Below are 54,940 nucleotides of genomic sequence, written 5' to 3'. Positions count from 1 at the left end.
CCGGCGGCGCGCAAGGCCTTCGACGAGATAGCCGATGACACCGCGCGGCGCATGCCGGTTGGCGAGGTCGGCGACGATATCGGGATGTTTGAGGTCGAGGCCGCCGGTTGCCGGATCGAAACCATAGGCCTTTTCCGTCACCGTCATGCTGACGATACGGATCGCCGGATCTTCGAGCCGCGCCAGCAGGCCGGCTGGATCGCGCGGCGCCACATGCGCCTTCAGGATCGAGCCGATCACCTCAGCCGTCGTGCCCGAGGTATCGCGGATCAGCGTCGTATAGAGCCCGTTCTGGGCAGTCAGATTGTCCGCGACATCGGGCGTGCGCAGGCTAGCCACCTCGATGCCCCAGTCGCCGCCAGCCGCGGCGAGTGCGCCATCGGTAAACGGCGCGAAATGCGCGCGAAAGAAGGCGCCGGGTCCCAGATGCAGAATGCCGCTTTTCAGCCGGCTGCGGTCATAGGCGGGAAGCTTCGCCGTCGGGGCGAGGCCGGAAAGGGTCTGCAGTCGTTCGCTCACAGCTTGTAGGCCTTCTTCGCATTGCCATAGGAAAGTTCGCTTGCCACGATCTCCGCGTCCGTCTTGGAAAGCCGGTGCTCGGCGACAAGCCCGGCGAGGAAGCGGCAGACTTCGCGGCGCCAGACATCGTGCCGCGCCGGGATCGAAAGCAGCGCGCGCGTATCGTCGTTGAAGCCCGCCATATTGGCAAAACCGGCCGTTTCCACGACCTGGTCGAGATAGCGGCGAATGCCAAGCGGGCTGTCGTGGAACCACCACGGCGGGCCGATCATCAGGCAGGGCCAATGGCCGGCCATCGGCGCCAGCTCGCGCGCATAGGTCGTCTCGTCGAGGGTGAAGAGCAGCACGCGCAGTCCAGGCGCATGGCCGTATTTCGACAGCAGCGCATTGAGGCCGCCGACCCAGTCCGTTCGCGTCGGGATGTCGGCGCCCATATTGGGGCCGCGCGTCGCAAACAGCCCGCTGTCGGTATTGCGCCGCGAGCCGGCGTGGATCTGCATCACCATGCCGTCTTCGGCCGAAAGTCCGGCCATCTCGGTCATCATCTGGCCGCGGAAGAGCTCGGCATCCTGAGGCGAAAGCGGACCCTTCAGCGCCTTGTCGAGCAGCGCCTGCTTTTCGGCAAGCGGCAGATCGGCGGTGAAGGCGGTGGGCACGCCGTGATCGGTTGCGGTGGCGCCGAACTGGCGGAAATAGGCGCGCCGGCGCCGATGCGCCTCGATCAGGCCGTCCCAGCGTGTCACGTCAGTGCCGGTGATCTCTCCGAATTTTATGAGATTGTCGCGGAAACCGACGGCGTCGGGATCGGTGACGCTGTCCGGCCGGTAGGTGGTGCGCACTCTGCCGATCCAGCCGTCCGCCGCCATCTTCTGGTGATGTCCCAGCGGGTCGAGCGCGCCCTCGGTCGTCGCGATCGTTTCGATGCCGAATCGCTGATGCAGCGCCCGCGGCCCGAATTCCGGCAGGGCAAGCTGGGCATTGATGTGATCGTAGAGCGCATCGGCATTATCTGATGTCAGCGGCTCAGTGCAGCCGAGCACGGCCGACATGGCGTGGTCGACCCAGAGGCTCGAAGGCGTTCCGCGGAAGAGATGGTAATGCTTGGCAAAGCTCCGCCAGATCGTGCGGCCTGCAGCCACCGGCTTGCCGTCGAGCCGCGGCACGCCGAGCTCGTCCAATGGAACGCCGACGCTGTGCAGCATGCGGAAGAGATAATGATCGGGAATGACCAGCAGCGAAGCCGCGTCTTCGAAGGGCTTGTCGTCGGCGAACCAGGACGGTTCGGTATGCCCGTGCGGGCTGACGATCGGAAGATTGCGCACCGTCTCGTAGAGGTCTCGCGCGATGGTCCGTGTTGCCGGATCGGCCGGAAAGAGCCGGTCCGGATGAAGAAAGCCGTTTCCTGCACCCATCAGTATTCCTCCCTGATGGATAAGGGCCTACCCCACAACATCAGGCGCGGCAAGGGCTTTTAGTAACCAAACGGTTCAGTTTTGCGCGCGGCTGCGCCGGCCATCGAAAACATTGACGAGATGGCCTATTTCCGCTTTGGGAGAACCATCTATTCTGCCGGTGTCGGCAAAGGAGGATCGATGTCCGACGAGACGAACCGCATCACCCGGCTGGAGGAAATGCTGGCCTATCAGGCAAAGACGATCGAGGAGCTTTCCGATCAGCTTGCCGAACAATGGAAGATCGTCGAGCAGATGCGCACCAAGCTCGACCGGCTGACTGAACGCTTCCTGTCGCTCGAGGAGCAGTCGCTGGAAGCGCCTGGTATCACCCGCCCGCCGCATTATTGACGGCACGCGGGGGATACCGCGTGCCCGGTTTTCCCGGCTGACGGATCAGACGCCGCCGATGCAGAGATATTTCATTTCCAGATAATCGTCGGCGCCGTGGCGCGAGCCCTCGCGGCCGAGACCGGATTGCTTGATGCCGCCGAAAGGTGCCGTCTCGGACGACATGAGCCCGGTATTGATGCCGACCATGCCGTATTCCAGCGCTTCCGCCACTCGCCAGACCTTCTTCAGATCGCCGGCAAAGAAATAGGCGGCCAAGCCGAACTCCGTGTCATTGGCCTCGGCGATGACATCCTCGGCCGTCTCGAAACGGAAGAGCGGCGCCACCGGTCCGAAGGTTTCTTCGCGCGCCACCTTCATGCCGCGCGCCACCCCGGTCAGCACCGTCGGGGCGAAGAAGGTGCCGGCGCCATCGATGCGCTTGCCGCCGGTCAGCACCTTAGCGCCCTTGGCAAGCGCGTCGCCGACATGGTCCTCCACCTTGGCAAGGCCCTGCTCATCGATCAGCGGCCCGATCTCGACACCTGCGGTGAAGCCGTCACCGACCGACATCTCGGCGACCTTGGCGGCAAGCTTGGCCGCAAAGGCGTCATAGACGCCCGACTGGATGTAGAGGCGGTTGGCGCAAACGCAGGTCTGGCCGGCATTGCGGTATTTGGAGGCGATCGCGCCTTCGACGGCGGCGTCGAGATCGGCATCGTCGAAGACGATGAAGGGCGCATTGCCGCCAAGTTCCAGGCTCACCTTCTTGATCTGATCGGCGCACTGCCGCATCAGGATGCGGCCAACCTCGGTCGAACCGGTGAAGCTGATCTTGCGCACCTTGTCATTGCCGCAGAGCTCGCGGCCGATCGCCGGGCCGTCGGTGCCGACGATGAGATTGAAGACGCCGGCGGGGATGCCGGCCTGTTCGGCGAGCACTGCAAGGGCGATCGCCGTCAGCGGCGTCTGTTCGGCAGGCTTCGAGACGACCGTGCAGCCGACGGCCAGCGCCGGCGCGATCTTGCGGGCGATCATCGCCGCCGGAAAATTCCACGGCGTGATCGTGCCGACGACGCCGACCGGCTGCCGGATGACGATCATGCGCTTGTCCTGGGACGGCGCCGGGATCGTCTCGCCATAGATCCGCTTGGCCTCTTCGGCGTACCATTCGATATAGGATGCGGCATAAAGGATCTCGCCGCGCGCTTCCGCGACCGGCTTGCCCATTTCGGCGGTCAGGATTGCGGCGAGTGCGTCGGCATTGGCGACCATCAGGTCGAACCATTTGCGCAAGGTGGCGCTACGCTCCTTGGCCGGGCGTGCAGCCCAGGCCGGCTGGGCGGCATAGGCCGCATCGATCGCCGCCCGCGTCTCGCCGACTCCCATATCGGGCAGTGAAGCAAGCAGCTCGCCCGTTGCCGGATTGAGCACGTCGAAGGTCTTGGCGGCGTCGCCCGATGTCCAGACGCCGTTGATATAGCCGGCGTCGCGCAGGAACGGCGAAGAGAAGGGAACGTGCTTGGTCAGGGCGGTGGTGAAAGCCATGTCATATCTCCTTTTGGGAGAGGCTGCCGGTCGCCGGCAGCTATTGAAATCCGGTTCGGTTACTTGGCCGCGCTCGCTTCCAGCATCGAGGCCTCGAGAATGTCGAGCGCCTCGCCGAGAACCTCGTCCTGGATGGTGATCGGCGCGAGGAAGCGGATGACGTTGCCGTGGACACCGCAGGTGAGCAGGATCAGACCCTTGTCGAGTGCGATCAGCCGCACCCGGTTGGCGAATTCGGCGCTCGGCAATCCGGTCGTCCGATCATTGAATTCGACGGCGTTCATGAAGCCCGGCCCGCGGATATCGGCAATCTCCGGCACGCTCTGGCGCAGCGATTCCAGCCGCTGCTTCAGCCGGCCGCCGAGCAGGTTCGCACGGTCGCAGAGCTCCTCTTCGGCGATGACGTCGAGGACGGCATGGGCGGCGGCGATGCCGAGCGGATTGCCGCCGTATGTGCCGCCGAGTCCGCCCGGTCCCGGCGCGTCCATGATTTCGGCGCGGCCGGTGACGGCGGCGAGCGGAAAGCCGCCGGCAAGGCTCTTTGCCATCGTCGTCAGGTCGGCCGCCACCTCGTGATGGTCCATCGCGAACATCCGGCCGGTACGGGCAAACCCGGTCTGCACTTCGTCGGCGATCAGCAGGATGCCATGCTGGTCGCAGAGTTCGCGCAGCGCCTTCATGAAGGCTGCGGGTGCGGAATAGAAGCCGCCTTCGCCCTGCACCGGCTCGATGATGATGGCGGCGACCCGCTGCGGATCGACATCGGCGGCAAAGAGCTTCTTCAGCGCCGCCAGCGACTGGTCGGCGGTGACGCCGTGCAGTTCGACCGGGAAGGGGACGTGGAAGACGTCGCCCGGCATGGCGCCGAAGCCGACCTTGTAGGGCACCACCTTGCCGGTCAGCGCCATGCCCATGAAGGTGCGGCCGTGAAAGCCGCCACCAAAGGCGATGACGGCCGAACGGCCGGTTGCCGCACGGGCGATCTTGACGGCATTTTCCACCGCCTCGGCGCCGGTCGTGACGAAGATCGTCTTCTTTTCGAAATCGCCCGGCAGCAACGCGTTCAACCGTTCGGCAAGGCTGACGTAGCTTTCGTAGGGAACCACCTGGTGGCAGGTATGGGTGAAATGGTCGAGCTGATCCTTGACTGCCGCGATGACTTTGGGATGGCGGTGGCCGGTGTTGAGAACGGCGATGCCGGCGGCGAAATCGATATAGCGGCGGCCTTCCTTGTCCCAGATCTCGGCATTCTCGGCGCGGTCCGCATAGATCTGGGTGGTCATGCCGACGCCGCGCGAAATCGCGGCGTTCTTCCGGTCCGTAAGGCTTGTCGCGGTCATCGATCTGCTCCTGTAGCAAAAGGGCGAGAAAATTATCTTGCATAAGTTCTGCAAGATTCACGAAATTCCTACATTTTTTCTGCAAGAAAACAAGCGGCATTTTTTGCTTCAAACATCACGCGTTTTGATGAATGCTCGCGCGACGAGAATCGGGGATAGTGGCGGATGAACGATAACGGGCCTGTGCGCTACAAGGTGGCGGAGGCCGCGCGGCTGGCGGGCGTTTCCGCCTCGACGCTGCGTCTCTGGGAAAGCCAGGGTCTGGTGGTTCCCGGCCGCTCCGAAACCGGTCATCGGCAATATAGCGCCGACGACGTGGCGCGCCTGAAGCGCATCTCCTGGTATCGGGTCGAGCGCGGCCTCAATCCCGCGGCCATCCGCGAGGCGCTGGAGGGTGAAGATCCCTCGGCCGAGGGCGAAGCAAGCCAGGATTCCGGCCTCGGCCGTCGGCTGCGCAGCCTGCGCCATGCCGCCGGCAAGACGCTGGAGCAGGTGGCCGGCGACAACGGCATCACCGCTTCGACCCTCTCGACGCTCGAGCGCACCTCGCAGGGCGTCGGCTTCAAGACGCTGCACGACCTCGCCGAATATTACGGCACCACCGTCTCCCGCCTCTCCGGCGAGGAAAGCGGCGAGGTGCCGGTCCTGGTGCGCGCCGGCGAATGGCGCAGCTGGCCGGAAACGACGCCCGGAGTGACCGTGCAGCTGCTGGCCGAAGGCCCCAGGATGATGGATTGCCATCGTTTCGTGCTGGCGCCCGGCGCAGCCAGCGAGGGCGCCTACCGCCACGAGGGCGAGGAATTCATGCATGTCCTGTCCGGCCAGCTGGAACTGGTGCTCGACGGCGATCAGTTCTTCGAACTCTTTCCGGGCGATTCGCTGTATTTCGAAAGCCGCCGCTACCATTCCTGGCGCAACCGCCACGACGGCGAAACCGTGCTTCTCTGGATCAACACGCCGCCGACATTCTGATGCGAAGAAGCGGTTTCGCACTTTGCGCCTTTGCGCTATAGCGCTACCTACGCAATTCCTTAGGTCGAAAATCGATATAAGGATAAAATCATGCAGCAATTCAAAGCGCTACAACGTCCTTTGCGCGTCTGAAAAGAGGCGCGGCTGTTTCGAACGAAAGATAGTCTCATGGCCGCCACCATACGTTATCACGAAGGCGATATTTCCACGGCCGATGCGGCCCGCTACACCGGCGCGGTTGCGATCGACACCGAAACGCTCGGCCTGGTGCCGCGCCGCGATCGGCTCTGCGTCGTCCAGCTTTCGCCGGGTGACGGCACCGCCGACGTCATCCGTATCGCCGCCGGCCAGAAAGAGGCGCCCAACCTGATCGCCCTGCTCGAAGATCCGACCCATCAGAAGATCTTTCATTATGGCCGTTTCGATATTGCCGTGCTCTTCCACACTTTCGGGGTCACGGCGACCCCGGTCTTCTGCACCAAGATCGCCTCGCGCCTGATCCGGACCTACACCGATCGCCATGGCCTGAAGGACAATCTCAAGGAAATGCTCGACATCGACATCTCCAAGACGCAGCAATCGTCCGACTGGGCGGCCGAAACGCTGTCTCCGGCCCAGCTCGAATATGCCGCTTCCGACGTGCTTTACCTGCATGCTTTGCGCGACAAGCTGACCGCACGCCTGATCCGCGACGGTCGCTTCGACCATGCCACCGCCTGCTTCGAATTCCTGCCGACCCGCGCCAAGCTCGACCTGCTCGGCTGGGAAGAGGCCGATATCTTCGCCCATAGCTAAGCGAACGGCCCGACGAACGCCGGCCGGCCCGTTGCGGCCGCGGCTCTAAAAAGCGAACACCTGAAGCGCGCGAAGCGAATCCAAGAGATCGCGACGCGCTTTAGCCCCTTGTTTTTATGCATGTCGTCGTCCCGGAACCGCTGGCGCACTTCCGGGCGACATGCATTAGCATTTCGTTAAGGTCTCTTTACTAAAATTCTCGTTAATTTTTATGCATTCGATGACGCCGGAATTGCGTCATGCGGACAGGAGGATCTGCTGGGATGCAGAGGGATCGGATGAACACGGTCCTTTTATAGAGCCTGCTTTCATCGTCACTTTGCGAAAGGAGCATGCCATGTTGACTCCCGTTCGTGCAGCGTCCAATGCAAGCTTTTCGTCTCAAGGCCAGACTGCGGCGATCGTCGCCGGCGGCCTCGGCCGTTCTGTCATTGCGCCGGCGCCTGTCAATCCCGTCGAAGCCGCCGACCTGAATTCCGCCATTGCCGGCAAGCTGAATATCCTGCTCCTGGCAGCGCGTGAGCGCATGGTCGAAGCCCTTTTCGATGTCCTCGATGCAGCCGGCCGCGCCATATCGCTGGATCGCGGCGAGGACGAAACCAATCTTGCCTTCGCCTCCCGGCTCGCCGATGCCATCCGGCGCCTGCCGGCCGCCCGGATCGACGAGGTCGAGCGCCAGCTTGCCGGACAGGGCCATCGCCTGCCGCTCAGGATGATCGCCGAAGCCTTGAAAAATCCGACAGGTCCGGAAGCCGCCCGGATCGTCGCTTATCTCGAAATCGTCCGCTACAAGGACCGCGATCTCGCCGCCCGCGCCGTGGTGCGTTCCTATGGCCAGAACGACGCTTCGCCGATGCGCGCCGATGTCCGCCCTGAAATCCAGCTGCATGAGGGCAGCCTGCCTGCCGCCATGCGCCAGCCGGCAGTAGAGGCGCCTGCGCCGGCCGATGCCCATGTCGGGGCTGAAGCACTTATGACGGATGAGAAGACGATCGCCGCCGAGACTGTCGAAACAGCCGAACCGAAAACGCCGCAGCTTGAAGACAACGCACGCTCCGCTCCGGCGACGATAGAAGACCTCGCGCCGGAAAATCCGGTCGCCCCCGAGACCGAAGCCCGGCAATCCATGGAGCCAGCTGCGGCCGGCGATAGCAGGGAGACGGCGGAGCCGCCTGCCGTCCAGCCGCGCGCGAATTCGGAAAAGGCCGATCCCGTCATTCCGAGAAACTGGACGGGCATTGTCGCCTCGATGACCGAAGAGGCCTCCGAGATGATCGCCACCATCATCCGCGAGCAGGACGTCGACACCGGACTGGAGGATGGTCCCGTCGAGGCGGCAGTGGAGATCGATGCCATCCTCGATGACGCCGTCATCAGCGAAGCGGCCGAGATTTTGGCGAGGCAGCCTGCGGAAATTCCGGCATCCGACCTGCGCCAGGCCACGGCACTCCATCCCGCGCCGACGGAAAGCAAGGTCGCCGCGGCGGCTGACCGTCAGCCGAAGGAGATTGCCGCGCAGCCGCAAATACTGCCGGCCCCTGAAGCCGTTGAACCCTCCTATGTGCCACTTGCGGCAAGAATGCCGGATGGTTTTGCCTATACCCAGCTGCCTTATCAGTTCGCCAAGGATATGCCGCCGAACGAAACGGCGGGGGAGACGCACCACCAGCATCAGCACCAGCGCGACGACGCTTCCGAGGATCAGCAGCGGGAAGAACAGCAGGCGCAGTCCGGCGAGGAGGCCGAGCCCGATCCCGCAGCGACCGACGCCGCACCCGCGCGAAGGACGCCGCGAATGATCGACGCCGAACCGGCGCCCCAGCCGGCCGGCGCGGTCGCCGACCCGGTCTACGCGCTCTACCAGCGCATGGTCGGCTGGGAATGACCCCTCATCCTTCCTGAATACAAAAAACCCGCCGGATCGCTCCGGCGGGTTCTTCGATTTTAGCGAAGGATGCGGGGCTTATTCGCCGCCGCGGTTCTTGAGCGCTGCGCCCAGGATGTCGCCGAGCGAAGCGCCCGAGTCGGACGAACCGAACTGAGCGACGGCTTCCTTCTCTTCCGCAATCTCCAGAGCCTTGATGGACAGCATGATCTTGCGGTCCTTCTTGGAGAAGTTGGTGACGCGGGCGTCGAAGACCTGGCCGACCGAGAAGCGCTCTGGGCGCTGTTCGTCGCGGTCGCGGGCGAGGTCGGCGCGGCGGATGAAGGAAGTGATGTCCTCGTGGTTGACGAGCTTCACTTCGACGCCGCCATCGTTGACCGCGATGACTTCGCAGGAAACGACTGCGTTCTTGCGCAGGTCGCCCGATGCAGCGGCGTCGCCGATCGCATCCTTGCCGAGCTGCTTGATGCCGAGCGAAATGCGTTCCTTCTCGACATCGACGTCGAGAACGACGGCCTTGACGACGTCACCCTTGTTGAACTCCTCGATGACCTGTTCGCCCGGACGGTTCCAGTCGAGGTCGGAGAGGTGCACCATGCCGTCGACATCGCCGTCGAGGCCGATGAACAGGCCGAATTCGGTCTTGTTCTTGACTTCGCCTTCGACTTCAGTGCCGGCCGGATGGCTGCGGGCGAATGCTGCCCACGGGTTTTCCAGCGTCTGCTTGAGGCCGAGCGAAATACGGCGCTTGGACGGATCGACTTCGAGAACGACGACTTCGACTTCCTGGCTGGTCGACAGGATCTTGCCGGGGTGAACGTTCTTCTTGGTCCAGGACATTTCCGAGATGTGGATCAGGCCTTCGATGCCCGGCTCCAGCTCGACGAATGCACCGTAGTCGGTGATGTTCGTGACGGTACCGGAAATCTTCTTGCCTTCCGGATACTTGGCCTGGATGCCATCCCACGGATCGCTCTCGAGCTGCTTCATGCCGAGCGAGATGCGGTGGGTTTCCTGGTTGATGCGGATGATCTGAACCTTGACCTGCTGGCCGATGTTCAGGATTTCCGACGGATGGTTCACACGGCGCCATGCCATGTCGGTGACGTGCAGCAGGCCGTCGATGCCGCCGAGGTCGACGAACGCACCGTAATCGGTGATGTTCTTGACGACGCCGTCGACAACTTGGCCTTCTTCGAGGTTCTGAACGATTTCAGAACGCTGCTCGGCACGGGATTCTTCCAGAACCGTACGGCGCGATACGACGATGTTGCCGCGGCGCTTGTCCATCTTGAGGATTTCGAAGGGCTGCGGGTTGTGCATCAGCGGCGTGACGTCGCGGATCGGGCGGATGTCGACCTGAGAACGCGGCAGGAAGGCGATCGCACCGTCGAGGTCGACCGTGAAGCCACCCTTGACCTGGTTGAAGATCACGCCTTCGACGCGCTCGCCGGCTTCGAACTTGGCTTCGAGCTTGACCCAGCTCTCTTCGCGGCGAGCCTTCTCGCGCGACAGAACCGCTTCGCCGAGCGCGTTTTCGATACGCTCAACGTAAACTTCGACTTCATCGCCAACCTTGAGCTGGCCATCCTTGGCGCGTGCGCCGAATTCCTTGAGCGCGATGCGGCCTTCAACCTTGAGGCCGACGTCGACAACGGCGACGTCCTTCTCGATGCCCGTCACGATGCCCTTGGTGACATAGCCTTCGGCCAGGTCGTTCTTGGCAAAGGACTCTTCGAGAAGAGCCGCGAAATCCTCGCGGGAGGGAGTAGCTACTGACATAAAATCTCCTGCGTGTCCTGGATAGGAAAGCGGACACGTATGCGCCGGTTGGTTTGCGTTGAACGGGCCTGAACCCAGTCCGCCCTCTTTCACGAAGGCAATCCGGCGCTTGGACGGAATTTCAGGCTGCATTAACAGCGATCGATGCGTCTCCGCATGCAAAATCGCTTCAATTTAGGCATTTCGGCTCAAGACCGCATCGATGATCGATTGCGCAGCTTGAAACGCGGCCTCTATACTCATTTCCGACGTATCAAGCAAGTGCGCATCGACCGCTGGTTTCAAGGGGCTGTCGGCCCGTCCCATGTCGCGTTCGTCGCGCCGCTTGACGTCCTCGAAAATCGCATCGAAATCCGCCGTCGCACCCTTGCCGACAATCTCGTCATAACGGCGCCGCGCGCGCACCTGCGGCGTTGCCGTCACATAGAGCTTGACCGGCGCATCCGGGCAGACGACCGTGCCGATATCGCGCCCGTCGAGCACCGTGCCCGGCGCTTTTTCCGAGAACCGCCGCTGCGCCTCGACCAGAGCCCGGCGCACCGCCGGCATGACGGCGATCTTCGAGGCAGCTTCGCCGATCTCGTGTTGCGAAAGTATATCGCGATCCAGCCCGCCAAGTTCAACCTCCCGCGCCATCTTTTCCGCCACCGCCTCGTCGTCGAGCGGCAGACCGGCGTCGAGCAGCGCCTTGGCAGTGGCGCGGTAGGTGAGGCCCGTGTCGAGATGGTGGAAGCCATATTGCTCGGCGATGCGGCGCGAAAGCGTGCCCTTGCCGGCGGCCGCCGGGCCGTCGATCGCGATGGTGAAAGTCTTGGTCGTCATGGGATCAATCCTGGAGCAGGGCGCTTACGGCCCCCGACGCGGCGCCACACGTGGCATAATGCTTTGTAAAGGCGCAGCATTTCCTTCGCAAGCCCGCCCTTTCCGGCGACCGTCTCCGCCCGCTTCCGCAGCCGCCGCGCCTCGTTGCGAGAGGGGCGTCGGCCGGGCATCCGCCGGCGCCGGAAATACCCGGCGCTGCGATCATAAAGTTTGGCTTTGACATGCGAAGCCGCAGCGATTAAGGGGACCGGCTTATAAATTCCGATGGAACGCCGGCTTGAACGGCATTTTGCCGAATCGCGGATTCGGCCATTCTCACGAGGCTTATAGTGGCGAAAGCGGAACTTGGAACCAAGCGCACCGATCCGGAAACCGGCAAGAAGTTCTACGATCTGAACCGGGATCCGATCGTTTCTCCTTATACCGGCAAGTCCTACCCCCTGTCCTTCTTCGAGGAAACCTCGGCAATCGCCGACGTCGCCGAAGAAGACGAGGTTGCGGAAGTCGATACCGAAAACACCGAAGTCGAACTGGTTTCGCTGGAAGATGCCGATGACGCCGCCTCCGGCGACGACATCCCCGATATGGGCGACGACGATGTCGAAATCGAAGGCGACGACGACGACGATACCTTCCTCACACCCGACGAAGACGATGACGATGACGACATGAGCGACATCATCGGCGTGACCGGCGACGAAGACGAAGTCTGACGCCTGCATTTCGGCCCGGTGAGGAAAAAATTCTCCGGGCCGAATTTTTTAGGCTTGCTATCTCCGAAAACCGGAAGTAATAAGCCGCCACTCCGAAGGGAACACCCCGAGGAGATCCCAGGACCGGCGCTCAGCCGGACCACCTTGATGGGGCTATAGCTCAGCTGGGAGAGCGCTTGCATGGCATGCAAGAGGTCAGCGGTTCGATCCCGCTTAGCTCCACCACGCTTCGCCCTTACGGGCTTCGCGTGGCGCAGCCGCGAGAAACCGTTAGGCCGAAGCAGTGCCCGGCATAGCCCGGAGGGCGACGACGGGCTGAAACGCGGATGTGGTACGTCTATATTCTCCGCAGCGTCGATTTTCCCGATCAGGAATATACCGGCTCTACCGCAGATCTGAAGCAGCGCCTTGCGGCGCACAATGCCGGCAAATCCACCCACACCGCCAAATTCGCGCCTTGGAATTTGCTCCGGTATTGCGCCTTTCCCGACAAATACAAAGCGCTTGAATTCGAAACCTACCTCAAATCGCATTCCGGCAGGGCGTTTGCCAGCAAGAGATTGGTCCAGCCGAATCTAGATCCAAGTCGCCTCGATACCTGAAGGCCGATTCCGAATAAGTGCCGGTGCGTGCGCGGAAACTGTTCAGCTGGATCACGTGCTATGCGCGAGGCATTTACAAAGAAACGACTCTAGCCGCCCCCTCAACACCGGTAGGCCGCCCCCACAGCCGACCGGCGCCTCGCTTAAGTCTCGACGATAGCAGCTGTCAGCCGCCTCACCACCGGCAGTACAACCAGCAGCACGGGAAAGGCGATCGCCCAGGACAGCGCCCATGCGGTCGGCCACATGGCAAGGGCAGTTGCAGTCGGGCCTTGTGCTCTGAGGATGCTGATCGCCGACACGACTGACGTCATCAGCAGCGAGAGGATGAGCGGCATGACGACGGCATTGTAGCGTTTGGGGAGTTTGCCATTGGGCATTTTTTGTCTCCGTAAGATGCCGATCAGAACAACAGCGCAGCGCCGATCGGCGGGTTGCGCGTTGATTGACGTAAACGCTTACGGAGCTTCGGTCTGAAGCGACGCCGTTTTATGGCGGAAAATATCGCGCTGCTCAAGTCCCGTCTCAACCACTTTCAATCCCTCTTTTGCCAATTCCTCAATGAAGAGGATTTATCCTGCTGCCGGAACTCAGTGATTCCACTTCAGGACCCTTGAGAGCAATGACCAGAGCAAGACGCCGCCGTATCATCCGGACCCGACGCACCCTGACCGGGCTCGCCCTCGTCGGCTCGATTTCGTTTCTGGCCGGCATGACCGATGCGACCGGGCTGCTGCTGACCGGCGATTTCGTTTCCTTCATGACCGGCAACACGACACGGGCCGCACTGGCCTTGAGCGAGGGCAGTCTTTTTCATGCGGCGGTGCTGATCTCGGCCATTGTCGTTTTCGTGCTCGGAAACGCGGCCGGCATCGTCATCGCCCATGTCTCCGAACGCCGCATCTTCGTCGTGCTCGGCTGCGTCGGCCTCGTCCTGGCGCTCGCTTCGTTAACGACCGGGCAGAGCATGATGCTTCCGAGCTTCTACCTGATCGTCTGTTCCATGGGCATGGTGAACGCTGCCGTTGAGCATATCGAGGGCCTGCCGATCGGGCTGACCTATGTCACGGGCGCGCTGTCGCGTTTCGGCCGCGGCATCGGCCGCTGGATTATCGGCGATCGCCGCGTCGAATGGACGATCCAGATCGTGCCCTGGGGCGGCATGGTGCTCGGCGCGATCGCCGGCGCCGTCCTGACGCGGCTGACCGGCGCGCATGCCTTGTGGCTGGTCTCGATCTTTGCCATGGCGCTGGCGCTTGCCGCCATGTTCATTCCCCGGCCGCTTCAGCGGCGCTTCAACCAGAAGCTCGCGCCGCACCACTCGGCCGTTGCCCGCGGCAAATAGAAGCGTCGCATTCCTGTTACCGTCGAATCGGATAGGAAGGATCGCCGTCCGTCCTCAAGGAGTAGATCTTGTTTCTGATTTCGAAGCTTGTCTGGATTTTGGGCCAGCCGCTGTCGCTGGCATTCCTTCTTGTCTTCTTCGCCCTCCTCGCCGGGCTTCTGCGCTGGCGCGCCTTAAGTCTTTTTGCGTCAGCCGGTGGCGCCCTCATCCTCTTCGTCACGCTCTACACCACGGCCGGCAACCTTCTGATGCAGGGGCTCGAGCAGCGGTTCCCAAAGCCTGCCGCCGATCCGGAGAACCTGCAATGCATGATCGTGCTCGGCGGCGCCTTCGAAAACGAGGTGAACACGGCGCGCCACGCTATCGAATTCAACGGCGGCGCCGACCGCTTCGTCGAAGCCCTGCGGCTGGCGCAGAAATTTCCGCAGTCGCGCATTCTGGTCTCGGGCGGCGACGGCTCCATCTCGGGCATCTATGAAGGCGACGCCGCGGCATCCGAGCGGTTCTTCCCGCTCTTCGGCGTCGACAGGGATCGGCTGATCGAGGAGCGGCAGTCGCGCACCACCTTCGAAAACGCCGTCAACACCAAGGAATTCCTGGCAGGCCAGGGGCTTTCCCATTGCCTGCTGATCACCTCGGGTTTTCATATGCCGCGTTCCGTCGGCATCTTCCGCAAGCTCGGCATCGATATCGTGCCCTGGCCGACCGATTATCGCACCGACGGGCAGGTGAGGCCGGGCCTGGATTTCACCCAGCCGAACCTCAATGCCCAGAACATGGCGACGGCGATCCGCGAATGGTACGGGCTGGTCGGCTATTACCTCGCCGGCCGGACATCGGAGCTTTATCCGGGCTGAGATCTATTTCTTCGAGATGGTGACGAATTTCGTGCCGCGCACGCGCGCCGTCACGATGCAGGGATCACCTTCGGTGCGGTCGCAGAACCGCGGATGCATCTTCATCGCCAGCACCATGTTGCCGAAGCGCTGGACGAAGTCGTAGCCGTAGATCTGCGCCGTCGCGATCATGAAATAACCGCCTTCGGCAACCTGCAGGTAGAAGTTATAAGTGCAGCCATCGTCATTGCATTGCGGCCCCTTCTGCCCGTCGCAGCTGAGCAGGCCTTCGTTGACCACCGCGTCGATCAGCCCGTCATTGTTGATGTCCTGCCGGGTGACGAAGCCGTCGGCGAATTCGGCCGCCTTGCACTGCTCCTGGAAATGCTTCTTCTCGTAGATCTCCGGGTCGGAGATCAGCGATTGCTGGCCGAGGGCCGCAGCCGGCATGATGAGCAGCAGGACGATATTCAGAACGGCGGGCACCAGCGTTTTCACGGGCTTTCCTCTTTGGATAAAGCTCTATCAGCTCGCTTTATGGCCGCCCCGCCTTGCGCCGCCCTTGCCACCGTGGTTCTTTCCGGAAACTGTTCGCCGGCTCCGGGGTCCGCATGTCTTTGCTCGTCTATCTCGATTATGCCGGCATCGCGCTGTTTGCCGCGACAGGCGCGCTCGCCGCCTCGCGCAAGCAGCTGGATCTGATCGGCTTTCTGTTTTTCGCCATGGTGACGGGAACCGGCGGCGGCACCGTGCGCGATATCGTGCTCGGCCGCGTGCCGGTCTTCTGGGTGCTGAACCCCGGCTATATCCTCGTCTGCTGCATCATGGGCGTCATCGTTTTCTTCACCGCTCACCTGCTGGAATCGCGCTATCGCCTGCTGATCTGGCTGGATGCGATCGGTCTGGCCGCCTATTGCGTGCTCGGCGCCGCCAAGGGACTTGCCGCTACCGGCTCGCCGACCATCGCCATCGTCACCGGCACGTTGACGGCAACCTTCGGCGGCATCCTGCGCGATCTGATGGCAAACGAGCCTTCGGTGCTGCTCAGGCCGGAAATCTATGTGACGGCAGCCCTTGTCGGCGCCGGCGTGTTCACGCTTGCCAATGGGCTGGGGATGCCGCTTTATCTCGCCTCGGGCTGTGGCGTCGCAGCCGCCTTTGCCGTTCGCGGCGGAGCGCTGTGGTTCGGCTGGACCTTCCCGATTTACAAGCACAAGCCCGGCCGGCATCCCGACGATGTCATGTAGAGACCGAGCATGATGCCGAAAAGTGTAAGCGGTTTTCGGACGACATCATGCTCTAGCTATTTAAACTAGAACTGGATGATTTTAGGTCGACCGACCTAAAATCATCCAGTTCTGGGCGCCGTCAGCCCCGCTTCGCCCGCAGGCGGATCACCACGTCGACATGGGCGATCTCCATGCCCTCGGGCGGCTCCGGCAGATTGGCGATGGTCAGGTTGCTGACGGGAATGTCGAGCACCTCGTTTTCGCCTTCGACGAAGAAATGATGGTGGTCGGAAACATTGGTGTCGAAATAGGTCTTGGCGCTCTCCACGGCGAGAACGCGGATCAGGCCGGCCTCGGTGAACTGGTGCAGCGTGTTGTAGACGGTCGCCAGCGAAACCGGCACGCCGGCGGCAACCGCCTCCTCATGCAGTTCCTCGACGGTCAGATGCCGGTCGCCCTTGGCAAACAGGAGGTCGCCGAGCGCGACGCGCTGGCGGGTGGGACGCAAGCCTGCGCCACGCAGCCTTACCTCTATTGCGATCGGGAGTGCACCCGTCATCAAAACCAACTCCGGTTATTCCTGCATAAAGCAATCATGTTTCTTAAAGCGGTATAACTTTTGCATTGGAGCCTTTCAATAGTTCAATGGGGACAGGAGCCTGATAAACGCGGCAAAAACGGGCTTTTGACGCAAATAGGTCTGGTCGCGGCCCTGGCCTTCCTGTATGCGACCACCAAATAATGGCGTAGGCCTGGTCCGGGGCGATGAAATGAAGCTGCCTTGCTTGTGCTTCATTTTCTGAAGAACTTGGACTACACGTTCACATCCATCGGCTTCACGCGGGGGGAAAAATAAATTTTATGACAACCAGACAGTCCAGCTTCTCGTATGAAGAACTCATCGCTTGTGCTCATGGCAAGCTGTTCGGCCCCGGCAACGCGCAGCTGCCGCTGCCGCCCATGCTGATGGTTCACCGCATCACGGAAATTTCCGAAACCGGCGGTGCCTTCGACAAGGGCTATCTCAGGGCCGAATACGACGTACGCCCCGACGACTGGTATTTTCCCTGCCATTTCGAAGGCAATCCGATCATGCCGGGCTGCCTCGGCCTCGACGGCATGTGGCAGCTGACCGGCTTCTTCCTCGGCTGGCTCGGCGAGGAAGGCCGCGGCATGGCGCTTTCGACAGGCGAAGTGAAATTCAAGGGCATGGTGCGGCCGCATACGAAACTCATCGAATACGGTATCGACTTCAAGCGCGTCATGCGCGGCCGCCTCGTGCTCGGCACGGCCGACGGCTGGCTGAAGGCGGACGGCGAGACCATATACCAGGCGGCCGATCTCCGCGTCGGTCTATCGAAAGACAAGGCCGCTTGAAACCGCATTCCGAGCGGCTGACGAAAACAACAAAGGTTTGATCAGATGAGACGGGTAGTTGTCACGGGTCTGGGTATCGTTTCCTCGATCGGAAGCGACGCGGCCGAAGTCACCGAATCCTTGCGCCAGGCAAAGTCGGGTATTTCCTTTTCCAACGATTTCGCCGAACACGGCTTCAAGTGCCAGGTCTGGGGCAGCCCGAAGCTCGGCCCGGTGGAGCTTGCCGAGCTGGTCGATCGCCGCGCCATGCGCTTCCTGTCGCAGGGCGGCGCCTGGAACCATGTCGCCATGAAGCAGGCGATCGCCGATTCCGGTCTGGAAGAGACGGACTATGCGCAGAACGAACGCGCCGGCATCATCATGGGATCCGGCGGTCCGTCCACCCGCACCCTGATCGAAGCGGCCGACATCACCGTCAAGAACAACAGCCCGAAGCGCATCGGCCCCTTCGCCGTGCCGAAGGCAATGTCTTCGACCGCCTCCGCCACGCTCGCCACCTGGTTCAAGATTCACGGCGTCAATTATTCGATCTCGTCGGCCTGCTCGACCTCGGCGCACTGCATCGGCAATGCCGCCGAGATGATCCAGTGGGGCAAGCAGGACGTGATGTTTGCCGGCGGCCACGAGGATCTCGATTGGACGATGTCCAATCTCTTCGACGCCATGGGCGCCATGTCCTCCAAGTACAACGACACGCCCGACAGCGCCTCGCGCGCCTATGACGTCAACCGCGACGGCTTCGTCATCGCCGGCGGCGCCGGCGTGCTGGTGCTCGAGGAGCTCGAGCGCGCCAAGGCCCGCGGCGCCAAGATCTACGCCGAAATCGTCGGCTACGGCGCCACCTCTGATGGTTACGACATGGTCGCTCCTTCGGGCGAGGGCGCAATCCGCTGCATGCGCCAGGCGCTTTCGACAGTCAAAGGCGATGTCGACTATATCAACACCCACGGCACGTCGACGCCGGTCGGCGACAGCAAGGAAATCGGCGCCATCCGCGAGGTGTTCGGCGCCAGGATCCCGCATATCCAGTCGACCAAGTCGCTGACCGGCCATTCGCTGGGTGCGGCCGGCGTGCAGGAATCGATCTATTCCCTGCTGATGATGCAGCAAGGCTTCATCGGCGAGAGCGCCCATATCAGCGAGCTCGACCCCGAATTCGAAGGCGTGCCGATCGTGCGCGAGCGTATCGACAATGCGAAGATCGATATCGCCCTCTCCAACTCCTTCGGCTTCGGCGGGACGAACGCCACGCTCGTCTTCCAGCGCCATAACGGATAATAATATGACTGGAATCATGCAGGGTAAGCGCGGCCTCGTTATGGGCGTCGCCAATAACCACTCGATCGCCTGGGGAATTTCGAAGGCCCTCGCCGCACAGGGTGCGGACCTCGCCTTCACCTATCAGGGCGAGGCGCTCGGCAAGCGCGTCAAGCCGCTTGCCGCCGAAGTCGGCTCGGATTTCGTGCTGCCCTGCGACGTCGAGGACATCGCTTCGGTCGATAGCCTGGTCGACGCGATCGAACAGCGCTGGGGCAAGCTCGATTTCATCGTTCATGCCATCGGTTTTTCCGACAAGAACGAGCTGAAGGGTCTCTACGCCGATACGACGCGCGAGAATTTCAGCCGCACCATGGTCATTTCCTGTTTCTCCTTCACCGAGATCGCCAAGCGCTGCGCGCCGTTGATGGAAGACGGCGGCGCGATGCTGACCTTGACCTACAATGGCTCGACGCGCGTCATCCCCAACTACAACGTCATGGGCGTCGCCAAGGCGGCGCTCGAGGCTTCGGTGCGCTATCTCGCCGCCGACTACGGCCCGCGCGGCATCCGCGTCAATGCCATATCCGCCGGGCCGATCCGCACGCTCGCCGGCGCCGGCATCTCCGATGCGCGCGCAATCCTCTCCTGGAACCAGCGCAATGCGCCGCTGCGCAAGACCGTGACCATCGATCAGGTCGGCAATTCGGCGCTCTACCTGCTTTCGGACCTTTCCGCCGGCGTCACCGGCGAAATCCACTTCGTCGATGCCGGCTTCAACGTCACCTCGATGCCGACGCTGGATACGCTGCGCAGGGCTGACGTCGAGTAGACGCCGCTCATCGAAATTCAAAGGCCGTGCGCAGAGCCTGCGCACGGCCTTTTTGTTTTCGTGATGGGGAGGTCGCTTCGAAGCCGCCTGAGCCTTATTTCTTCGCCCACAGCACCTTGAAGCGCGCATTGCGGCAGGTTTCGCCGCTTTCCCTGAACTCCGTCGCCAGAACCGGCTCGTAGGGCAGGCCGCGATTGGCGACCAGCAGCAGCCGGCCGCCGCCGCGAAGGGCGGATGCGGCGGTCTTGATCATCGCCTGGCCGAGCGACGGCTCGGCGGCGTGGCCCTCATGGAATGGCGGGTTCATGATGACGAGGTCGTATTTGTCCTTGACCGGCTCGCCCGACAGATCGTGCCAGAAGAAGCGCGCAGGCGCGTTCGGGCAGTTCTCCGCCATATTGTCCCGCGCAGCTTCCAGGGCCGCGTGATTGGCCTCGTAGAGGTCAAGGCGCCCCAGTCCGCGCGATCTCTGCGCCATCTCGACAGAGAGATAACCCCATCCGGCGCCGAAATCGGCGACGTCGCCGGTAAAATCCTGCGGCAGGCGCGAGGCGAGCAGCTCCGATCCGGCATCGACGCGGTCATGCGAGAACATGCCTGCCGTCGCATGGAAGCGGTCGTCGACGCGCACCGGCGCTTTCGCCAGCTTGGAAACGATTTCGCCGGCATCGGCCGGCCGGCCGAACCAGAAGGCGACGCCGTGATATTTCGGCATATGGTCGATGGCGAGGCCGAACCCTTCCAGGCGCTTGCGCAGCGGCTGGATGCCGTCTTCCTTGGCCCCGGCAACGATGATCAGGCCGCCCGCCCGCGTGCGGGCGATCGCGGCGGCCAGATTGGCCTCGTTCTCGCCCTTGTGCTTGCTGCAGAGCACGAGTGCGGCGTCATAATCCTCGCCGTCGATCTCCGGCTTGGCGTCGATCCGCTGCGCCAGAAGCTGCCGGAAGAGCGGCCGGAAGCCCTGGACGGCGCTGAGCGAGGCGGCAAAGCCCTCGGGCAGCTGAAAGCCTGCCTCGGCGCCGAGAAAGAGCACGCGCTCGCCCTCGCCGGGCGCCTCGACTGTGCCGCTGGCAAAGGGATGGAACAGGGTCTTCAGCGTCTCGCGGCTCATGGGTCTCGTCTCGTTAAAGCGTGTCGGGCAAAATTGTGCAGCGGTTTTGCGACCACGACATGCGCAAAACCGGGATACAAAAAGGGCGCGGAAGATTCCCGCGCCCGGAATTAAATCTGGGAGACGCGGCTTATTCGGCCGCTTCTTCCTTCTTCTTCTCGTTCGCGATCTCCTGGCCGGTGGCCTGGTCGACGACCTTCATCGACAGGCGAACCTTGCCGCGTTCGTCGAAGCCGAGCAGCTTGACCCAGACCTTGTCGCCTTCCTTGACGACGTCCTGCGTCTTGGCAACACGCTCGGAAGCGAGCTGCGAGATATGGACGAGGCCGTCGCGGGCGCCGAAGAAGTTGACGAAGGCGCCGAAGTCGGCGGTCTTGACAACAGTGCCTTCGTAGATCTGGCCGATTTCAGGCTCGGCAACGATCGAGTGGATCCACTTGCGGGCCGCTTCGATTTCCTTGCCGGAAGAGGAAGCGATCTTGACGGTGCCGTCGTCCTCGATGTTGATCTTCGCACCGGTCTTTTCGACGATTTCGCGGATGACCTTGCCGCCGGAGCCGATGACTTCGCGGATCTTGTCGACCGGAATGTTCATGACTTCGATGCGCGGAGCGAATTCGCCGAGCTGGCCGCGGCTTTCGGTGATCGCCTTGGACATTTCACCGAGAATGTGGGTGCGGCCGCCCTGGGCCTGGCTGAGCGCGACCTTCATGATCTCTTCGGTGATGCCGGCGATCTTGATGTCCATCTGCAGCGAGGTGATGCCGTCGGCCGTACCTGCAACCTTGAAGTCCATGTCGCCGAGGTGGTCTTCGTCACCGAGAATGTCGGAGAGAACAGCGAAGCGGTCGCCCTCGAGGATCAGGCCCATGGCGATGCCGGCAACCGGCTTGGCCAGCGGAACGCCGGCATCCATCAGAGCGAGCGAGGTGCCGCAGACGGTCGCCATCGAGGACGAGCCGTTCGACTCGGTGATCTCGGAGACGACGCGCAGCGTGTAGGGGAACTGCTCGGCCGACGGCAGCATCGGACGGATCGCGCGCCATGCGAGCTTGCCGTGGCCGATTTCGCGGCGGCCCGGGGAGCCCATGCGGCCGGTCTCGCCGACGGAGTAGGGCGGGAAGTTGTAATGGAGCAGGAAGCGCTCCTTGTACATGCCCGTCAGGCTGTCGACATATTGTTCGTCTTCGCCGGTGCCGAGCGTAGCAACGACGATCGCCTGGGTTTCGCCGCGGGTGAACAGCGCCGAACCATGGGTGCGCGGCAGAAGCCCGACTTCCGAAACGATCGGACGAACGGTTTCGAGGTCGCGGCCGTCGATACGGCTCTTGGTGTCGAGAATGTTCCAGCGGACGATCTTGGCCTGCAGGTGCTTGAAGATCGCGCCGACTTCCTCGGCCGTGTACCTGGCTTCGCCTTCCTCGGGGAGGAAGTGCGCCTTCACCTTCGCCTTGACGGCGTCGACGGCGGCGTAGCGATCGGCCTTCTGGGTGATCTTGTAGGCTTCACGCAGTTCGGCTTCGGCAAGGCCGAGCATTTCGCTTTCGAGCGCCGAATAGTCTTCCGGCTGGAAGTCGCGCGGCTCCTTCGCGGCAACTTCGGCGAGCTTGATGATCGCGTCGAGAACCGGTTGGAAACCCCTGTGACCGAACATGACGGCGCCGAGCATGACGTCCTCGGGCAGTTCCTTGGCTTCGGATTCGACCATCAGCACGGCGTCGTAGGTGCCGGCGACGACGAGGTCGAGGCTCGACTCGTCCATCTCGTCGAGATGCGGGTTGAGAACATATTCGCCGTTGATGTAGCCGACGCGCGCACCGCCGACCGGGCCCATGAAGGGGACGCCGGAGAGCGTCAGCGCTGCCGAGGTCGCGACCATCGACAGGATGTCGGGGTTGTTTTCAAGGTCGTGCTGGATGACGGTGACGACGACCTGCGTGTCGTTCTTGTAGCCTTCCGGGAAGAGCGGGCGGATCGGACGGTCGATCAGGCGGGAAACGAGGGTCTCGTTTTCGCTCGGGCGTCCCTCGCGCTTGAAATAGCCGCCGGGGATCTTGCCGGCTGCGTAGGTCTTTTCCTGGTAGTTGACGGTCAGCGGGAAGAAGTCCTGGCCGGGCTTCGGCGCCTTGGCCGAAACGACGGTGGCGAGAACGACGGTCTCGCCGTAGGTGGCGAGAACGGCGCCGTCGGCCTGACGGGCGATCTTGCCGGTTTCAAGCTTCAGCGGGCGGCCGGCCCACTCGATTTCCACGGTGTGTGTATCAAACATATCTTGTCCTTCAATGCGGGAGCACGCGCCATCGCCGATATCAGGGCGCAGCGCACAGTCGACCGCAATCAATGCGACGTATCACGGGCAAGACAACGGGAGGCTTTTCGTCTCAGCTTCCTCAGGGACCCTTGTCCCCGGGAAATCGGGCCAAAGCTTCGAGAAGCTCTGGCCGAAAGCATCCGGCAATCCTGCCCCATGACAGGTCAGCGGTTGGTTTGGCAGAACCGGCCCATCCGGGTCCGCCGGTCGTTCCTCCGCTTGAGATAGGGCGCGGCCGGAACATTTCATCGGAACATCGTCCCGAAACAGATCCGGCGGACGCTCGAAAGCGCCCGCCGGACAATCTTAGCGGCGGATACCCAGGCTGTTGATCAGCTTGGAGTAGCGGCCTTCATCCTTCTTCTTGAGATAATCAAGAAGCGAGCGGCGGCTCGAAACCATCGTCAGCAGGCCACGGCGGGAATGGTTATCCTTCTTGTGGTCCTTGAAGTGTTCGGTCAGGTTGTTGATGCGCTCGGTCAGGATCGCGACCTGGACTTCCGGCGAACCGGTATCGCCTTCGGCGGTTGCGTATTCCTTGATCAGCGCAGCCTTGCGCTCAGCAGTGATCGACATCGGATGGTCCTTTCTATGAGAGGAGAAGAAGTCGCCAAAAGCCGGGATGCCGTCCAGCTTTGGCCGCGAATGCATTCGGGCGTACCCGATGCTGGCGCTGCCTATAAACCAAATAAGCAGCGATGGAAAGAGGGAGCCCCGCAGCAGCTTTCAGCGGCCCGTCATGGCGTCCCGGATCATCGCATTATAGCCGGCAGGATCCTGCAGCATGGCGAAATGGCTGGCGTCTTTCAGGATGACGAGCTTTGCGCCCGGAATTTCTTTCGCCATCATCTGGGTATGATCGAGCTTTACGGCCTCATCATGATCACCGATGGCAAGCGTGACCGGCAGCGCGATCTTGCCAAGCTCCGTCGCCGTCCAGTTCGGCTGCGTCGCCCACATCTGCGAAATCTGCGTAACGAAGGCGTCGTATTCGTTCGGTGTCGGCGACAGCTTCCGGTATTGTTCGCCGGCGACGCGGATGTATTCGTTGAAGGTCTTGTTGCTCAAGACGTCGGGCTTGACGCCGTCCGTGGTGACATTGGCAGCCTGGGCAATGACCCGCGTCAGCTTTTCCGGATATCTCATCGCCATGTCGATGCCGATGATGCCGCCGTCCGACCAACCGACGAGCGTCACCTTGTCGATCTTCAGATAATCGAGCAGGGCGACATAGTCCGATGTCATCAGATCGTAGCCGAAGGGCTGCTGGCTGCGCGTCGAGCGGCCGTGACCGCGGCTGTCGGCAACGATGACCAGATGATCCCTGGCGAATTCGGCGATCTGGCGACCCCAGACGCCGGTATTGCCAAGGCCGCCATGGATGAAGAGGATCGGCTCGCCTTCACCATATTCGGCATAATACATCCTGATGTCGTTCACATCAGCCACGCCGCTCGTCTTCGGCGCCGGCATGTCAGGAAAGGCCGGGAGCCCGGCCCAACGCTCGCCGGAATGCGCGCCGGCGACGGCCAGGAACATCGAAAAGAACGTCAGTATTCCAATTGCGATTGCGCGCATAATTTTCCCCTCGGGCCACCATGGCCCCTCGGGCCGTTACGGCCCGAAAGGAAGATATCGCATCGCGAACGTCTGGCAACCGTCAGCTGTACAGGCTCAGGCGAAAACCCGCTTTGGGCGAAACTCGCCCTGGCCAATCTCGCCGATCGCGATCAGCCTGCCACGAGCCGTCGCATAGGCTTCGCTTTCGGCAATCGGCGCATCGCGGCCGCGCACCAGGATCGGATTGCCCATCTTCAGCCGATGTGCCTGGTCGTCGTTGATGACGAGGTGGGGCAGGGCGGAAAGCGCTTCGCACGTGTCGATCAGCAACGCATCGAGGGCGGCGAGCCGCTCATCCATGTCTTCGATCGCTTCGAGCGCCACGAGGTTGGCAAGCGGCACCATGGCTTCTTCCTGGAAAGGCGCGACGAAGGTGCGCCGCAGCCCTGATATATGGCCGTAGCAGCCGAGCTCGCGGCCGAAATCGCGGGCAAGCGCCCTGACATAAGTGCCCTTGCCGCATTCGACTTCGAAATGCGCGGTATTCGCATCCGGGCAGGCAAGCAGCGTCAGCCGGAAGATCTCGACTTCGCGTGAGGGAATCTCGACGGCTTCGCCGTCGCGGGCCAGATCATAGGCGCGTTCACCTGCGATCTTGATGGCGGAAAACTGTGGCGGCACCTGGCTGATGGTGCCGAGATAGCGGGGCAGGATATCGCGGATCTGCTGCTCGGTCGGGCGTCTTTCCGAGCTCTGGGTCACATCGCCTTCGAGATCGTCGGTGGCGCGCTCCTCGCCCCAGCTGACGGTGAACTCATAGATTTTCCGGCCGTCCATCACATAGGGAACGGTTTTGGTCGCATCGCCGAGCGCGATCGGCAGCATGCCGGAGGCGAGCGGATCGAGCGTGCCGGCATGGCCGGCCTTCTGCGCCTTGTAGAGCCATTTGAGCTTGGAAACGGCTTCCGTCGAGCCGAAATCCACCGGCTTGTCGAGAATCAGCCAGCCGGAAATCGGACGGCCCTTGGGTTTGCGTGGTTTGGACATGCGTCTCTTCTGTTATTGTTCGTCGTCGTCGCCGTCGAGATCGCGGCTCACCTCGGGCGAACGCAAGAGCTCGTCGATCTTCTTGTAATTGTCGAAGCTGGTATCGTCGCGGAAACGCACTTCCGGCATGTATTTCATCTGGCGGAGCTGCGGCCCGAGCCGGCCGCGGATGAACTTCGCATGGCGGTTCAACGCCTCGATGACGATGCTGTGGTCGGAAACGCCGAGCGGCGTCACATAAGCCGTGGCGATCTTGAGGTCCGGCGACATGCGCACTTCCGAAATCGAAATCACGGTCGCCTCGATGACGTCGTCGCGCACTTCGCCGCGCTGCAGCACCTGGGTGATCGCGGCGCGGACCTGTTCGCCAACGCGCAGCATGCGCTGCGAAGGCGCGGAGGATGTTGGTCTGGTCATTGTTATCTCTGTTTGCCGATGCGGCTGGGAATCGAACCCGTCAAAGGAGAGCGTCCATGACTCTTTTGGCCGGAAAGGTCAAGGCCGCCAGATACCAGAAGCCATCCGCCGGCTGGCGGATGGCTTCTGGAAAGCTGTTGGTAGGCGAGGCGCCTGACGGTTAGAGCGTGCGCGTGATGTGTTCGACGCGGAAGCACTCGATGACGTCGCCGACGCGCATGTCCTCGTAGTTTTCGAAGGCCATGCCGCACTCCTGACCCATCGGCACTTCGGAGACTTCGTCCTTGAAGCGCTTGAGGGTCTTGAGCTTGCCTTCGTGAACGACGACGTCGTTGCGGATGAGGCGGACGCCCGCCCCGCGCTCGACCTTGCCTTCGACGACACGGCAGCCTGCGACCTTGCCGACCTTGGTGATGTTGAACACCTCCAGGATCTCGGCATTGCCGATGAAGGTTTCGCGCCGTTCCGGCGACAGCAGGCCCGACATCGCCGCCTTCACGTCATCCACGAGATCGTAGATGATGTTGTAGTAGCGGATTTCGAGGCCCTGACGTTCGGCGAACTGGCGTGCCTGCGCATTGGCGCGAACGTTGAAGCCGATGATGGCGGCGTTCGAGGCTTCGGCGAGCGAGATATCCGACTCGGTGATGCCGCCTGCGCCCGAATGGACGATGCGGGCGCGGACTTCATCGGTGCCGAGTTTCTCCAGCGCGCCGGCAATCGCTTCGATCGAGCCCTGCACGTCGCCCTTGATGACAAGCGGGAACTCCTTGATACCGGCGCTCTGGCGCTGGATCATCATCTGTTCCAGCGAGCCGCGCTGGCTAGACTGGCGGGCAGCCGCCTTGTCGCGGGCAAGACGCTGACGGTATTCCGAGATTTCGCGGGCGCGGCTCTCGCTTTCGACGACAGCGAACTTGTCGCCTGCCTGCGGCGTGCCGGAAAGACCGAGGACCTCGACCGGGGTCGCGGGACCTGCTTCCTTCACATGGTCGCCCTTGTCGGTCACCAGCGCACGCACACGGCCCCAGACATCGCCGGCGACGATGATCTGACCCGGACGCAGCGTGCCCTTCTGGACGAGCACAGTCGCGACCGAACCACGGCCGCGGTCGAGCTGGGCTTCGATAACGGTGCCTTCCGCCGTCCGGTCGGGATTGGCCTTGAGGTCGAGAATTTCGGCTTGCAGCAGGATCGCCTCGAGCAGCTTGTCGAGGTTCTTGCCTGTTTTGGCCGAAACCTCGACGTCGAGCACTTCGCCGCCCATGGTTTCCACGAAGACTTCGTGCTGCAGCAGCTGGTTGCGGACCTTCTGCGGATCGGCCTCGTGCTTGTCGATCTTGTTGATCGCAACGATGATCGGAACACCAGCCGCCTTGGCGTGGTTGATCGATTCGATCGTCTGCGGCATCACGCTGTCGTCGGCTGCAACGACCAGGATTGCGATGTCGGTCGCCTGCGCGCCGCGGGCACGCATCGCCGTGAAGGCGGCGTGGCCGGGAGTGTCGATGAAGGTGATCTTCTGGCCGTTCTGCTCCACCTGATAGGCGCCGATATGCTGGGTAATGCCACCGGCTTCGCCGGAAACCACGTTGGCATGTCGGATGGCGTCGAGCAGCGAGGTCTTGCCGTGGTCGACATGGCCCATGATGGTGACGACGGGCGGGCGCGAAACCAGTTCGCCGTCCTCGTCGGACACGTTGAAGATGCCGAGTTCGACGTCGGACTCCGATACGCGCCTGACAGTATGGCCGAATTCGCCGGCGATGAGTTCGGCAAGGTCGGCGTCGATGACGTCGCCCGGCTTCATCATCTGGCCTTCCTTCATCAGGTACTTGATGACGTCGACGGCGCGTTCGGACATGCGCTGCGACAGTTCCTGAATGGTAATGGTTTCGGGCAGGACGACTTCGCGGGAGATCTTCTCGCGCGTTTCCTGCATCTGGCTGCGGCGGAATTTCTCCTGCCGGCGGCGCATTGCCGAAAGCGAACGGCCGCGGGCGTTGTCGTCGCCGTCTGCGTCGGCGGTTGTAATGGTCAGCTTGCCGCGGCGGCGCTCTTCATCCGTCTTCGGACGCGTCGTCACCGGTTTTGCGGGTTCGGGGCGAACGACGCGGCCACGGGCCGGACCGCCGCGTGCTGCGCCACGATCTTCGTCTTCCGTTTCAGGGCGACGGCCACGGGCACCGGCCGGCGCGGCGGCGCCGGGCGCCGGACGGGCGGCAGCGGGGGCTGCGGCATCTGGCCGGCGTGCAGCCGCAGGCCGCGGAGCCTCCGAACGAGCTTCGGCGGCGACGGGAGCCGATGCTGCCTCAGCGGCTGCCGGTTCAGCGACAGCGGGTGCCTCGGCCTGCCGGGCAGCCTCTTCGGCTGCCTTGCGGGCGGCTTCTTCTGCTTCGGCTGCCTTGCGGACAATCTCCTCGGCGGCACGGCGCTTGTCTTCCTCGGCGCGGCGGATCGCATCCTGTGCGTCACGCGCCTGGGATTCGGCAAGCGCACGGCGGCGGGCGTCCATCTCTTCCGGCGACAGATGGTTCAGCACCACGGGGCGCGGACGATCGTTCTGGCGCGGCGCCTGGTAGGACTGCTGCGGACGCTGGTTGGAATTGTTGCCGCCCTGGTGAATCCGCGGTGCCGGTGCCGGCTGCTGCGGACGCGCCTGCACGGGCGCCGGCGCCGGTTCGGGGGCGCGGACGGGAGCCACGGAGGCGGCAGGTGTGATCGGCTTTTCGTCTTCCGGACGCAGCGGGCGCCGCTTGCGGGTCTCGACGACGACCGCCTTGGTGCGACCTCGACCCATATCCTGGCGAACGGTGCCCTGGCTCATCCCCGATGGTTTCAGGGTAAGCGTCTTTTTGCCCGTCACGCTGATTGTCTTGTCGTCGTTACTATCGGTCATTCGTTCCCGTTCCTTCGGACAGGGAGCGATGACTAGATCAGACCCTGTCGTTCAAATACTGTCGATCAATGATGGGACCGGCCGATGCCGGTGACCGCTTCATTGTTTTTGCCGGCCAGCGCCGCCCGCTGCCCGGGACTGACCGCCAATACGGTACTGTTCGAGCATCTTTGCGCGCTTCACTACACCCTCACCCGCCTGCCCTGCAAGCACTGCGGCATGGATAAAAGCATTCTGGCCCATCAGGCCTTCCATTTCGCTCTCCGAGAAGAGACGAAAGGAAGGTATCTCCTCCTCGGTCTCCATTCCGAGGTGCCAGGCCTTGCGGGCCTGGTCGATTTTCCTCACACCGTCGTCCGCCGCGTCAGTTGCGTGGAACACCGCAAGGGCTGCTCCGCTTCTGACCGCGGCGTCCACTTTCGAGGAGCCGCTGATGAACTGGCCGGCTTTCCGCGCCATATTCATCATCTGCATCAATTGCGCCGCCAGCAGCCGGTCGACATTCGCGCCGAGATCGTCCGCGGCCTTTACATCGCTTTTCAGCGCGCGGGCGAAGAGCCTCTTCGCCACCGCCCGGTCGACCAGCGACCGGTCGATCTTCACCCAGCATCCGCGCCCCGGAAGCTCGCGCTTCAGATCGGCGACAACGGTTCCATCGGGAGCGGCAACGAAGCGGATCAGCTCTTCCGGCGATCCGCTTTCGCGCGTCACGATGCACATGCGTCCGTTCACGTCATAACCTGCAAGATCGTCGTCCTCGTCAGGGAGAGCGTCCGGCTCATGCGCGGTCATCATGCTTCTTGTTCGGCTTCGGCGACCTCTTCTTCGGTCCCCTTCGCCAGGTCCTCTTCGGTGATCCAGCCAGCCGACAGGCGGGCCTGGACGATCATCTGCTCGGCTTCGACGCGCGAGACGTCGAATTTCGAGAACAGGCCTTCGAACTTCTTCGTTTCGCCGTTCTTGCGTTCCGTCCAGCCGACGAGATCGTCAGCGGCGCAACCGGCAAAGTCCTCGATCGTCTTGATGCCGTCTTCGCCGAGCGCCACCATCATCTGGGCGGTCATGCCGTCGATTTCGCGCAACTCGTCCTGAACGCCGAGCGCCTTGCGCTTCTCGTCCATCTCGGCTTCGAGACGCTCGAGGAATTCGCGGGCGCGGGTCTGGATTTCCTGCGCCGTATCTTCGTCGAATCCGTCGATCGAAGAAATTTCGTCGAGATCGACATAAGCGAGTTCCTCGACGGCGGCGAAACCTTCCGATGCCAGAACCTGGCCGACCATTTCGTCGACGTCGAGCGAATCCATGAACAGGTTGGTGCGCTCGTTGAATTCCTTCTGACGGCGTTCCGATTCCTCGGCCTCCGTCATGATGTCGATATCCCAGCCGGTCAGCTGCGACGCCAGGCGGACGTTCTGGCCGCGACGGCCGATCGCAAGTGACAGCTGCTCGTCGGGAACCACCACTTCAATGCGCTCGGCATCCTCGTCGAGAACGACCTTGGCGACTTCGGCCGGCTGCAGGGCGTTGACGACGAAGGTCGCCGGATCCTGCGACCACGGAATGATGTCGATCTTCTCACCCTGAAGCTCGCCGACGACGGCCTGGACGCGCGAGCCGCGCATACCGACGCAGGCGCCGACCGGATCGATCGAACTGTCGTTCGAGATCACGGCGATCTTGGCGCGCGAGCCCGGATCGCGGGCGACCGACTTCACCTGGATGATGCCGTCGTAGATTTCAGGCACTTCCATGGTGAAGAGCTTCACCATGAATTGCGGATGCGTGCGCGACAGGAAGATCTGCGGGCCGCGCTGTTCGCGGCGGACGTCATAGACATAGGCACGGACGCGATCGCCATAGCGCACGTTCTCGCGCGGGATCATTTCGTCGCGCCGGATGATGCCTTCGCCACGGCCGAGATCGACGATGACATTGCCATATTCGACGCGCTTGACCGTGCCGTTGACGATTTCGCCGACCCGATCCTTGAATTCGTCGAACTGGCGATCGCGTTCGGCTTCACGCACCTTCTGCACGATCACCTGCTTGGCGGACTGTGCGGCGATACGGCCGAAATCCATCGGCGGCAGCGGATCGGCGATGAAATCGCCGAGGGCGGCGTCCGGGTTGCGGTCGCGGGCGAGCTCGAGCGGGATCTGCGTCGAATAATCCTCGGCCTTGTCGACGACTTCGAGCAGGCGCTGCAGCCGGATTTCGCCGGTCTTCGGATTGATGTCGGCACGGATGTTGGATTCGGTACCGTAACGCGAGCGTGCCGCCTTCTGAATGGCATCGGCCATTGCGGCAAGCACGATCTCGCGGTCGATGACCTTTTCGCGCGCCACTGCATCTGCGATCTGCAGAAGTTCGAGCCGGTTCGCACTGACTGCCATTGTCTTGTTTCTCCGTCTTTACTCCGGGGTTCCCGTCCCTGGGAGCGGTCTGTTAATCGGTTATTCCTGCTCGTCCGCTTCGTTCTGGTTGGCGGCCTGCGCTTTTGCCAGCTTGTCGGCGCGCAACGCGTCGCGGATCAGGTCGTCGGTCAAAATAAGCTTCGCATCGCTAAGCGCCGTGAAGGGAATGGTGACCTTCTGCTCTTCCCCGTAAGCGACCTGGTCACGCTCGAGCGTGAAACCATCGACGCCTGCTTCGACGATCTTGCCGCGGAAGCGCTTGCGATTGTCGATCAGGATCGACGTCTCGCATTTCACAAGGTGGCCCTGCCAGCGGACGAAATCGGATTTCCGCACCATCGGACGGTCGATGCCGGGCGAAGACACTTCGAGATGATACTCTTTATCGATCGGATCTTCCACATCGAGGACGGGGGAAATCGCCATCGAGACTTCTTCGCAGTCCTGGACGGTCATCGTCCCGTCGTTGCGCTCGGCCATCACCTGCATCGTCATGCCGTTCTGGTTCAGCATGCGGACGCGGATCAGCCGGAAGCCCATCCCGATGAGAACGGGTTCGATGATATCGGCAAGACGCTGGTCAAGCCCGGTTTCGGTAATCAGCCGCGGCTCAACTTCGTTGTCTGCGTTCGTCATGTCCGACAAGCGGTGCGCTCCTCGCAATTTCTGCTGTTCGGGCGATCGCGCTAATAAAAAAGAGCGGGTCCTTGCGGCCCACTCTTCATCAAGCGATCAAGAATTTGAGAGCCATATAGTCGGGTTTTTACGAAATTGCAAGGTCTGCGGCCGATTCCGCCAATTCGCCTCCGACAAGGTGAACGCGCCTATGGCCAGCGCCGGTCATGCGCATATATTGCCCGGCGGGGGCAATGACAAAAGCGGGAGAAATTGTGGCGTACACTTCGTCGACATTGGCGCCTTTGCGGCACGATACCTATCGCGCCATATGGTTTGCGAGCCTTTCCTCGAATTTCGGCGGTCTGATCCAGGCGGTAGGTGCTGCCTGGATGATGACGACGATCACCGCGTCGGAGGATATGGTCGCGCTGGTGCAGACCTCGACAGCGCTGCCGATCATGCTGTTTTCCCTGATCTCCGGTGCGCTCGCAGACAATTACGACCGCCGCCGGGTGATGCTGACGGCGCAGTGCATGATGCTCACGGTCTCGGGCCTGCTGACGGCATGTGCGCTTCTCGGCTGGATCACGCCCTGGCTGCTGCTCTTCTTCACCTTCCTGATCGGCTGCGGCACGGCGCTCAACAATCCCTCCTGGCAGGCCTCGGTCGGCGACATGGTGCCGCGCGCCGATCTGCCTGGCGCCGTCACCCTGAACAGCATGGGTTTCAACATTACCCGCAGCGTCGGGCCGGCGATCGGCGGCGCCATCGTGGCAGCCGCCGGCGCCGCCGCGGCCTTTGCCGTCAATACGCTGAGCTACCTGCCATTGATTTACGCGCTATCGCGCTGGCGTCCGAGCGCGCCGGTTTCGACCCTGCCGCGGGAGGCGCTCGCCAGCGCCATCTTTGCCGGCCTGCGATACGTCTCGATGTCGCCCAATCTCGAAAAGGTTCTCGTCAGGGGACTCATCTTCGGCATCGGCGCCAGCTCGATCCTGGCGCTGCTGCCGGTGGTCGCGCTTGATCTGGTGGCCGGCGGACCGCTGACCTATGGCTTCATGCTCGGCGCTTTCGGCATCGGCGCGATCGGCGGCGCCGTGCTGAGTGCGAGAATTCGCCAGGCGCTTTCCGGCGAGACGATCATCCGCCTGGCCTTTGCCGGCTTTGCGCTCAGCGCCGTCATTGCGGCCGTCAGCCCGAGCGCCGTCCTCACCTCAGCCGGACTGCTCGTCGCCGGCGCCTGCTGGGTCTCGGCGCTGTCGCTCTTCAACACTATCGTCCAGCTCTCGACTCCGCGTTGGGTGGTGGGCCGCGCGCTGTCGCTCTACCAGACCGTCACCTTCGGCGGCATTGCCGGCGGCAGCTGGCTGTGGGGCGTTGCTGCCGATCGCTACGGCGTCGCCAATGCGCTGCTGATCTCATCCGTCGTCATGTTGCTTGGGATTGCGATCGGCCTGCGTTTTTCGATGCCAGCCTTCGCCTCGCTCAATCTCGATCCGCTGAACCGCTTCACCGCGCCGGCGCTCAGCCTCGACATCACGCCGCGCAGCGGCCCGATCGTCATCCAGGTCGACTACGAGATCGCCGACGACGATCTTGCGGAATTCATGACGTTGATGGGCGAGCGGCGGCGTATCCGCATCCGCGATGGCGCGCGGCACTGGGCGCTGATGCGCGATCTCGAAAATCCCGGGCTCTGGACCGAAACCTACCACACGCCGACCTGGGTCGAATACATCAGGCACAACCAGCGGCGCACGCAGGCCGATGCCGAAAACATCGACAGGCTGCGCGCCCTTCACCGCGGCGAAGGTCCGCCGCATGTTCACCGGATGATCGAGCGCCAGGCCATACCGCCGGGCGATGACGTCTTCCATAAAGCGCCGATCGATCTGCACCATTAGGGAGAGGCATGTTCAGTTTCAGGCTCGCCCGCCAATCCGATCTTGCCGCCATCGTCCGGCTCTTGGCCGATGACGATCTCGGCAGCGCCAGGGAGATCGTCTCGGACCCCATCGATGCGCGCTATCTCTCAGCTTTCGCCGCGATCGAGGCGGATGCCAATCAGATGCTCGCTGTGGCAAGCGATGCGGACGATCAGCTTGTCGGCTGTCTGCAGCTGAGCTTCATTCCCGGCCTGTCGAGGGCGGGCATGTGGCGCGGGCAGATCGAGAGCGTGCGAATCGCGCGGGGTTTCCGCGGTTCCGGCCTCGGCTCCGAGTTCATCGAATGGGCGATCGCCCAGTGCGTCGAGCGGGGCTGCGGCCTCGTTCAGCTGACATCGGACAAGACGCGGGCGGATTCGATCCGCTTCTACGGGAAGCTCGGCTTCGTCGCGAGCCATGAAGGGCTGAAGCGCAACCTCTGAAGCGGCTACTTCAGCTTGCCCTTCATCGTGGCCTCGGGAAAGCAGGTCGGCTTCATGCCGTTCTTCGTCTGCCACTGGCCGATCGACCGCCGCGTCTTGTAGCCCGGCAGACCGTCGGAGCCGCCGACGTCATAGCCCTGCCGCTCTAGCGCCTTCTGCATGGCGGCGACATCCGAGCGCAGCATCTTGCCGACATCGCCCCATCGGCCCTCAAAGGCGCCGGCATTGGAGCCGATCCGGTCGGCGAGATTGCCGATATAGAGCGCGTAGAGATCGGAGTTGTTGTATTCCTTGATGATGTAGAAATTCGGGGTGACGATGAATTCGGGCCCGTCGCGGCCGGCCGGCACGAGCATCATGCCCTCCCCCTTCATCTCGCTTGCGGGAAAGTCCTTGCCGGAGATGCGCGCGATGCCGAGCGAAGCCCAATGCGAAAGCGGCTTCGCGAGGTCGGGACCCTCTTGCGCGCAGGAAACTGCCTCCGGGATCGAGACCTCGAAGCCCCAGTCACGATCGCGCTGCCAGCCTTTCTTGACCAGGTAATTGGCAATCGAGGCAAGCGTATCCGGCACGGAGGTCCAGATATTGCGGTGACCGTCGCCATCGAAATCCACCGCATATTTCAGATAGCTCGTCGGCATGAATTGCGGCTGGCCGAGCGCGCCGGCCCACGAGCTCTTGAATTCGGCGGGCGTCACGTCGCCGCCGTCGAGAATATGCAGCGCCGCCACCAGCTCGGTGCGGAACATTTCCTTGCGAGTCGACATGAAGGCCTTGGTCGCCAGCACCTCGACCGCCGAATTCGGGATCTTCGCCGCGCCGAAGCCCGTCTCCCGGCCCCAGATGGCAAGCACGATCGAGCCCGGCACGCCATAGGTCTTCTCGATCCGCTTCAGCGTCGAACCATATTGCGCGGCAAAGCCGCGCCCTGTTGCAGCGAGCCTCTTCAGCCGGTCCTCATTGAAATAGGGACCGGGCGAAGAAAACTCCGCCTGTGTCTGTTTCTGCTCCTTGGCCGGCGGGAACCCCGGCGGGGCGAGATCCGGCAGGTTCCAGTTCAGCGCGACGCCCGAGAAAGCTGCCTTGAAAGTCTTCTCGGAAATGCCGCCCGCCTTGGCCTGCGGCCAGAGGTCCTTCTGCACCCAGCTTTCGAATTGCGCCTCGACATCGGTTTTCGATGGGGTTGCGTGGGCGGAGAGCGGGAGGAGGACGGCCACTACAGCGAGTGCGAGTATTCGCGGCATATAAATCCCCTTCATATCACCGTCCGAGCCCGTAGCGCTGCCGCCAGCGTACCCTCGTCGAGATAGTCGAGTTCGCCGCCGACCGGCACGCCATGCGCCAGCCGCGTGATCTTCACGTCGAGCCCCTGCAGCTGGTCGGTGATGTAATGTGCCGTCGTCTGCCCTTCGACGGTGGCGTTGACGGCGATGATCAGTTCCCGGATGCCGCCTTCGCCGATCCGGTCGATCAGCCCGCGAATATTGAGATCGTCGGGGCCGATCCCGTCGAGCGGCGACAACGTGCCGCCGAGCACATGATAGGCGGCGTTCATCGCGCCGGCCCGCTCCAGCGCCCAGAGGTCCGAGACATCCTCGACGACGATGATGACGGATTGGTCGCGCTGAGCATCGGTGCAGACCGTGCAGGGATCGACCGTATCGACATTGCCGCAGCGCGAGCAGATCTTCACCTTGTCATAGGCCTCGCCCATCGCGTTCGACAGCGGTCCGAGCAGCTGGTCCTTCTTCTTGATCAGATGCAGTGCCGCCCGGCGTGCCGAGCGCGGCCCGAGGCCCGGCACCTTCGCCAGAAGCTGGATGAGTTTTTCGATTTCGGGGCCGGTGACTCGTTTTGCCATGCGCCGTTCTTAGCTGATATGCAACGAAAACGGAATCGCGGAAGGATCGTCCCATGAAAATCCTGGCGCTGTGTAGAGGCAATGCAGAAAGGCTGCCCGGCAAGAGCTACAAGACCGGCATCTTCAAACACGCCGTCAACGGCGCCGTGATGATCGATGCCGAAGGGCTGGTCGGCGACGCGATCTGCAACCGCAAACACCATGGCGGCGTCGATCAGGCGGTCTATATCGAGGGATCGCTGACGCTCGACTGGTGGGCACAAGAACTTGGCCGGCCCTGCGGCCCCGGCACCTTCGGCGAAAACATGGTGATATCGGACCTCGACAATCGCGACGTTTCCGTCGGCGACCGCTTCATATCAAGCGATCTCGTCCTCGAAGTCAGTGCATGCCGCATCCCCTGCGCCACCTTCGCCGCCAGGATGGCCGATCCGAAATTCGTCAAGCGCTATACCGATGCCGCCCGCCCCGGCATCTATTGCCGCGTCATCCGCGGCGGCATCGCCGAAGCCGGAATGCCGGTGGAGCATCAGTCATTTGCCGGCGACAAAGTCACCATGCCGGAGCTGATGGAAACCTTCGGCCGACGGCTTTCCGAGGCGGGCCGGGCGCGATATCTCGCTGCCCCTATTCACTACAAGCTGCGGGCGATGTTGGAAACGCAGCGCTAGGCGCCAATTTCGCCTGTGCCTCGCGAAGGCGATTGTCACATCGCCCATGGCAACAGCGGTGAAATGGAAGATCGAATTGCCTGCTATTAAAACGGCAGCTTGAAGCCGGGAGGGATCGGCAGGCCGGCGGTGAGCGCCTTGGTCTTTTCGGCGGCGAGCGCTTCGGCCTTGTCCTTGGCGTCCTTGTGGGCGGCGACGATCAGGTCCTCGAGGATCTCGACATCGTCTTCCTTGAACAGCGATGGGTCGATCTTCAGGCTCTGCAGCTCGCCCTTGCCTGACATGACGACGGTGACGAGGCCGCCGCCCGCCTTGCCTTCGGCCGAGAGCTCGGCGATCTCCGCCTGCATCTGCTCCATCTTGGCCTGCATTTCCTTGACTTTGCCCATCATGCCCATGATGTCGCGCATCGTCTCTCTCCTTCTTGAAACCTTAGAATTCTATGTCGTCGCCCGGCAGGATATCACCTTCTTCGGATTCGGCGGCGGCAGGCGGTGTCGCCTCTTCCGCTTCCTCCTCCGGCGTCGGCACCCTGACGCGCACGTCGATGATCTTGGCGCCCGGAAACTGCGCAAGAATGGCGGCGACATCGGGGTCCTCGCGGGCATCGCTGACCCGCTGTTGCTGCGCCTTGGCTTCCGCCTCCACCATCGTCGGCCCGCCCTCTTCGCGGCTGGTGCTGACGATCCAGTGGATGCCAGTCCATTCCTTGAGTTTGACGGCGAGCTCGTTCAGCAGCGTGGCCGGTGCGCCCTCGGTGAGGTTCACGTCCAGCCGGCCAGGCTCGATGCTCACGGGCCGCACGAAGTTGCGCACCAGTGCCTTCAGCTTGACGTCCCGCTTTTCGGCCGCGAGGTCGACGATATCGCCGATCGAATTGACCGGGACCAGCGGCTTCGGCGCTTCAGCCGGCTTTGTCTCGACGCGGCCGATTGTCTGCGGTTCCGGATTGGGGATGGCGCGCAGCATCGCGGTCGGCCCTGAGGGCTGCGGCCGCGGTGTCGGCTCCGGCGCCCGCGCCGCGATGCTGCTCTGATAGGGAACCCGTGTTCCGTTGCCGCCACCACCGCCGGAAGGCGGGAAGGAGGGGCGCGAGCCGGCACCGTCGCCGGAAAATTCGGCAAGCCGCCGCGCCGCATCCTCGGGCGCCGGGAGATGTGCGGCATGCGCCAGCCGGATCAGCACCATTTCGGCCGCCCCTGCCGTGCGCGACGAGCCTTCGGTTTCGGGAATACCCTTCAGCAGCATCTGCCAGATGCGCGACAGCGTCGTCACCGCAACGCCCTTGGCCAGTTCCGCCGCTTTCGTGCGTTCGATTTCGCTGAGCGAGGGATCGTTTGCCGCATCCGGCACATATTTCAACCGCGTCACCAGATGGGTGAAATCGGCGAGATCGGTCAGCACCACGACAGGATTGGCGCCGGCCTCGTACTGGCTCTGGAATTCGCCGAGGGCGCCGGCGACATCGCCTTTGACGATATGTTGGAAGAGATCGACGATCCGGGCGCGGTCGGCAAGGCCAAGCATGCCACGCACGGCTTCGGCCTGCACGGCGCCGGCGCCATGGGCGATCGCCTGATCGAGCAGCGACAGGCCGTCGCGCGCCGAGCCTTCGGCAGCGCGTGCGATCATCGCCAGCGCGTCCGCTTCCGCCTCGATACCTTCCTTGGCCGCAATCGTCGTAAACAATCCGACCAGATCGGAGGCGCTGATGCGGCGCAGGTCGAAACGCTGGCAGCGTGACAGCACGGTGATCGGCACCTTGCGGATTTCGGTGGTGGCGAAGATGAACTTCACATGCTCCGGCGGCTCTTCCAGCGTCTTCAGCAGACCGTTGAAGGCCTGCGTCGACAGCATGTGCACTTCGTCGATGATATAGACCTTGTAGCGCGCCGAAACCGGTCGGTAGCGCACCTGTTCGATGATCTCTCTTATATCGTCGATACCGGTATGGGATGCGGCGTCCATCTCGATCACGTCGACATGGCGGCCCTCCATGATCGCCTGGCAATGTTCGCCGGGCGTGCGAAGGTCGATCGTCGGCTTGTCGATCTCTGCCGTCTTGTAGTTCAACGCCCGCGCCAGGATGCGCGCCGTCGTCGTCTTGCCGACGCCGCGCACGCCGGTCAGCATATAGGCCTGCGCGATGCGGCCGGTCTCGAAGGCGTTGGTGAGCGTGCGGACCATCGGCTCCTGGCCGACCATCAGGTCCGTGAAATCCTTGGGGCGGTATTTGCGAGCCAGCACCCGGTATCCGGTGCCCGTCGAGGCGGCATCTTTTGATTGTCGCTCGGTGTCGCTCATCGCCCTGCTTGTCGCCCGGAATGCCGGGCACTTCGTAAAGAGAAGGTGGGAGGCTGGCACGATGACCCGTGCCGGGCTCGTTAGGGCTGCTTCCTTCCGGACCTGACCCGGTTGGCGAGTGGCTCGTCCACCACCAACCTCCCGGATGCACATATCGGCAATATCGTCATCAAAAGCAAGCCAACATGATAAAAAACTGCTAGTCGTTGGAAAAGACAGGAGGAATGTCCCTTGAACGGCTTTACGCTCGACCCCCGGCTGGAAAACGACAGCATCAGCGTCATGGTCACAGGCCTCTGTGATCTGAGATTGTCGAGGGATGCCCGCTGGCCCTGGCTCATTCTCGTGCCGCGCCGGGCCGACATCACCGAAATCTTCGAAATGACGCCGCTCGACCAGGTGCTACTCGCCTTCGAGACGGAGCTCACCGCCAAGGCGCTCAAAGAGATCACCGGCGCGACAAAAATCAATGTCGGGGCTCTTGGCAACATCGTCCGCCAGCTTCATGTTCATGTCATTGCCCGCTTCGAAGGCGATGCCAACTGGCCGGGTCCTGTCTGGGGCTTCGGGCGCGCTGAGCCCTACGAGGACGGGAAGAGAGACGAATTCATAGCGAAGTTGCGGGAAGCCCTTTCATCATGAGTCATTCGCTTTTCGATTCGGACGTGCCGCATCCGGAACCCAGCAATCTCACCGCCTTTGCCGCCAACGACCTCAATCGCGATTCCGAACATCGCGATGAACACTCCGTCGAAAGGGCGCTGGCCAGGGAAGGAACGCATATCTTCGCCTTCGCCAGGGACAAGCTGGTGCTGAAGCATGACGGCCAAGTGCTCGATCCGCTCTTTGCCCGCTACGAGCTGCAGGAACTGCAGCCGGATTGGGACGAGACGGTGCTTCTCGGCTACCGCAAATCAGGCGAGCCCCGCCTCGCCGTTCCCGTCGGCATCGACGTCGAGGATCTCGCCAGCCAGTACAAGCCCGCCGACGGCCGCACGCTGTTTCGCGAGATGCTGATCGATGAGGTGCTGCTCGGCGAATTCGCCCAGGCTGCAAGCCTCATTCGCTGGAACGGCGACAACCGCTTCTGCGGCCGCTGCGGCTCGGCGATGGAAATTCATATCGGCGGTTACAAGCGTGTCTGCGCCGCCTGCGAGCACATAATCTTTCCCCGCACCGACCCCGTCGTCATCATGCTGACGATCGACGAGAGCCGCGATCTCTGCCTGCTCGGCCGCAGCCCGCATTTTGCGCCCGGCATGTATTCCTGTCTTGCCGGCTTCGTCGAGCCGGGTGAGACCATCGAGAATGCCGTGCGCCGGGAAACGCTGGAAGAGTCAGGCATCCGCACCGGCCGTATCCGCTATCACGCCTCGCAGCCCTGGCCGATGCCGCATTCGCTGATGATCGGCTGTTACGCCGAGGCGAAATCCACCGAGATCAAGCGCGATGAGACCGAACTCGAGGATTGCCGCTGGTTCACCCGCGAGGAAACGCTCGAGATGCTGGAGCGCCCGGGCGCCAACGGCAAAGCCTCGCCGCCGAAAGGCGCAATCGCCCACCGCCTGATGCGCGACTGGGTGGAGTGGAAGCGCTAGTGCCATGCCCGTCGCCCGTTCGGAACGGCTCCTGACGCTGCTCCAGACGCTTCGGCGTTATCGCATGCCGGTGACCGGCACCGTGCTCGCTCAGGAGACCGGCGTCAGCCTGCGCACTCTCTATCGCGATATCGCCAGCCTGCAGGCCCAGGGCGCGATGATCGAAGGCGAAGCCGGCATCGGTTATGTGCTGAAGCCCGGTTTCATGCTGCCGCCGATGACGTTTTCCGAGGAAGAGCTGGAGGCGCTGGTGCTCGGCTCGCGTTGGGTGGCCCGCGCCGCCGAGCCGCGCCTTGCCGGCGCCGGTGCCGATGCGCTGGCCAAGATCGCCGCCGTACTGCCGGCCGATCTGCGTGAAATGATCGATTCGGCCGCTCTCTTCGTCGGTCCCAAACGCCGCGATGAGGACAGCGCGGATGTCTCGGCCATCCGCAGGGCGATCCGCCTGGAGCGTATTCTCGAGCTGCATTACGGCGACGAGCAGGGCCGGATCTCCCGCCGCCGTGTCTGGCCTTTCGCGCTCGGTTATTTCGAGCACGTGCGCGTCCTCATGGCCTGGTGCGAGCTGCGCCAGGATTTTCGCCATTTCCGCACCGATCGCATCATCGACATGGCACTGCATGAGGTGCGCTATCCGCGCCGCCGTACCGCACTTCTCAAGGAGTGGCGCGAGACGCAGGACGTGCCGATCGAGAGGTGAATGCTGCTGCCATAAACTGTCAGCAGTTGGCGTTATGATCAGTCTCAATCCACTAAGAAAGGAGTACCGATCATGGCAACGTCTTCATTCATCCGCCAAACCAGCGACCGTTTTGCGGTCGACGCCTTTGCCGATGTCATTTCGGCCGAAACTTTCGCCGATGTCGGGCAGCCCGCGCACTCCGGCCTTCTGCGCCTGGTCATGAACATCTTTCGGATTCGCAGTGCAAACCACACCAGCCTCGATCTCGAGGCCGCACCGGATTGCCGCAAGCGCGACCTCGGCTTCATGGATGGAGGCGACCCGCGCCGCGAGAGCCGTTTTTCGCTTTAGACTATCCGATCATTATCCACACCGCCGGTCGAGACCGGGGCGTGCTTACGCAGCGCGCTCAGCTTCCTGCTGCCATGAATTGGCAGCAGGCGATCTCTCGCGGTGCCCCCAATTGGCAACAACAGGAGAACCGAAATGAGCAGCCCCAATCTGATTATCCTCTACGTCAAGGATCCCGGCGAAAGCGCCAGCTTCTACCGGAATCTCCTGAACCGCGAACCGGCCGTGGAGGCGCCGAATTTCGTCGCCTTCCCGCTCGACGGCGGCTTCACGCTCGGCCTCTGGCGCCGCAGCAAGGTCGAGCCGCAGCCCTCCGCCATCGGCAACCGGGGCGAAGTGGCCTTCATGGTGGCGGGCGAAAATGCCGTCGCCAGGCAGTATGAGGACTGGCGCCAGCGTGGCCTGCCGATCGCCCAAGAACTGACCGAGCTGGATTTTGGCCCGACCTTCGTCGTCCTCGATCCGGACGGGCATCGGCTGCGCGTCTGTGAGCCGGATAAGTAATAGCCTGAATGGACGAGGCCCGCTTAGAGCAGGCCTCGCATCGCATGCCCCTTGTAGACGCCGAGGATGCGCACCTTCTCGGAGAAGAACCGCAGTTCCTCCAAGGCCCGGCGAACGTTCGGATCGTTCGGATGGCCTTCGATATCGGCGTAGAACTGCGTCGCCACGAATTTTCCGCCGAGCTGGTAGCTTTCGAGCTTCGTCATGTTGATGTTGTTGGTGGCAAAGCCGCCGAGCGCCTTGTAGAGCGCGGCCGGAATATTGCGGACGTTGAAGACGAAGGTGGTGACGACCTTTTCTTCCGCCGAATTGCGCTGCGCCCATTCCTCGTCACGCGAGAGCACGACGAAGCGGGTGACGTTGTTTTCCGTATCCTCGACATTTTCGGCGACGATCTCGAGCCCGTAGAGATCGGCGGCAAGGCGCGGCGCCAGCGCGGCCATCGAGCGGTCGCCGGTTTCCTTGACGAGCTTCGCCGCGCCTGCCGTATCGCCGGCGATGACAGGCTTCCAGCCATGGGCGCGCACGATCTTGCGGCACTGGCCGAGCGCATGGATATGGCTGTGCACCGTGCGGATTTCGTCCTTGGTCACTCCGGGCAGCACCATCAGCTGAAAGCGGATCGGCATGAAATATTCGCCGATGATGTGCAGCCGCGATTCCGGCAGCAGGTGATGGATATCGGCAACGCGGCCGGCAATGGTGTTTTCGATCGGGATCATGGCGATATCGGCGTCGCCGTTGTCGACCGCGGTAAACGCATCCTCGAAGGTCTGGCAGGGCAGCGGCTCCATGGTCGGAAACATGTCGCGGCTGGCCATGTCGGAATTGGCGCCGAACTCGCCCTGGAAGGCGATCCTGTTGGTCTTGATGTTCATGATGGTTCCGTCAGTTCGACTTTGCGGAGAGGATGCGCCGCGCTTTTTCAAGGTCGGCGGGAGTATCGACACCGAGCGGAACCGTGTCAACGATCTCCACGTCGATGCGCATGCCGGCTTCCAGCGCCCGCAGCTGCTCCAGCGATTCGCGCTTCTCGAGCGTCGATGGACCGAGCGATACGAATCGCTCCAGCGCCGCACGCCGATACGCATAAAGGCCGATATGGTGATAGAGCGGCCCCTTGCCGTGAGGTGCAGTCGCGCGCGTGAAGTAGAGGGCGTGCAGGCGGGTGTCGGAGACGGGCGAACCGACGATCTTGACAATATGCGGCGCGGTTTTGTCATCCTCATTGTCGATTTCGGTCGTCAGCGTGCCGATATCGACCGCTTCGTTCTCGAGCGGGCGCAGGGCCGCGCGCACGGTTTCCGGATCGATCGTCGGCAGGTCGCCCTGAACGTTGACGATGAATTTCGCCTTGCCGGCAGGATCGACTTTCGTCAGCGCTTCGAAGATCCGGTCGGAACCCGATTGGTGATGCCTGCTGGTCATGACGACCTCGAACCCGGCGGCGGAAACGGCGTCGAACACCTGTTGGTCGTCGACGGCGACGACCACGCGGCCAATGGCTGCCTCTTTGGCGCGCATCGCCACCTGCACGATCATCGGCCGTCCGCAAATATCGGCGAGCGGCTTGCCCGGAAGCCGGGTGGAGGCCATGCGCGCCGGGATCAATACGAGCACCTCGGCCAAATTTGAATCACTCATTGTTCGGGCCTTCTATTCCGGGCTGAAAAGTGTCAAAAAGTCTCACGCATAAGACCATTTAGACAGTTGCAACGATCAGTCAAAAGACATAGGTTCCGCGCGATTTCAAGATGGTCCGGTTCTGGTCTGCCGGCTGCAAGGGGAGCATTGCAGATGAATTCATACGTCAATACGGCCGTGGGGGCGCTGCTCGGAACGATTTTCGTTCTGATGTCGGTCTCCATCGCGTCCGAGGGGATCTTCCATTCCGAAGCGCCGGAAAAGGAAGGTTTCGCGATCGTCGCCGAAGAGGCCCCTGCCGCCGGTGGCGAAGCTGCGCCGGCCGCTGCCGTTCCGATTGCGCAATTGCTCGCTTCTGCAGATGCCAAGGCCGGTGAATCGGTCTTCAAGAAGTGTCAGGCCTGTCATGACGCCACCAAAGGGGGGCCGAACAAGGTCGGTCCTAACCTCTTTGGTGTCGTAGATCGCCCGATCGCCGCGCATGAAGGCTTCGCCTATTCCTCCGCCATGAAGGATTTCTCCAAGGGCGGCAGCGAGAAGTGGACCTTCGAATTTCTGAACAAGTTCCTTCTGGCGCCGAAGAAGGACATTCCCGGCACCGCCATGGGCTTTGCCGGCCTGACGAAGGATCAGGATCGCGCCAACGTCATCCTCTACCTGCACACGCTCGCCGATTCGCCGGTTCCGTTGCCGGATCCGAATGCCGCGACGCAGTAAGGCGGCAACATACGCGCACGACATGGAAGCCCGGCCGCAAGCCGGGCTTTTGTTGTCGAGAGCTGCTCAGGCGCCGAGGAAATAGGCCCAGAGCGACACGGTGATGGCCCCGAGCGCCGTTGTCACCGAGATCGTCGAGGCGGCGAGGCTGTGGCCGACGCCGAACCGATTGGCGATCAGCCAGGCATTCACGCCTGTCGGCACGGAAGAGGTCAGCACGATCGCCGCCGTCCATTCCGGGCTGAGACCGAGGAGACGGCTCGCCGCCCAGACGCAGCCCGGCAGCAGCAGCAGCTTCAAGCTCGAAGTGACGCTGGCGATGCCGAGATTGCCGGAGACACCGTATTTTTCCAATGCCATGCCGAGCGAGATCAGCGCTGCCGGGCCGGCAATGCCGGCGATCTGGTTGACAACCGTCGCCAGCGTCGCCGTCATGGTAAGGCCGGAAAGATGCACGGCCATGCCTGCCGCAAGGCCGATCACAGCGGATTGCGGATGAGATTGACGGCAATCTGACGAAGCACGAAAATCATGCTGCGGTCGCTCTTGCCGGCGATCTTGCGCTCTGCATGCTCCATCAACACCGTGCCGGCGACCATCATCACGGGCAGATGCACGGCAAGCAGGATCGACAACGCCACCAGCCCTTCGTCGCCGACGGTCCTCTGGACGAGCGGCAGCCCGATGAAGACGTTGTTGGCGAAGGCCGAGGAAACGCCGGCCAGCACGCCGATCCGTTCGTCGCGGTTAAAGAGGCGCGTGGCGGCGATATGGCCGGCCGTCCAGGTGATGGCGACGCCGGAGAAATAGACGATCCAGAGCCGGAAGGGCGAAGCGCCATGGAAATCCGCCTCGGCGATGGTGCGGAAGAGCAGCAGCGGCACGGCGATCTTGAAGACGAATTCACTGAGCGCGTCGCCGACATTCGATGCCATCAAGCCGCTGCGAACGATTACCCAGCCGATGAGGATCAGGATGAAGATGGGAAGGACGTCGAGAATGATGGCTGACATAAGGGAGGATGCTCTGCGGGGAGGGAGTATCCGAGATCTAGCAGCAAAAGGCCTGCGTTGAAAACGCAATCGGCGCCCGGCCGCGGATGGACTGCATCCGAAAGCAAAAAAAGCGGGCATGGCCCGCTTTTCCGCTCCAGCCTTGCCGGATATCCGGATCGCGAGACTGCCAGTTCATCCGTGGTCAGCACCGCGCCGGTAAGATCGAAGGGATTATCCCTCGTCGCCCGGCTGCAACTGAAAGCTGCTCATGCCGGTCTTCTTGCGAGCATTTGTAGGTTTCGAAAATGACAGGGACATGACGAATAAGCGGCACTTTTGCGAAGAACAGAGACGCATTCACCATTTATCCTTCCAAACCGCGGAAATTTCGCTAAGACCGAACCCCTGATATCACAAATCCGGGACTCCCCATTTCATGACAAGATTCGATGTTCTCACAGTCGGCAACGCGATCGTGGATATCATTGCCCGCTGCGACGACCAGTTCCTCATTGATAACAAGATCACCAAGGCGGCGATGAACCTCATCGATGCCGAGCGCGCCGAACTTCTGTATTCGCGCATGGGACCGGCACTCGAAGCCTCCGGCGGCAGCGCCGGCAATACGGCGGCCGGTGTTGCGAATCTCGGCGGCAAGGCGGCCTATTTCGGCAATGTCGCCGCAGATCAGCTCGGCGACATTTTCACCCACGACATTCGCGCTCAGGGCGTCCACTACCAGACCCGTCCCAAGGGCACCTTCCCGCCGACGGCGCGGTCGATGATCTTCGTCACCGAGGATGGCGAACGGTCGATGAATACCTATCTCGGCGCCTGCGTCGAACTCGGCCCTGAGGACGTCGAGGCCGATGTCGTTGCCGACGCCAAGGTCACCTATTTCGAAGGTTATCTCTGGGATCCGCCGCGCGCCAAGGAGGCTATTCGCGACTGCGCCCGCATCGCCCATGAAAACGGCCGCGAAATGTCGATGACGCTGTCCGACAGTTTCTGCGTCGACCGTTATCGCGGCGAATTCCTCGATCTGATGCGCTCCGGCACGGTCGATATTGTCTTCGCCAATCGCCAGGAAGCGCTGTCGCTTTACCAGACCGAAGACTTCGAAGAGGCGCTGAACAGGATTGCCGCGGACTGCAAGATCGCCGCCGTGACGATGAGTGAGAATGGCGCCGTCATCCTGAAGGGCCGCGAGCGTTATTACGTCGATGCGATCCGGATCAGGGAAGTTGTGGACACGACGGGCGCCGGCGACCTTTTCGCCTCCGGCTTCCTGTACGGCTACACGCAGGGACGGTCCCTGGAAGATTGCGGCAAGCTTGGCTGCCTCGCGGCCGGCATCGTCATCCAGCAGATCGGCCCGCGCCCGATGACCTCGCTCAACGAGGCCGCCAAGCAGGCAGGGCTTATTTGAAGGCTTCGCCGGGATAGGCGCCCCAGATTTCCGACTGCGCCACCCAGCCGGTGGCGCCCTCGGTTTCGGCGCGGCACCAGTCGCCGTTGCATTCGCCGATCGTCAGCATCACGCCGGGTTCCAGCTTGGCGATGATCGAGGCGGAGGGCTGCGCCTCGCGGCGCAGATTGACGAAGATGCCCTTGCCCTTCGTCTTCATCCAGGGTGCGGCGATCGCCGCCCGCTGGCCGGAGAGCAGCGACTGATTGACCCAGCCTTCGGTGCCGTCGGCATCACGGATGCGACGCCAGTTGTCGTACTCCTGGATGATCTCCACCGGCAGGCCGGATTTCAGATACATCCACGAAACCGCGTAATCGGTTCCCGGGCCGATGCGCAGGTTGACACGCTTGGATTTCAGCGTGACGAAACGCGGCAATGGCAGGCCGCTCGGTCCCTTGGCCGCCTGCGCATGGGCAAATTCGACGGGGCCGAGCGATGCGGCCAGAACGATCGCGAGGGCGAGGCAGGACTTCAGGACTTTGCTGCGCATGGAGGCATCCGTTTGCTCGATTCACGGGCAGGCCCGCCTGCACGCTGTCCGGGTTGTGATATTCGCCGGCTGCACCACGAGTTTTGTTTGTCTTCGCGTGCGGGTCTGGTAGAAATTGCCCGGAATGAGAAAATTATCACCCCTCTTGGTTAAAGACCTCTGAACAAGGCACCCCAGGCAGCCATGACAGCGAAGAAAAAACCGAAGGTCTACATCACCCGCAAGCTGCCGGATGCCGTCGAAACCCGCATGCGCGAGCTCTTCGATGCCGAGCTGAACATCGACGACGCGCCGCGCTCCGTGCCGGAGCTCATGACGGCCGTCCGGACCGCCGACGTGCTAGTGCCGACCGTCACCGATCGTATCGACGCGGCGCTGATCGAGGCGGCCGGCCCGCAGATGAAGCTGATTGCGAGCTTCTCCAACGGCACCGACCATATCGACGTCGAGGCGGCGGCGCGCAAGGGCATCACCGTCACCAACACGCCGAACGTCCTGACCGAGGATACCGCCGACATGACGATGGCGCTCATTCTCGCGGTGCCGAGACGGCTCGGCGAAGGGGCGCGGGTGCTGACCGACAAGCCCGGCGAGTGGGCCGGCTGGTCTCCCACCTGGATGCTCGGCCGGCGCATTCACGGCAAGCGCATCGGCATCGTCGGCATGGGTCGCATCGGCACGGCGGTCGCACGCCGCGCCAAGGCTTTCGGCCTTTCGATCCACTACCACAACCGCAAGCGCGTCAATCCGGCCGTCGAGGACGAGTTGGAGGCGACCTATTGGGAAAGCCTCGACCAGATGCTCGCCCGCGTCGACATCGTCTCGGTCAATTGCCCGTCGACGCCGGCAACCTTCCATCTAATTTCGGCCCGTCGCCTGGCGCTGCTGCAGCCGACCGCCTATCTCGTCAACACCGCCCGCGGCGATGTGGTCGACGAAAGCGCGCTGATCAAAAGCCTGAGAGAGGGCAAGATCGCCGGCGCCGGCCTCGACGTCTTCGAAAACGAACCGGCCGTCAACCCGAAGCTCGTCAAGCTCGCCAACGAGGGCAAGGTCGTGCTGCTGCCGCATATGAGCTCGGCGACGATCGAAGGCCGCATCGATATGGGCGACAAGGTGATCATCAATATCCGCACCTTCATCGACGGCCACAGGCCGCCGAACCGGGTGCTGCCTGGGCGTTGATCCCGGTTCAGACGATTCGGGCCTGAGCCGTAAGCATCTTCCGCATCTCGACGAAGGTCGTTCTGGCAAAGCCCGGATGTGCCTTCTCGGCGGTTGTCGAAAAACCCCAGGCGCCAAAGACGGCATGATTCTCGGTGAGTTCGATGCGCGTCTCCAGCCGCAAAGCGGCAAGGCCAAGCGCTGCCGCCGTCGCCTCGGCGGTTGCCAGCAGCCGCTTGCCGAGCCCCCTGCCTTGCGCCTCCGGGAGAACGGCGAGCTTGCCGACATAGAGACAGTCGGCCTCCGGCCGCAGGAACAGGCAGCCGATCAGCTTTTCGTCTTCGATGGCGACATGACCGATCTCGGTTCCGGCTTTTTCGGCCAGCGACTCCGTTGTCAGCTTGAGCGCCGACGAGGGCGGATCGATCCTGCCGTTCATCGAGGCGAAGGCGGTGAGGATGAGCGCCAGCAGTTCGTCCCAGCGTGTAAAGCTCTGATCCAGGCGGATGATCGTCATACGGCCTGCCCTTGCCGTTCCGGGCGGCGTTTATAGCGTATCGTGTCGAACCGGGCCGAGAGCGCGTCATAAAGCAGCAGCCGTCCGATCAGCGGTTCGCCGGCGCCGGTGATCAGCTTGATCGCCTCCATCGCCATCATCGTGCCGATGACGCCGGTGAGCGCGCCGATGATTCCGGCTTCGGCGCAGGCGGGGATCAGGCCCGCCGGCGGCGCTTCCGGAAACAAGTCGCGATATCTGGGATTGGGTGTTCCGTCTTCGCCGGTCTCATAGGGCTTGAGCACCGTCAGCGAACCGTCGAAACGCCCGACCGCGCCGGTGACAAGCGCAATCTGCGCCGCCTCGGCGGCGTCGGCGGCGGCATAACGCGTGTCGAAATTGTCGGAACCGTCGATCAGCAGGTCGAAGCCGGCGAGCTGCCGCTGGGCGGTCTCCGCGCCAAAACGTTCCTCGAAGCGGATCAGCCGCACATGCGGATTGAGGCGGGCAATGGCGAGCGCAGCACTTTCGGTTTTCAATTCGCCGATCGTGCCGGAATCATGGATCACCTGCCGCTGCAGGTTGGAGAGCGACACCCGGTCGTCATCGACGATGCCGAGCGTGCCGATACCGGCGGCGGCCAGATATTGCAGGATCGGCGCTCCAAGGCCGCCGGCGCCGATCACCAGCACGCGGGCGGCCTTCAGCCTCTGCTGGCCGGCGCCGCCGATCTCGGGGAGCAGAATGTGTCGGTGATATCGGGCGATTTCGTCGGGGCTGAGCGGTTCCATGGCGGCGATGCTATCATGATGCCCGACGTCGGGAAAAGCCGCCTCCCTCATCCGAACACCTTTCCGTCGGCAACGGTGAAGAACTGCGCCCGGTCTGCGAGCGCTGAAAACATTGTCTGATCCGTGCCCGTCATGAAGGCCTGGCCGCCGAGTCCGTCGATGAGATCGAACAGCGCGGCGCGGCGGCCCTCGTCGAGATGCGCGGCGATCTCGTCGAGCAGCAGGATCGGCGCATGGCCGGTGAGATTGCCGACGAGCCGCGCATGCGCAAGCACCAGGCCGACGAGCAGCGCTTTCTGCTCACCGGTCGAGCAACGCTCCGCCTCCATCGCCTTTTCGCGGTGGTGGACAATGAGATCGGCCCGGTGCGGCCCCTCCAGCGTGCGCCCCGCGCCGGCGTCCCGATACCGGCTCTCCGCCAGCATCGCCGCATAGTCGTCCTCGAGGTCGACCGAAGGGCGAGAGAACTGGCCGTCCATGAAGCCCGAAAGCTGCAACGATGCCGAAGGGAAGGGCGAGTTCTCCGGCCTTTCCTCGATCAGCCGGGTGAGCAGGCCGAGCATTTCCTGTCGGGCGAGCGCCATGGCGATGCCGAGGCTGGCCATCTGCTCCTCGATGCCGGCGAGCCAGGAAGGATCGAAGCGGCCTTCGTCCAGCAATTTGTTGCGGCTGCGCATGGCGCGCTCGAAATCGTTGGCGCGGCGGCCATGGGCGGGATCGAGCGACAGCACCAGCCGGTCGAGAAAGCGTCGGCGGTCGGAGGAGGAGCCGGTAAAGAGCCCGTCCATCGCCGGTGTCAGCCAGAGGAGACGCAGATGGTCTGTCAGTTCGTCGGCGGTTTTTGCCGCGGTACCGTTGATCCGCAGCCTGCGGGTGGTGGTCTCCTCCCCCGCCTCAATGCCGGTGCCGATCTCGACTTCGCCCTCCATGCCGTCAATCGCGGCAAAGATCGAAAAGCCGCCGGCCGCGCCGACGCGGGTAATATCGCCATAGGCGGCGCGGCGAAGCCCCCGCCCCGGCGAAAGCAGCGAGACCGCCTCCATGAGATTGGTCTTGCCCGCACCGTTGTTTCCCGTCAGCACGGCATGTCGGCCATCGAGGGTGAGGCTCACTGCCGCATAGTTACGGAAGTCTGTCAGCTTCAGACGGGAAAGAGAAACGTTGTGCGGCATCGCGTGTCCGGGTTTGGTGAAGCCTGACAGCTATGCCGAAGCGGCGTCGATAGCAAGGCTTGCGGCTCGGCTGCCACGGATCACGCGTAAAATACCCGGGCGGTATTTCGCATGCTCCCGTAAATGAGCTCTGATTCCGGAACTGCACGGTACGTTTTTCCGGCAATTCCCAAAAAAATACAACCGCATCGAAGCGACCCGGCATCGCACCCTCGGCCGCCGTCAGCCCTCGCCATAGCTTTCAAACCACCTGGATACCAGCGGCTCCCGATTCTTCCGATGCCACTGACGTTACGTAAAGCCCAGAAAAAGTCGGTTGAATTTTGCAACTAGCGGGTTGAGTTATGCGGCGGAAACGCTATGGTAAACGAACCGTTTGCGTATGAAAGAATGACGTAGTGCCAGATCCGATTGATATTATCGTTGGTCGCAACATAAGACAGCTTCGCGCCCTTCGCCGGGTTTCCCAGCTCGAGCTTGGTGAAGCCCTTGGACTGACCTTCCAGCAGATTCAGAAATACGAAAAGGGGACGAACCGCGTTTCCGCCAGCAAACTGCACCAGATCGCGGTTTTTCTCGATGTCGAGATCTCGGTTCTTTTCGAGGGCGCCGACATGCCGCAATTCGGCAGCCGCATCGAGCTCAGCCCTGACGCCTATGCGCTTGCCCTGAGTTACGACAAGCTGAATTCACCGGCAGGCAAGGAAGCGGTCAAAACCATTCTCACGCTCATAAGCAGTGGGCAGGTTGCCGAAACCGCCGCGTGATTCGAGCCGGGAAATCGGCTTCCTCGCAGACATTGCAATCTGTTTTAAGCTCCGCTTTTCGGGCAAGCCCAAGAACAGCGAGAGCTGAACGCGCCGCGTCGTATTCGATAAAAAGCGTCAGTGAAATTCGCGCTCGTGCAACGCCGTCAGCAGGTCGTCCTGCGTCTGGTGGCCGGCATGATAGAGGTCGATCGCGATACTGGCGATCGAAAGGCCCTGTTGGCTGCGAAGCTTGATGTTGCGCTCGGCGCACCATGTGTAAATGGCGCCGGCGAGAACGTCGACGTCGTCGTGCTGAGAGGAGAAGGCTGGCGCCATGGCAGTTACTCTTGCTTTGGTTATTCCCCGAACAGAGCGCCGCGCCCGAAAGGACGGCCAAGGTCGCTCCATCATTCCAATCTGCGCCTGATCCTTCGAAAACCTACTCCGATCTCCGGGTTATGCGCTGACGACAAAGACTGAATTCATTTGGAAAACTTGCAAGCGCCATTATCCGGCTGCGTTAACGCAACTCGACTTTCATGCCGCTGCCGTCTCAATGCGGTACAAATTGCCCGGCGCGCTATCCGAATGTGCCAAAACGGGTCGTCATGACGAAAAAGCCGGGGACGTTTCCGTGCCCCGGCTTTCGAAACGGCAATTCCGGTCGCAGCTTAGAGCCTTTCCTGGTTAGATTGAAGCATTCTGCCGGAGCAGGTTTTCGTCAGGGCAGAGGCGATTGGCGATGGGCATACCCCTTGGTACGTCCGAGCCGATCGCCTCTGATCCTGACGAAAAGATGCCCGGCCCACCGGCCGCACCGCTTCGCTATGGCGAAGCGGTAAGTGCGCCCGGCGCTTTTGAGTCTTGCAGATTTGCCTGGCAAATCTGCGGGAGGGTTGGCTGAAACGGGCCGCCTGATCGACCGGCCGGCTTGGCCGCAGAGCCGGGCTACGACGCGCGCCGGCCGGTCGACCATCCGACTCCGTTTGAGCCAACAGAATGCTTCAATCTAACCAGGAAAGGCTCTAACCTTCGAAGAATTCCTTCATTCGGGCAAAGAAGCCCGTCGATTCCGGATTGTTCTCCTTGGAGGAAATCTGCTCGAATTCCTGCAGCAGCTCGCGCTGGCGCTTGGTCAGCTTCTGCGGCGTCTCGATCTGGATCTGGATGTAGAGGTCGCCCGTCTGCGCCGACCGCAGCACCGGCATGCCCTTGCTCTTGAGGCGGAACTGTTTGCCGGCCTGCGTGCCCTCCGGCACGGTCACCCGCGATTTGGTGCCGTCGAGCGTTGCCACGTCGAAGGTTCCGCCGAGCGCCGCCGTCGTCATCGAGATCGGGACCGCGCAATAGAGATCGGCTCCGTCGCGCTGGTAGAATTCATGCGGCTTCACCGACAGGAAAATATAGAGGTCGCCCGCCGGTCCGCCGCGGGCCCCAGCTTCGCCCTCGCCCTGCAGGCGGATGCGCGTGCCGTCCTCGATGCCGGCAGGGATATTGACCGAGAGCGAACGTTCTTCGGTTACCCGGCCCTGGCCGTGGCACTTCTGGCAGGGATCGGGAATGATCTGGCCGCGGCCGTGGCAGGTCGGGCAAGTCCGCTCGATAGAGAAGAAGCCCTGTGCCGCGCGCACGCGACCCGACCCCTGGCAAGTGCCGCAATTCTTCGGCTGCGTGCCGGGCTTGGCGCCCGATCCCGAACAGACGTCGCAGGTGATCGAGGTGGGAACGCGAATCTGCGCCGTCTTGCCGGAGAAAGCCTCCTCCAGCGTTATTTCCATATTGTAGCGAAGATCGGCGCCGCGCTCGCGGCCACCCGATGAGCGCTGGCGCGCCCGTCCGCCACCCATCATCTCGCCGAAAATATCCTCGAAAATGTCTGAGAAGCCGCCGCCGGCAAAACCGCCGCCACCGCCGCCCATGCCGCCGTGCTCGAAGGCCGCATGGCCGTAACGATCATAGGCTGCCCGCTTCTGCGGATCCTTGAGCATCTCGTAGGCTTCGTTGATTTCCTTGAACTTCCGTTCGGCGTCCTTGTCATCCGGGTTCTTGTCCGGATGGTATTTCATCGCCAGCTTTCGGAAGGCGCTCTTCAGCTCTTTCTCGTCCGCCGACTTGGCTACACCCAGAGTTTCGTAAAAGTCCGCTTTTGCCATTAAGGATTAAACCCCGGAAATGGATTTCCGGCTGCCATGGTGAGCAGCCGGATCAGGTGTTGAAGCATTACCACGCCGCCGCGAATTACGCGGACTTCTTGCGGTCGTCGTCCTTGATTTCCTCGTAGTCGGCGTCGACGACATTGTCGCCGCCTTCCGCGGAGGCATCGGCAGCAGCGCCGCCTTCGGCCTGCTGTGCTTCATAAATCGCCTGGCCGAGCTTCATCGACACTTCCATCAGCGTCTGGGTCTTGGCCTTGATGTCGTCAGCATCCGGTTCGGAGGCTTCCGATGCCGTCTTCAGCGCGGCGATCGCATCCGAAATCGCGGTACGGTCGGTTTCGGAGACCTTGTCGCCGTAATCCTTCAGCGACTTTTCCGTCGAGTGGATCAGGCTTTCGGCCTGGTTCTTGGCTTCTACGGCCTCGCGGCGCTTCTTGTCTTCGGCCGCGTGCGACTCGGCATCCTTGACCATCTTCTCGATGTCGGCGTCGGAGAGGCCGCCGGAAGCCTGGATGCGGATCTGCTGTTCCTTGCCGGTGCCCTTGTCCTTGGCCGAGACCTGGACGATGCCGTTGGCGTCGATGTCGAAGGTCACTTCGATCTGCGGCACGCCGCGCGGCGACGGCGGCAGGCCGACGAGGTCGAACTGGCCGAGCAGCTTGTTGTCGGCAGCCATTTCGCGCTCGCCCTGCGAAACGCGGATGGTGACGGCCTGCTGGTTGTCTTCGGCGGTCGAGAAGGTCT

The 54,940-nt window shown here is 62.6% G+C and carries 56 protein-coding genes, 1 tRNA gene, 1 other RNA gene and 1 pseudogene (2 of these 59 cut by a window edge); 25 read left to right on the top strand and 34 right to left on the bottom strand.

The features are described 5' to 3' along the window. On the bottom strand, positions 1 to 519 hold the start of the coding sequence (locus tag K6M89_RS18130) for a mannitol dehydrogenase family protein (protein WP_097581251.1). Its footprint begins 939 nt before the window's first position; only the first 519 of its 1,458 coding nucleotides appear in the window; it begins with the start codon at positions 517 to 519; its stop codon lies off the left edge, out of view. Further along, complete coding sequence (gene uxaC / locus K6M89_RS18125) at positions 516 to 1,931, bottom strand: glucuronate isomerase (RefSeq protein ID WP_222140387.1); 1,416 nt, start codon at positions 1,929 to 1,931, stop codon at positions 516 to 518. Before uxaC ends, K6M89_RS18130 begins: the two co-directional genes overlap by 4 nt. A gap of 180 nt (positions 1,932 to 2,111) precedes the next feature. Here uxaC and K6M89_RS18120 point away from each other — a divergent pair, with 180 nt between their 5' ends. Then, positions 2,112 to 2,321, top strand: coding sequence for a SlyX family protein (locus K6M89_RS18120; protein WP_064681619.1), 210 nt, complete (start codon positions 2,112 to 2,114; stop codon positions 2,319 to 2,321). A 45-nt stretch (positions 2,322 to 2,366) separates the two neighbouring features. Here the strand turns inward: K6M89_RS18120 and K6M89_RS18115 are convergent, their stop codons facing one another. Further along, entirely contained in the window at positions 2,367 to 3,848 is a 1,482-nt protein-coding gene (locus tag K6M89_RS18115) for an NAD-dependent succinate-semialdehyde dehydrogenase (RefSeq protein ID WP_097581253.1), read from the bottom strand. Between the two features lie 59 nt (positions 3,849 to 3,907). Next, a complete protein-coding gene (locus K6M89_RS18110; RefSeq protein ID WP_222140386.1) occupies positions 3,908 to 5,188 on the bottom strand; it encodes a 4-aminobutyrate--2-oxoglutarate transaminase in 1,281 nt (426 codons plus the stop codon). Between the two features lie 165 nt (positions 5,189 to 5,353). Between K6M89_RS18110 and K6M89_RS18105 the strand changes: the two genes are divergently transcribed. From K6M89_RS18105 to K6M89_RS18095, 3 genes are all read left to right on the top strand, one after another. Continuing rightward, positions 5,354 to 6,160, top strand: coding sequence for a MerR family transcriptional regulator (locus K6M89_RS18105; protein WP_222140385.1), 807 nt, complete (start codon positions 5,354 to 5,356; stop codon positions 6,158 to 6,160). A 168-nt stretch (positions 6,161 to 6,328) separates the two neighbouring features. Beyond that, a complete protein-coding gene (locus tag K6M89_RS18100) occupies positions 6,329 to 6,955 on the top strand; it encodes a ribonuclease D (RefSeq protein WP_222140384.1) in 627 nt (208 codons plus the stop codon). A 337-nt stretch (positions 6,956 to 7,292) separates the two neighbouring features. Beyond that, positions 7,293 to 8,840 (top strand): hypothetical protein, encoded by a 1,548-nt coding sequence (locus tag K6M89_RS18095; RefSeq protein WP_222140383.1) that lies wholly within the window; start codon positions 7,293 to 7,295, stop codon positions 8,838 to 8,840. A gap of 78 nt (positions 8,841 to 8,918) precedes the next feature. Here K6M89_RS18095 and rpsA read toward each other — a convergent pair whose 3' ends face one another. Together rpsA and cmk are read right to left on the bottom strand one after the other, a co-directional pair. Further along, the gene (gene rpsA / locus K6M89_RS18090) at positions 8,919 to 10,622 is read right to left on the bottom strand and encodes a 30S ribosomal protein S1 (protein WP_222140382.1); all 1,704 of its coding nucleotides are present in this window, start codon (positions 10,620 to 10,622) and stop codon (positions 8,919 to 8,921) included. Between the two features lie 174 nt (positions 10,623 to 10,796). Continuing rightward, entirely contained in the window at positions 10,797 to 11,444 is a 648-nt protein-coding gene (gene cmk, locus K6M89_RS18085; protein ID WP_097608070.1) for a (d)CMP kinase, read from the bottom strand. A gap of 329 nt (positions 11,445 to 11,773) precedes the next feature. Between cmk and K6M89_RS18080 the strand changes: the two genes are divergently transcribed. From K6M89_RS18080 to K6M89_RS18070, 3 genes are all read left to right on the top strand, one after another. Further along, the gene (locus K6M89_RS18080) at positions 11,774 to 12,157 is read left to right on the top strand and encodes a TIGR02300 family protein (RefSeq protein ID WP_003583384.1); all 384 of its coding nucleotides are present in this window, start codon (positions 11,774 to 11,776) and stop codon (positions 12,155 to 12,157) included. Between the two features lie 149 nt (positions 12,158 to 12,306). Then, a tRNA-Ala gene (locus K6M89_RS18075) sits at positions 12,307 to 12,382 on the top strand. A gap of 101 nt (positions 12,383 to 12,483) precedes the next feature. Further along, on the top strand, positions 12,484 to 12,759 hold the full coding sequence (locus K6M89_RS18070) for a GIY-YIG nuclease family protein (protein ID WP_222140381.1): 276 nt from the start codon (positions 12,484 to 12,486) through the stop codon (positions 12,757 to 12,759). Between the two features lie 143 nt (positions 12,760 to 12,902). Here the strand turns inward: K6M89_RS18070 and K6M89_RS18065 are convergent, their stop codons facing one another. Then, positions 12,903 to 13,139 (bottom strand): DUF2798 domain-containing protein, encoded by a 237-nt coding sequence (locus tag K6M89_RS18065; RefSeq protein ID WP_222140380.1) that lies wholly within the window; start codon positions 13,137 to 13,139, stop codon positions 12,903 to 12,905. Between the two features lie 242 nt (positions 13,140 to 13,381). Here K6M89_RS18065 and K6M89_RS18060 point away from each other — a divergent pair, with 242 nt between their 5' ends. Both K6M89_RS18060 and K6M89_RS18055 read left to right on the top strand, forming a co-directional pair. Then, positions 13,382 to 14,104 carry a YoaK family protein gene (locus tag K6M89_RS18060; protein ID WP_222140379.1) on the top strand — a complete coding sequence of 241 codons (723 nt, stop codon included), beginning with the start codon at positions 13,382 to 13,384 and terminating at the stop codon, positions 14,102 to 14,104. Positions 14,105 to 14,172: 68 nt separating this feature from the next. Beyond that, positions 14,173 to 14,961: a YdcF family protein gene (locus K6M89_RS18055; RefSeq protein WP_222140378.1), complete on the top strand. Its 789-nt coding sequence runs from the start codon at positions 14,173 to 14,175 to the stop codon at positions 14,959 to 14,961. 3 nt (positions 14,962 to 14,964) lie between these two features. Here the strand turns inward: K6M89_RS18055 and K6M89_RS18050 are convergent, their stop codons facing one another. Then, positions 14,965 to 15,438 (bottom strand): hypothetical protein, encoded by a 474-nt coding sequence (locus K6M89_RS18050; RefSeq protein WP_222140377.1) that lies wholly within the window; start codon positions 15,436 to 15,438, stop codon positions 14,965 to 14,967. Between the two features lie 113 nt (positions 15,439 to 15,551). Between K6M89_RS18050 and K6M89_RS18045 the strand changes: the two genes are divergently transcribed. Continuing rightward, positions 15,552 to 16,187 carry a trimeric intracellular cation channel family protein gene (locus K6M89_RS18045; RefSeq protein WP_064681607.1) on the top strand — a complete coding sequence of 212 codons (636 nt, stop codon included), beginning with the start codon at positions 15,552 to 15,554 and terminating at the stop codon, positions 16,185 to 16,187. A gap of 121 nt (positions 16,188 to 16,308) precedes the next feature. On the opposite strand, the gene irrA is transcribed toward K6M89_RS18045, so the two are convergent. After that, on the bottom strand, positions 16,309 to 16,728 hold the full coding sequence (gene irrA, locus K6M89_RS18040) for an iron response transcriptional regulator IrrA (RefSeq protein ID WP_038692124.1): 420 nt from the start codon (positions 16,726 to 16,728) through the stop codon (positions 16,309 to 16,311). A 302-nt stretch (positions 16,729 to 17,030) separates the two neighbouring features. Here irrA and fabA point away from each other — a divergent pair, with 302 nt between their 5' ends. The 3 genes from fabA to fabI are packed head-to-tail and all read left to right on the top strand — an operon-like array spanning position 17,031 to position 19,635. Next, on the top strand, positions 17,031 to 17,546 hold the full coding sequence (gene fabA / locus K6M89_RS18035; protein ID WP_004677111.1) for a 3-hydroxyacyl-[acyl-carrier-protein] dehydratase FabA: 516 nt from the start codon (positions 17,031 to 17,033) through the stop codon (positions 17,544 to 17,546). 45 nt (positions 17,547 to 17,591) lie between these two features. After that, the gene (fabB, locus tag K6M89_RS18030; RefSeq protein WP_222140376.1) at positions 17,592 to 18,824 is read left to right on the top strand and encodes a beta-ketoacyl-ACP synthase I; all 1,233 of its coding nucleotides are present in this window, start codon (positions 17,592 to 17,594) and stop codon (positions 18,822 to 18,824) included. Positions 18,825 to 18,828: 4 nt separating this feature from the next. Beyond that, on the top strand, positions 18,829 to 19,635 hold the full coding sequence (gene fabI / locus K6M89_RS18025) for an enoyl-ACP reductase FabI (protein ID WP_064681604.1): 807 nt from the start codon (positions 18,829 to 18,831) through the stop codon (positions 19,633 to 19,635). A 94-nt stretch (positions 19,636 to 19,729) separates the two neighbouring features. On the opposite strand, the gene K6M89_RS18020 is transcribed toward fabI, so the two are convergent. From K6M89_RS18020 to rimP, 10 genes are all read right to left on the bottom strand, one after another. Beyond that, entirely contained in the window at positions 19,730 to 20,746 is a 1,017-nt protein-coding gene (locus K6M89_RS18020) for a class I SAM-dependent methyltransferase (RefSeq protein WP_222140375.1), read from the bottom strand. Positions 20,747 to 20,876: 130 nt separating this feature from the next. Beyond that, on the bottom strand, positions 20,877 to 23,015 hold the full coding sequence (gene pnp / locus K6M89_RS18015; RefSeq protein WP_064681602.1) for a polyribonucleotide nucleotidyltransferase: 2,139 nt from the start codon (positions 23,013 to 23,015) through the stop codon (positions 20,877 to 20,879). Positions 23,016 to 23,363: 348 nt separating this feature from the next. Continuing rightward, entirely contained in the window at positions 23,364 to 23,633 is a 270-nt protein-coding gene (rpsO, locus tag K6M89_RS18010) for a 30S ribosomal protein S15 (RefSeq protein WP_009997779.1), read from the bottom strand. Positions 23,634 to 23,783: 150 nt separating this feature from the next. Then, positions 23,784 to 24,635 (bottom strand): alpha/beta fold hydrolase, encoded by an 852-nt coding sequence (locus tag K6M89_RS18005; protein ID WP_222140374.1) that lies wholly within the window; start codon positions 24,633 to 24,635, stop codon positions 23,784 to 23,786. Between the two features lie 96 nt (positions 24,636 to 24,731). Beyond that, a complete protein-coding gene (gene truB, locus K6M89_RS18000; protein ID WP_222140373.1) occupies positions 24,732 to 25,664 on the bottom strand; it encodes a tRNA pseudouridine(55) synthase TruB in 933 nt (310 codons plus the stop codon). A 12-nt stretch (positions 25,665 to 25,676) separates the two neighbouring features. Then, positions 25,677 to 26,081, bottom strand: a complete 405-nt coding sequence (rbfA, locus tag K6M89_RS17995; protein ID WP_222140372.1) for a 30S ribosome-binding factor RbfA — start codon at positions 26,079 to 26,081, stop codon at positions 25,677 to 25,679. Between the two features lie 160 nt (positions 26,082 to 26,241). Beyond that, the gene (gene infB / locus K6M89_RS17990) at positions 26,242 to 28,980 is read right to left on the bottom strand and encodes a translation initiation factor IF-2 (protein WP_222140371.1); all 2,739 of its coding nucleotides are present in this window, start codon (positions 28,978 to 28,980) and stop codon (positions 26,242 to 26,244) included. A gap of 99 nt (positions 28,981 to 29,079) precedes the next feature. Continuing rightward, a complete protein-coding gene (locus K6M89_RS17985; RefSeq protein WP_222140370.1) occupies positions 29,080 to 29,775 on the bottom strand; it encodes an RNA-binding protein in 696 nt (231 codons plus the stop codon). Beyond that, positions 29,772 to 31,373 (bottom strand): transcription termination factor NusA, encoded by a 1,602-nt coding sequence (gene nusA, locus K6M89_RS17980; RefSeq protein WP_097581270.1) that lies wholly within the window; start codon positions 31,371 to 31,373, stop codon positions 29,772 to 29,774. Before nusA ends, K6M89_RS17985 begins: the two co-directional genes overlap by 4 nt. Positions 31,374 to 31,433: 60 nt before the next feature. After that, on the bottom strand, positions 31,434 to 32,039 hold the full coding sequence (rimP, locus tag K6M89_RS17975; RefSeq protein ID WP_097581271.1) for a ribosome maturation factor RimP: 606 nt from the start codon (positions 32,037 to 32,039) through the stop codon (positions 31,434 to 31,436). 197 nt (positions 32,040 to 32,236) lie between these two features. On the opposite strand from rimP, the gene K6M89_RS17970 reads away from it, so the two are divergent. Both K6M89_RS17970 and K6M89_RS17965 read left to right on the top strand, forming a co-directional pair. Continuing rightward, the gene (locus tag K6M89_RS17970) at positions 32,237 to 33,916 is read left to right on the top strand and encodes an MFS transporter (protein WP_222140369.1); all 1,680 of its coding nucleotides are present in this window, start codon (positions 32,237 to 32,239) and stop codon (positions 33,914 to 33,916) included. Positions 33,917 to 33,924: 8 nt separating this feature from the next. Continuing rightward, the gene (locus K6M89_RS17965) at positions 33,925 to 34,380 is read left to right on the top strand and encodes a GNAT family N-acetyltransferase (RefSeq protein ID WP_222140368.1); all 456 of its coding nucleotides are present in this window, start codon (positions 33,925 to 33,927) and stop codon (positions 34,378 to 34,380) included. A gap of 5 nt (positions 34,381 to 34,385) precedes the next feature. Here the strand turns inward: K6M89_RS17965 and K6M89_RS17960 are convergent, their stop codons facing one another. After that, on the bottom strand, positions 34,386 to 35,624 hold the full coding sequence (locus K6M89_RS17960) for a lytic murein transglycosylase (protein WP_222140367.1): 1,239 nt from the start codon (positions 35,622 to 35,624) through the stop codon (positions 34,386 to 34,388). An 11-nt stretch (positions 35,625 to 35,635) separates the two neighbouring features. Then, positions 35,636 to 36,241: a recombination mediator RecR gene (gene recR / locus K6M89_RS17955; protein ID WP_004676724.1), complete on the bottom strand. Its 606-nt coding sequence runs from the start codon at positions 36,239 to 36,241 to the stop codon at positions 35,636 to 35,638. Between the two features lie 53 nt (positions 36,242 to 36,294). On the opposite strand from recR, the gene K6M89_RS17950 reads away from it, so the two are divergent. After that, positions 36,295 to 36,912, top strand: coding sequence for an MOSC domain-containing protein (locus K6M89_RS17950; protein ID WP_222140366.1), 618 nt, complete (start codon positions 36,295 to 36,297; stop codon positions 36,910 to 36,912). A gap of 86 nt (positions 36,913 to 36,998) precedes the next feature. Here K6M89_RS17950 and K6M89_RS17945 read toward each other — a convergent pair whose 3' ends face one another. From K6M89_RS17945 to ffs, 3 genes are all read right to left on the bottom strand, one after another. Then, on the bottom strand, positions 36,999 to 37,322 hold the full coding sequence (locus tag K6M89_RS17945) for a YbaB/EbfC family nucleoid-associated protein (RefSeq protein ID WP_222140365.1): 324 nt from the start codon (positions 37,320 to 37,322) through the stop codon (positions 36,999 to 37,001). 22 nt (positions 37,323 to 37,344) lie between these two features. After that, a complete protein-coding gene (locus K6M89_RS17940; RefSeq protein ID WP_222140364.1) occupies positions 37,345 to 39,216 on the bottom strand; it encodes a DNA polymerase III subunit gamma/tau in 1,872 nt (623 codons plus the stop codon). A gap of 45 nt (positions 39,217 to 39,261) precedes the next feature. Continuing rightward, positions 39,262 to 39,358, bottom strand: an RNA gene (gene ffs, locus K6M89_RS17935) — signal recognition particle sRNA small type. 89 nt (positions 39,359 to 39,447) lie between these two features. Between ffs and K6M89_RS17930 the strand changes: the two genes are divergently transcribed. The 5 genes from K6M89_RS17930 (at position 39,448) to K6M89_RS17910 (ending at position 42,351) form a co-directional block, all read left to right on the top strand. Next, positions 39,448 to 39,858 (top strand): HIT domain-containing protein, encoded by a 411-nt coding sequence (locus tag K6M89_RS17930; protein ID WP_222140363.1) that lies wholly within the window; start codon positions 39,448 to 39,450, stop codon positions 39,856 to 39,858. Then, positions 39,855 to 40,814 (top strand): NAD(+) diphosphatase, encoded by a 960-nt coding sequence (nudC, locus tag K6M89_RS17925; protein ID WP_222140362.1) that lies wholly within the window; start codon positions 39,855 to 39,857, stop codon positions 40,812 to 40,814. The genes K6M89_RS17930 and nudC overlap by 4 nt, the downstream gene beginning before the upstream one ends. A gap of 4 nt (positions 40,815 to 40,818) precedes the next feature. After that, positions 40,819 to 41,514 (top strand): helix-turn-helix transcriptional regulator, encoded by a 696-nt coding sequence (locus tag K6M89_RS17920; RefSeq protein WP_222140361.1) that lies wholly within the window; start codon positions 40,819 to 40,821, stop codon positions 41,512 to 41,514. Positions 41,515 to 41,586: 72 nt separating this feature from the next. Then, positions 41,587 to 41,847, top strand: a complete 261-nt coding sequence (locus K6M89_RS17915; RefSeq protein WP_222140360.1) for a hypothetical protein — start codon at positions 41,587 to 41,589, stop codon at positions 41,845 to 41,847. 135 nt (positions 41,848 to 41,982) lie between these two features. Then, on the top strand, positions 41,983 to 42,351 hold the full coding sequence (locus K6M89_RS17910) for a VOC family protein (RefSeq protein WP_009996075.1): 369 nt from the start codon (positions 41,983 to 41,985) through the stop codon (positions 42,349 to 42,351). 23 nt (positions 42,352 to 42,374) lie between these two features. Here the strand turns inward: K6M89_RS17910 and K6M89_RS17905 are convergent, their stop codons facing one another. Beyond that, positions 42,375 to 43,229: a prephenate dehydratase gene (locus tag K6M89_RS17905; RefSeq protein ID WP_004672645.1), complete on the bottom strand. Its 855-nt coding sequence runs from the start codon at positions 43,227 to 43,229 to the stop codon at positions 42,375 to 42,377. Between the two features lie 10 nt (positions 43,230 to 43,239). Then, entirely contained in the window at positions 43,240 to 43,995 is a 756-nt protein-coding gene (locus tag K6M89_RS17900; protein ID WP_222140359.1) for a 3-deoxy-manno-octulosonate cytidylyltransferase, read from the bottom strand. 153 nt (positions 43,996 to 44,148) lie between these two features. Here K6M89_RS17900 and K6M89_RS17895 point away from each other — a divergent pair, with 153 nt between their 5' ends. Beyond that, positions 44,149 to 44,712: a c-type cytochrome gene (locus K6M89_RS17895; protein WP_222140358.1), complete on the top strand. Its 564-nt coding sequence runs from the start codon at positions 44,149 to 44,151 to the stop codon at positions 44,710 to 44,712. 66 nt (positions 44,713 to 44,778) lie between these two features. Here K6M89_RS17895 and K6M89_RS17890 read toward each other — a convergent pair. Next, positions 44,779 to 45,725, bottom strand: a pseudogene (locus tag K6M89_RS17890) (AEC family transporter). A gap of 418 nt (positions 45,726 to 46,143) precedes the next feature. On the opposite strand from K6M89_RS17890, the gene K6M89_RS17885 reads away from it, so the two are divergent. Further along, entirely contained in the window at positions 46,144 to 47,136 is a 993-nt protein-coding gene (locus tag K6M89_RS17885) for an adenosine kinase (RefSeq protein WP_064681582.1), read from the top strand. Here the strand turns inward: K6M89_RS17885 and K6M89_RS17880 are convergent. Next, positions 47,129 to 47,668 (bottom strand): SH3 domain-containing protein, encoded by a 540-nt coding sequence (locus K6M89_RS17880; RefSeq protein WP_222140357.1) that lies wholly within the window; start codon positions 47,666 to 47,668, stop codon positions 47,129 to 47,131. The genes K6M89_RS17885 and K6M89_RS17880 overlap by 8 nt on opposite strands. A 183-nt stretch (positions 47,669 to 47,851) precedes the next feature. Here K6M89_RS17880 and K6M89_RS17875 point away from each other — a divergent pair, with 183 nt between their 5' ends. Next, positions 47,852 to 48,853 (top strand): 2-hydroxyacid dehydrogenase, encoded by a 1,002-nt coding sequence (locus K6M89_RS17875; RefSeq protein WP_097581284.1) that lies wholly within the window; start codon positions 47,852 to 47,854, stop codon positions 48,851 to 48,853. A gap of 7 nt (positions 48,854 to 48,860) precedes the next feature. On the opposite strand, the gene K6M89_RS17870 is transcribed toward K6M89_RS17875, so the two are convergent. Genes K6M89_RS17870 through recF form a run of 3 tightly spaced genes read right to left on the bottom strand, consistent with a single transcriptional unit; the run spans position 48,861 to position 51,291 of the window. Beyond that, the gene (locus K6M89_RS17870) at positions 48,861 to 49,349 is read right to left on the bottom strand and encodes a GNAT family N-acetyltransferase (RefSeq protein WP_222140356.1); all 489 of its coding nucleotides are present in this window, start codon (positions 49,347 to 49,349) and stop codon (positions 48,861 to 48,863) included. Beyond that, positions 49,346 to 50,170: a molybdopterin-synthase adenylyltransferase MoeB gene (locus K6M89_RS17865; RefSeq protein ID WP_222140355.1), complete on the bottom strand. Its 825-nt coding sequence runs from the start codon at positions 50,168 to 50,170 to the stop codon at positions 49,346 to 49,348. Before K6M89_RS17865 ends, K6M89_RS17870 begins: the two co-directional genes overlap by 4 nt. Beyond that, entirely contained in the window at positions 50,167 to 51,291 is a 1,125-nt protein-coding gene (recF, locus tag K6M89_RS17860; RefSeq protein WP_222140354.1) for a DNA replication/repair protein RecF, read from the bottom strand. Before recF ends, K6M89_RS17865 begins: the two co-directional genes overlap by 4 nt. Before the next feature lie 398 nt (positions 51,292 to 51,689). On the opposite strand from recF, the gene K6M89_RS17855 reads away from it, so the two are divergent. Further along, positions 51,690 to 52,058, top strand: a complete 369-nt coding sequence (locus K6M89_RS17855) for a helix-turn-helix domain-containing protein (protein WP_097581288.1) — start codon at positions 51,690 to 51,692, stop codon at positions 52,056 to 52,058. 117 nt (positions 52,059 to 52,175) lie between these two features. Here the strand turns inward: K6M89_RS17855 and K6M89_RS17850 are convergent, their stop codons facing one another. The 3 genes from K6M89_RS17850 to dnaK all read right to left on the bottom strand — a co-directional run. Beyond that, on the bottom strand, positions 52,176 to 52,376 hold the full coding sequence (locus K6M89_RS17850; protein WP_004672628.1) for a hypothetical protein: 201 nt from the start codon (positions 52,374 to 52,376) through the stop codon (positions 52,176 to 52,178). Between the two features lie 689 nt (positions 52,377 to 53,065). Further along, the gene (gene dnaJ, locus K6M89_RS17845; protein ID WP_038686104.1) at positions 53,066 to 54,193 is read right to left on the bottom strand and encodes a molecular chaperone DnaJ; all 1,128 of its coding nucleotides are present in this window, start codon (positions 54,191 to 54,193) and stop codon (positions 53,066 to 53,068) included. A gap of 85 nt (positions 54,194 to 54,278) precedes the next feature. Next, positions 54,279 to 54,940: the 3' end of a molecular chaperone DnaK gene (dnaK, locus tag K6M89_RS17840; RefSeq protein ID WP_097581291.1), read on the bottom strand. Its footprint extends 1,255 nt past the window's final position; the window shows 662 of its 1,917 coding nt (coding positions 1,256–1,917); the start codon falls outside the window, past its right edge; its stop codon occupies positions 54,279 to 54,281.

The organism is Rhizobium croatiense (assembly GCF_019793465.1).
Taxonomy (GTDB): Bacteria; Pseudomonadota; Alphaproteobacteria; order Rhizobiales; family Rhizobiaceae; genus Rhizobium; species Rhizobium croatiense.
Note: the sequence above shows the minus strand (reverse complement) of the source record. Positions and strands in the feature narration are given on the sequence as shown.

Excerpts from the sequence above, each read along its gene's own strand:
- uxaC (WP_222140387.1), bottom strand. The coding sequence starts at position 1,931 with ATGGGTGCAGGAAACGGCTTTCTTCATCCGGACCGGCTCTTTCCGGCC.
- K6M89_RS18120 (WP_064681619.1), top strand. The coding sequence starts at position 2,112 with ATGTCCGACGAGACGAACCGCATCACCCGGCTGGAGGAAATGCTGGCC.
- K6M89_RS18115 (WP_097581253.1), bottom strand. The coding sequence starts at position 3,848 with ATGGCTTTCACCACCGCCCTGACCAAGCACGTTCCCTTCTCTTCGCCG.
- K6M89_RS18110 (WP_222140386.1), bottom strand. The coding sequence starts at position 5,188 with ATGACCGCGACAAGCCTTACGGACCGGAAGAACGCCGCGATTTCGCGC.
- K6M89_RS18105 (WP_222140385.1), top strand. The coding sequence starts at position 5,354 with ATGAACGATAACGGGCCTGTGCGCTACAAGGTGGCGGAGGCCGCGCGG.
- K6M89_RS18100 (WP_222140384.1), top strand. The coding sequence starts at position 6,329 with ATGGCCGCCACCATACGTTATCACGAAGGCGATATTTCCACGGCCGAT.
- K6M89_RS18095 (WP_222140383.1), top strand. The coding sequence starts at position 7,293 with ATGTTGACTCCCGTTCGTGCAGCGTCCAATGCAAGCTTTTCGTCTCAA.
- rpsA (WP_222140382.1), bottom strand. The coding sequence starts at position 10,622 with ATGTCAGTAGCTACTCCCTCCCGCGAGGATTTCGCGGCTCTTCTCGAA.
- cmk (WP_097608070.1), bottom strand. The coding sequence starts at position 11,444 with ATGACGACCAAGACTTTCACCATCGCGATCGACGGCCCGGCGGCCGCC.
- K6M89_RS18070 (WP_222140381.1), top strand. The coding sequence starts at position 12,484 with ATGTGGTACGTCTATATTCTCCGCAGCGTCGATTTTCCCGATCAGGAA.
- K6M89_RS18065 (WP_222140380.1), bottom strand. The coding sequence starts at position 13,139 with ATGCCCAATGGCAAACTCCCCAAACGCTACAATGCCGTCGTCATGCCG.
- K6M89_RS18060 (WP_222140379.1), top strand. The coding sequence starts at position 13,382 with ATGACCAGAGCAAGACGCCGCCGTATCATCCGGACCCGACGCACCCTG.
- K6M89_RS18045 (WP_064681607.1), top strand. The coding sequence starts at position 15,552 with ATGTCTTTGCTCGTCTATCTCGATTATGCCGGCATCGCGCTGTTTGCC.
- irrA (WP_038692124.1), bottom strand. The coding sequence starts at position 16,728 with ATGACGGGTGCACTCCCGATCGCAATAGAGGTAAGGCTGCGTGGCGCA.
- fabA (WP_004677111.1), top strand. The coding sequence starts at position 17,031 with ATGACAACCAGACAGTCCAGCTTCTCGTATGAAGAACTCATCGCTTGT.
- fabB (WP_222140376.1), top strand. The coding sequence starts at position 17,592 with ATGAGACGGGTAGTTGTCACGGGTCTGGGTATCGTTTCCTCGATCGGA.
- fabI (WP_064681604.1), top strand. The coding sequence starts at position 18,829 with ATGACTGGAATCATGCAGGGTAAGCGCGGCCTCGTTATGGGCGTCGCC.
- K6M89_RS18020 (WP_222140375.1), bottom strand. The coding sequence starts at position 20,746 with ATGAGCCGCGAGACGCTGAAGACCCTGTTCCATCCCTTTGCCAGCGGC.
- pnp (WP_064681602.1), bottom strand. The coding sequence starts at position 23,015 with ATGTTTGATACACACACCGTGGAAATCGAGTGGGCCGGCCGCCCGCTG.
- rpsO (WP_009997779.1), bottom strand. The coding sequence starts at position 23,633 with ATGTCGATCACTGCTGAGCGCAAGGCTGCGCTGATCAAGGAATACGCA.
- K6M89_RS18005 (WP_222140374.1), bottom strand. The coding sequence starts at position 24,635 with ATGCGCGCAATCGCAATTGGAATACTGACGTTCTTTTCGATGTTCCTG.
- truB (WP_222140373.1), bottom strand. The coding sequence starts at position 25,664 with ATGTCCAAACCACGCAAACCCAAGGGCCGTCCGATTTCCGGCTGGCTG.
- rbfA (WP_222140372.1), bottom strand. The coding sequence starts at position 26,081 with ATGACCAGACCAACATCCTCCGCGCCTTCGCAGCGCATGCTGCGCGTT.
- infB (WP_222140371.1), bottom strand. The coding sequence starts at position 28,980 with ATGACCGATAGTAACGACGACAAGACAATCAGCGTGACGGGCAAAAAG.
- K6M89_RS17985 (WP_222140370.1), bottom strand. The coding sequence starts at position 29,775 with ATGATGACCGCGCATGAGCCGGACGCTCTCCCTGACGAGGACGACGAT.
- nusA (WP_097581270.1), bottom strand. The coding sequence starts at position 31,373 with ATGGCAGTCAGTGCGAACCGGCTCGAACTTCTGCAGATCGCAGATGCA.
- K6M89_RS17970 (WP_222140369.1), top strand. The coding sequence starts at position 32,237 with ATGCGCATATATTGCCCGGCGGGGGCAATGACAAAAGCGGGAGAAATT.
- K6M89_RS17965 (WP_222140368.1), top strand. The coding sequence starts at position 33,925 with ATGTTCAGTTTCAGGCTCGCCCGCCAATCCGATCTTGCCGCCATCGTC.
- K6M89_RS17960 (WP_222140367.1), bottom strand. The coding sequence starts at position 35,624 with ATGCCGCGAATACTCGCACTCGCTGTAGTGGCCGTCCTCCTCCCGCTC.
- recR (WP_004676724.1), bottom strand. The coding sequence starts at position 36,241 with ATGGCAAAACGAGTCACCGGCCCCGAAATCGAAAAACTCATCCAGCTT.
- K6M89_RS17950 (WP_222140366.1), top strand. The coding sequence starts at position 36,295 with ATGAAAATCCTGGCGCTGTGTAGAGGCAATGCAGAAAGGCTGCCCGGC.
- K6M89_RS17945 (WP_222140365.1), bottom strand. The coding sequence starts at position 37,322 with ATGCGCGACATCATGGGCATGATGGGCAAAGTCAAGGAAATGCAGGCC.
- K6M89_RS17940 (WP_222140364.1), bottom strand. The coding sequence starts at position 39,216 with ATGAGCGACACCGAGCGACAATCAAAAGATGCCGCCTCGACGGGCACC.
- nudC (WP_222140362.1), top strand. The coding sequence starts at position 39,855 with ATGAGTCATTCGCTTTTCGATTCGGACGTGCCGCATCCGGAACCCAGC.
- K6M89_RS17920 (WP_222140361.1), top strand. The coding sequence starts at position 40,819 with ATGCCCGTCGCCCGTTCGGAACGGCTCCTGACGCTGCTCCAGACGCTT.
- K6M89_RS17915 (WP_222140360.1), top strand. The coding sequence starts at position 41,587 with ATGGCAACGTCTTCATTCATCCGCCAAACCAGCGACCGTTTTGCGGTC.
- K6M89_RS17910 (WP_009996075.1), top strand. The coding sequence starts at position 41,983 with ATGAGCAGCCCCAATCTGATTATCCTCTACGTCAAGGATCCCGGCGAA.
- K6M89_RS17905 (WP_004672645.1), bottom strand. The coding sequence starts at position 43,229 with ATGAACATCAAGACCAACAGGATCGCCTTCCAGGGCGAGTTCGGCGCC.
- K6M89_RS17900 (WP_222140359.1), bottom strand. The coding sequence starts at position 43,995 with ATGAGTGATTCAAATTTGGCCGAGGTGCTCGTATTGATCCCGGCGCGC.
- K6M89_RS17895 (WP_222140358.1), top strand. The coding sequence starts at position 44,149 with ATGAATTCATACGTCAATACGGCCGTGGGGGCGCTGCTCGGAACGATT.
- K6M89_RS17885 (WP_064681582.1), top strand. The coding sequence starts at position 46,144 with ATGACAAGATTCGATGTTCTCACAGTCGGCAACGCGATCGTGGATATC.
- K6M89_RS17880 (WP_222140357.1), bottom strand. The coding sequence starts at position 47,668 with ATGCGCAGCAAAGTCCTGAAGTCCTGCCTCGCCCTCGCGATCGTTCTG.
- K6M89_RS17875 (WP_097581284.1), top strand. The coding sequence starts at position 47,852 with ATGACAGCGAAGAAAAAACCGAAGGTCTACATCACCCGCAAGCTGCCG.
- K6M89_RS17870 (WP_222140356.1), bottom strand. The coding sequence starts at position 49,349 with ATGACGATCATCCGCCTGGATCAGAGCTTTACACGCTGGGACGAACTG.
- K6M89_RS17865 (WP_222140355.1), bottom strand. The coding sequence starts at position 50,170 with ATGAGGGAGGCGGCTTTTCCCGACGTCGGGCATCATGATAGCATCGCC.
- recF (WP_222140354.1), bottom strand. The coding sequence starts at position 51,291 with ATGCCGCACAACGTTTCTCTTTCCCGTCTGAAGCTGACAGACTTCCGT.
- K6M89_RS17850 (WP_004672628.1), bottom strand. The coding sequence starts at position 52,376 with ATGGCGCCAGCCTTCTCCTCTCAGCACGACGACGTCGACGTTCTCGCC.
- dnaJ (WP_038686104.1), bottom strand. The coding sequence starts at position 54,193 with ATGGCAAAAGCGGACTTTTACGAAACTCTGGGTGTAGCCAAGTCGGCG.